This window comes from Nostoc sp. LEGE 06077, assembly GCF_015207705.1.
GTDB lineage: Bacteria > Cyanobacteriota > Cyanobacteriia > Cyanobacteriales > Nostocaceae > Nostoc_B.
On record NZ_JADEWI010000029.1, the window covers coordinates 1 to 57,671 of the forward strand.

The window sequence follows — 57,671 nt, forward strand, 5'->3', positions numbered from 1 at the left end:
TCCAAACTAGTGATTCTATTTCTCATCAACCAGCCATAGCATCTACTGTTACAGAATCAAAAGTTATTCAAACAAAACAAGATAGCAATGATTCTATTGCAAATCCAAAAATAGAGAGTCTATCAACAACATCACCAGCAGAAAACGCCACATCAAATTCTGATGTAGATTCAACAGTTATCCAAACAAAAATCCAAACTAGTGATTCTATTTCTCATCAACCAGCCATAGCATCTACTGTTACAGAATCAAAAGTTATCCAAACAAAACAAGACAGCAATGATTCTATTGCAAATCCAAAAGTAGAGAGTCTATCAACGACATCACCAGCAGAAAACGCCACATCAAATGCTGATGTAGATTCAACAGTTATCCAAACAAAACGAGACAGCAATGATTCTATTGCAAATCCAAAAATAGAGAGTCTATCAACAACATCACCAGGAAAAAACGACACATCAAATACTAATTTAGATTCAAAAGTTATTCAAACAAAACTCCAAACTAGTGATTCTATTTCTCATCAACCAGCCATAGCATCTACTGTTACAGAATCAAAAGTTATCCAAACAAAACAAGACAGCAATGATTCTATTGCAAATCCAAAAATAGAGAGTCTATCAACGACATCTCAACCAAGAGAAAACGCCACATCAAATGCTGATGTAGAATCAACAGTTATTCAAGCACAACAAGATAGCAAGGATTTTACTGCAAATCCAAAAATAGAGAGTCTATCAACGACATCTCAACCAGGAGAAAACGCCACATCAAATGCTGGTGTAGAATCAAAAGTTATCCAAACAAAACAAGACAGCAATGATTCTATTGCAAATCCAAAAATAGAGAGTCTATCAACGACATCTCAACCAAGAGAAAACGCCACATCAAATGCTGATGTAGAATCAACAGTTATTCAAGCACAACAAGATAGCAAGGATTTTACTGCAAATCCAAAAATAGAGAGTCTATCAACGACATCTCAACCAGGAGAAAACGCCACATCAAATGCTGGTGTAGAATCAACAGTTATTCAAGCACAACAAGATAGCAAGGATTTTACTGCAAATCCAAAAATAGAGAGTCTATCAACGACATCACCACCAGCAGAAAACGCCACACCAAATACTCATGTAGAATCAAAAGTTATCCAAACAAAACAAGACAGCAATGATTTTATTGCAAATCCAAGAATAGAGAGTCTATCAACGACATCATCATCAGAAAATACCACATTAAATACTAATTTAGATTCAACAGTAATTCAAACAAAACTCCAAACTAGTGATTCTATTTCTCATCAACCAGCCATAGCATCTACTGTTACAGAATCAAAAGTTATCCAAACAAAACAAGACAGCAATGATTCTATTGCAAATCCAAAACTAGAGAGTCTATCAACGACATCTCAACCAGGAGAAAACGCCATATCAACTACTGGTGTAGATTCAACATTAATTCAAGCAAAGCTCCAAACCAGTGATTCTGTTTCTCATCAACCAGCCACATCAAATACTCATGTAGATTCAACAGTTGTTCAAGCAAAACGAGACAGCAATGATTCTATTGCAAATCCAAAAATAGAGAGTCTATCAACGACATCTCAACTAGGAGAAAACAACACATCAAATGATGATGTAGACTCAAAAGTTATTCAGGTAAAAGGAAATAGTAATAGTACAAAAACTGATGGCGTATCAAATAAATATATAGAGCAAAATTCTCAAAATAAAGAAGAAATTCCCCAATTACCTAAAGCATTAAAAAATATTTCTATTTTTTACCCTCTTTCTGACTCATCGAACTTTATATCACCTAAATTTGCAGATCAAATAGACTCCCTGGATGTACCTCATCCTGTTCCTATTTCTTATGCTCCCGCTCACCGCATCCAAAAAGTACCAGCACAAGATCTACCAGATTCATGGTTGAATATTTCTGAATTGTTTGGTGAAAGTAAAGCTGATGATGTTAGCCAAACGACGGTTGTACAACCGCTTAGAGATAAGAAAAAATGGGACAATAAATTAAAATCTTTAAAATATGTTCAAACTCCAAAAAAAGCTGATTTTATCAAACCTGAAATTTATAGGCAAGTTATCCAAGCACGCTTTGAAAATTCAACTTCAAGCGATTCCATTGAGGAGAATTATCATGATTCATCTGTGAATCGTGATGCTGCTTCAGAAGACGAATTGGAAAACTTGGATACTCTTGCACGAGAAGTCTACAAAATGCTCAAACAGCGTTTGGAGATAGAACGTGAACGCCGGGGAAATAATTATTCCGGGCGTTTACCTTGGTAAGTCTATCTCAGGAATTAACGTCTAAATCATAATGCTGGCAGAGGGTTTTGAGTTTTTCTTTGATGAGCGATCGCACATTCTCCGGTAAAATCACTACACAATCTGGCGCATACTGCATGACTTCGCGGCTAAACCAAAATGTACTAGAAACTCGCCTGACAACTCGCCTGACTCGCGCTTTATCTTGTAGCCATTCACTAATTTCGTCTTCTGGTTTAGCTTGATAGGCAAAAGCCAAGCCAGCAAATAGATGCATTTCCACTTCTATCTCAGCCAAATTAGTACGCCACTCACCAGAAATTGGCATGACAGCAGCTTCAGTAATTCTGTCTAATCGTAAACTCCAATTGTGAACCAGTTCTGGTACATCAAAGTTTCCTTCTGTCTCTTCGCACCAGCAATCAAGATATTGCCGCTTTTCGTGGGGTGTAACTTTGGCATAGCTAACGGTAAAATTAAACACACGCTCTGCTGCATCTTGATAGGAAAGCTGAAAAGGCTGTTCGCGCAAGATATAACGGTCTATTTCTAAGCGCCAAGGTGGGGGCAAATTCTCTAGGAAACGTTCGATTTCGCCTCGCAACGGTAATGATAGTTCGCTGCGTTCGAGAAGTAAGTTTGCAATGATTTGGGCTTGTTCAATTTGCCCGATATCTGTCAACGCATTGATACATCTATGTAATGCTCTGATGCGTGGTTCTTTCCAATCGTTATTGTTACCGATGAGTAACTTACGTTGAGCGATCGCTTTAATTAACTTAGAGATGTTAGGTTCCTCTCCCCACATCATACCGAATTCTAAGGCGATCGCTTCTAGCTCGGCTTTATCATGTTCTGATATCGACAGTGTAATAGATTGACCTTTTCGACTCATATTTTATACGGACACTTTTATACGGATATATCTTGGCAACTTCTATTTTGCATGGCATTATAAGGAATAACAACGAGTTACGGACAGTTTTTAAGTAAATTGAAAAACTCGCACCATTGGTGCGAGAAATAGCCTGGAGATGTTTTATACCCATTTAAAAAACTGCAACCATTGGTTGCAGAAATTTGTGGGTGGTATTTATTAGCACATATATAAAACCTGCCACCATTGGTGGCAGAAATTGCTTGAATTCATAAGTTTGTCATTCTTTCAACATAGCAGTTTAGATAAACTAAGCATTTACAGGGGATTTTCAAGGATATGTCCGAAAATTACAGCATAAATCTCAAACCTGTCTATTCTCAAACCGTTAGCACACCTGACGGGGTGAAATTACCTAAAGATTGGTCGCTTTCTTGGCATCAAGCAGAAACCTATCAAGCATTACAAGATCCAAATATTGATGTTGTCTTCAATAAAGCAATGACAGGCGATGGTAAAAGCTTGGCTGCTTATTTATCAGCAATGACAAATCGCACGTACACTTTAGCAATGTATCCGACAAATGAACTCGCACGAGATCAAGAAAAACAGGTTCAAGGATACAAAGATAAATTTAAACCCAAGTACGAACCTCAAATTAATCGTTTAAATGCGGCTATTTTGGAAAAATATATAGCTACTGGTAAGCTGTCTTCCAAACGAGATGGCATAGAAGATTTTTCTACTAACTATGAAATTCTACTGACGAACCCTGATATTTTCCATTACATCCATAATTTTTACTACTTGAGAGGAAAGATAGATAATCCTGACAGGTTATTCAGACGTATAGATGAAAATTATAAATTGTTTATCTATGATGAATTTCATATTTTTTCATCACCGCAAATAGCTAGTGTTATCAATACAATACTTTTAATTAAACACACTGGCGATAATAATAAAAAATTTCTATTTCTTTCTGCTACACCTAACGAATTGTTAAAGACTTTTCTAGAAAAGGCTCAACTTAGATATAAAGAAATTGCTCCAGATGCTGTTGGAGCTTACAAATTTTCATCAGATGATTCAAATGATGGGTGGCGGCAGATTAGTCAACCTATTAACTTATGCTTTGCTCAAGGAATAGAGCCTAATCTTAGTTCTAGCTATAAATGGATAGAAGAAAATGCTGAAACGGTGATTTTAAAGTTTTTTCAAGACTATCCTAACAGCAAAGGTGCAATTATTTTAAATTCCATCGCCGCAGTTAAAAAGCTAATAGATAAGTTAAAACCTATTTTTGAACCGCGATGGAAGGTTAGAGAAAATACTGGCTTAACTGGAGAAACAGAAAAGTCTCAATCAGTTGCCGAAGCAGATTTACTTTTGGGTACGTCTACAATTGATGTTGGCGTAGACTTTCGGATTAATTTCTTAGTTTTTGAAGCTGCTGATGCGGGGAACTTTATTCAACGATTTGGTAGGCTTGGCAGACATAAAGGTTTTGAAACTTATCAAGCTTACGCTTTAATACCTAACTTTCTTATTGCAAGGCTATTTACAGATAAATCTCATCCTTTACAAGATGGTGAAACTTACGATCGCGTTAATTTTAACAATGCCATTAATGAATTTTGGACATTTAAAAATCAGTTTGAGCGATATCCTCAGCGATGGGGTGGTATACAGTCAGCTTATATCTATTCAAAGCTGCAAGGAAACTATCATATCAAAGAGAAATATCCAGAGGTAGCTAAGAAATTTGGTACTAGTGTTCAAAATGCTTTGGGAATTAGCATTAAACAGATGAATGCACAGTTTTATCGCTGTCAGAGTGAAGGAAAAACAAAAATTATTGATGAGGCTAGGAGTTTTCGGGGAAGTAGCCAGTTAGATTGTGCAATTTATGACTTAACTAATCCAGATGAGCCAGAAGCAGAAAGATTTAAAATGTATAATCTTCCTGGCATTCTCAATAACTTTATTTTCGAGTTATGGGATAAAAATAGCTTTATGGAGAAAGCCGAGAAAGCTGGAGTAATTACTACTCGCTTTGATAAAGCTTTGTGTTATTTAAAGTTCAAAGGCTATCGGGATGTGCGGGAAGATTGGCACTTCTATTATCCAGGTAATCTGAGAGAATTAGCTAAATCTGGTAAGGTGCAAGTTCTACCAGATAAACAACACGAACTACAGGGTTTAGAGATTTCCCAACGACACGGTTACGGTATCAACCAAATTAGTGATGCTGTGAGTAGACGTAAACTAGTGTGCTTCATTTCAGACCGCGATCGCAACTTTTTACGCGCCACTCTCGGATTACCTATGCACTTTCAAGCTTACCCCCTCACTAATGAGCCAGAGGATAAAAGTCCTCGCTACACCATTACTTTTGGACAAGACGCGCTGTTATTGGAAACCTTAACTTGGCATTGGAAGCCAAAAGACGATGAAGGATGGATATGTTGAAGTTGCTATGAACGTTTACAGTTACCAAGATTAAGCTAAAGGAGGATGAACGATGAATTGGCTTAAAAGCTTGAGGAGAAAGAATTTTGCTCGAAATCAGAAAGCAACAGTGTTTCAATCCCTAAGAGGTATTATTTTAGGCATTTATACCTATGCAGTACTGCACTGCGTTTCTTTCTCCTTATATATAGATTACACGATGTTGTTTCCGCCGAGGCTATTCACAGAGCTACAGTGACATATTAATCATAAAGCTACAGTAACTAGTTGATCTTTCGAGAAGAAGATGCCAAGATGATGAGAATACGCCTCTCATTAGGTATTTTTATGGACATTCATCTCAACGACGACGATATCTCTAAGATGCCAGAAAGCTTACGTAGCTCAGTTTTAGACTGGATCAAGACTAAAAATTCGCGGTTTGATGTTGGTATAACCAAGGGAGGAATGGCTGTTAGAGTCAAACCGAAGCGCAAAGAGGTCAAGAAAAGAGGTCGTTACTATATCAATAGTCATAAAGTCTCTGCAAATGCTTGGAAGTGTGAACGATGGAACTTAAGCGGATGGAGTGTTACACGACTTAGGTAAATGATCAATAAGTTTGTTTAGATGTGTTACGCAAAATCTGGAGAAAAACTAATGACTAAAGATAATCTGCTTTCCCGCATTTCCATCGATCCAAATATTTGTTTTGGTAAACCGTGCATTCGCGGACACCGGATTTGGGTTTCTCTAATTTTGGATTATTTAGCTGGTGGTACAACAATTGAAGAAGTTCTTGAAGCTTATCCAAGTATAGAAAGAGAAGATATACTGGCTTGCATCGCCTACGGTGCAGAGATGGCGCGGGATGTTTTTGTGGAACTTCCTTTGACAAAAAAAAAGGAAGCAAGTGCGTGAAATTAAAGCTAGATGAAAATATCGATTTGCGCTTTGTAACTTTATTGCAATTAGCAGGACACGATGTTGCAACAGTACCAGGACAAGGCTTAAGTTCTGCACCCGATCCAGAAGTTATTGATGTTTGTCGTCGTGAGGGTAGATGTTTAGTCACTTGCGATCGCGGTTTTGGAAATCGTCTGAAATATAATCCCTCTACCTATTCAGGAATTGTAATTATTCGTCTACCATCTCGCTACACATTTGCTGATTGGCGTGAAGCTATTGAAATATTAATCACTGGGCTAGAATCCGCCGATGTGATAGGTAAATTATGGATTATTCAACAAGCAAAAATACTCGAATATCAAGCTATTGAAAGCGAGGAAGCAAATTAATGAACGAATTTGATGATGATTTACCGGAAGAAGTACCAGATTTTGATTCAGCAAAAGATGAAGATGATGAATCGCCTGTCAAACGCGAACTTCTCACTATTCGGTTATTTAAAGAAGCTGTAAAAAAGGCAAAAGGAAATGAAGGCGATCGCATCCTAGAAAAATTTGCAGATTATGTTTTACCTAATTTAATTCGGCAGTTAGCAGGCGCAACCGCTAAAGGCGGTAAATTCTTTGAAGTCACGATAGAAATTATAAATGCTAAACGCGCAGCCGCAGGTAAAAATCCTGTTCGTAGAGACAATGCTGGCGACCAATCTATACTTGCTCACTTACTTAATGGTCTATTTCCCAGCTATCGAATTTTGAGGAAATTACAAGCAGAAGAAATAAACACAAATCCAGTTAAGCGTAATTGTGAAGATTTGCAATCTTCTGTATTTATTGTTTCCTACTTGTTGCATGACTATGAAAAATTCCCTGACTATCGAGATTGGTTAGAACAAAATTTTATAATTCGCAATTGGGAAGAAGAACCACCAAAAAAAGAAGATGCTCCGAATTTGGGACGTGAATATATTACCAAAAAGATTTTAGATTTTGGCTTATACCACTTACTAGGCGAACAATGGGAAGAACTTATTGATGACATCATTGAGATTAGCAGCAATGCAGGAGTTAAAAATGATTCGGATTTAGGTTTAAGTACTCGTGGCTTAAAACCTTTAGATGATGAAAGACTAGATAGCAGAATTAGACAGGTTCTAATTGACTTAGTTTCACTATCTGATTTATTTGCTTCAGTCATTAAACATCCGAGAGATGTAGAAAATGGTCGTTTACCTACATTGCTTGCAAGATTAAGCAATCATCAATTAAAGCTTACCTATCATTCGCTTTCAGAAAATCGTGGAATTCTCACTAATATTTTCAATAACGCTTTAATTACAGCACATCCTGAAGATTTTTATACACCCTTACTCTATCTACCTGATGGTGTTGTTTATTTAGCTACCGTTGATGCTCCTCCGATTAAAACTGATGGAATTCCTGAACAAGTTATTACCAAAATAAAGCACCTGTGTGCAGAGAAACTGAAGGAAAGACAGACAGGTTTTAATCGTGATGGCAAGGGTTTTAAATTTGCAGATTATTACTGGTTATTTTTTGATGTAGTTGAATTAATGGAAGTTAGCATTAATGCTGCTTCTCGGCTACTTCCAGACACAAAACCTGCTTCTGCTGGTAAGCGAGGCGAAAGCTTGCTAAATTATCAAGCACAAGGCGAACTATCATCACACTTAAATTTACAAATTGCTAATGAAATTCGCATTGATCGCTTGGCAGAATTCGGTGATGTTTTGTGTCGAGGGATTTGGGGTAGTTGGTGCGAAAAAGTTAATGATTCGCAAAAACAACTGCCAAAAAATCAGAGAAAAAGTATTCCTGATTTAGATTTGACACAAAAGTTAGCTGAATATTTGGAATTATCAGCAGAAATTCCAGCCATCAGAGAAATTCAATCTTTGAAAAAAACAGGTGGTGTACCTCTTGATTGGTATTACCTAGCAGCGCAATACTTTCGTAATCATTCAGGTTTAGACTTTGCTCAAATTCTGAAAATTATGAAAAGGATGGTGAATCACGTTGCTACTTTTATTAGACCAATTTTAGCAGAGTTTCAGGATATGCCCGATGGCTGGGATGACTTAAAAACTTATGTCAACCAAGTTATTTCTTTACCAACAGGCGCAGTTATAGAACCAAAACCAGACTCATTTTTAGTTGAACTTAAACGCTATAATGCCGCCAAAATTACAGGTAGAGGACGAGAAAATGTTTGTGCAATTTCTAGTTCTTCATATACTGTAACTGAACAGATGGAATCAGCTACTTTATTTGCTCCTCAAGTCTACAGTAACCGTCAGATTTTATTTAATGCTCAAGCTGCTAAACGGCAAATTTGCTCAATTTGGTCAATTGAGATTATGTTGAGGCAAATTTTGATGAACCAAACAAATGCCGTAGGAGCAGATTTTGAAGGACGCAAATATCGCTATCTCTACCTTTACCCAACTTACTTTTTTACCCCAGAAACCAATAAATTTTTGCAAAAAGCTTATGAGCAATTTTCTCGAACTCGGTTTGATGCCGAAATGCGTAAGCATTTTATCTCAGAAAATCAAGTTGCAAAGTTTCAAATTGATGATTATCAAAAAGTTGATTCTCTCTTGATTAAAGAAAACCTAAAGCCAGAAGATGATCGCACTTTCAAAATTAGCTTTCCAGAACATGAAACTCTAACATTTTTCTTTTTAGGCTTACCGCCTGGAAGAGACGCTACAGATACAGAATCTTGGGTAACACCAGCTTGGTTAGCATTAGCGTTACCGCTTATTCTCGATGTGAAAGTCGTAGCATCAGAATCACCTGTACCACCTTTTATTAGTGGCGCTGACTTTGAAGAAACAGTTTTAATTGATGGAGAACATCAAGCGATTCGTTCTTTGATTCAAAAAGATAACTATCGTTTAGATAGCATTTTACCTCGTAGTTCAGAAAAGCGTGAATTTTCTCCCCTCAATGTTCTTACTACTGCTTACTCTATTCACTTGGAAGTTAACCGTAAAAAGGATGGCGATCCAGATTGGGGAAAATTAGCAGATTTGGCACGGGATTTAGAAACCAGTCCTCTCTATGTCTTCCATTACCTTAATAAATGGTTGCGGAAGCAAGACAAAATTGATTCTGTATCTATTGCTAGAATTCGTCTGTATCGATACCTTTACTACTGCTTTGATCCTAAAGGAGATAAAATGACTAAACTTGACGAACTAACCAAGCTATACCGCAGTTTTTATAGAGCTAAAAGTAAGGGAAAACCACCAAAAGCTAATGCAATTCTCAAGCCAATTGATGAAGCTGCTGATGTTATCTTGAAATTTAATAAAGATTTGGCAGATGATAGTGAATCTTTAACACAACTCGTAGCAGCTAAAATAGCAAGTCTTATGAAAAAAGTTAGACGAAAAGAAGCAGAAGGAAAACCAACATTAATTTTAATTGATGGTAAGTGGAAGCCTGCCTTAACTTCCGAAGAAGAACGTCAAGCAGTTTATGAGTTCTCTAAGTATTTTGTAAAAAAAATATTTGAGGAAAGCTTTAAAAGCGATCGCGCACGTTTAGCAGGTACTCAACTCAATTTAATTAGAGATACTTGTGAATACCTTTATCGCCTAGCAGATGATGAAGAACGTAAAGCACGTCCACAAGATGAACCTGATGATATTCCTGAATTAGAACTTGAAGCATCAGTTTAATTTATTCTTTTATTCCAACTAACTAAATCGGAGCAATCAAATCATGAAATTCTTGAAAACACTCGATTCTAAATTTTTCCACGATGTAATTCCTGCTAAACCAATGGGGAAATATGTTCATTTCATTACTATTCGCGTTACAGAATCTTATCCTTTATTCCAGACAGATGGTGAACTGAATAAAGCTAGAGTACGTGCTGGAATTGAAAACAAAGAACCTATTAGTCGCTTGGCAATGTTTAAGCGTAAACAGTCTACACCAGAACGTTTAACAGGTAGAGAATTATTACGTAACTACAAAATTGGTGACTCGGAAAAATGCGACTACAACGTAGATTTCAGCAAAACTACTCCTGATTGTATTCTCTACGGTTTTGCTATTGGTGATTCCGGTTCTGAGAAATCTAAAGTAGTTGTAGACACAGCGTACTCTATTACACCTTTTGATGATTCTCACCTTAACTTTACCCTCAATGCGCCTTTTGAAAATGGGACGATGAGCCGTCAAGGAGAAGTAACCAGCCGGATCAATAGTCAAGACCATATCTTACCTCAAGTCTTTTTTCCTAGTATTGTCACCCTGAAAGATCCTACTGAAGCTGGATTTCTCTACGTTTTCAATAATATTCTCAGGACACGCCATTATGGAGCGCAGACTACCCGCACTGGTAGAGTGCGTAATGAGTTAGTTGGAGTCATTTTTGCTGATGGTGAGATTGTTAGTAATCTTCTCTGGACTCAAAAGATATATGACGTAATGAGTAATGCAACTCCAAAGCAAATTAATCCTCCCGATCCGCTCAATGAAGACGAGGTTTTAGAAGCGGCTACACAAGCAATTACTGCTCTAATGTCTCAAGAGTGCATTTCTCATACTGATTTTATTGGTGCATCCTTCACACAACTTTTGAGTGAAGTGAAGTCTATTACCAGTAATGAAACTCGATTGCAAGAAATGTTGAGTCAAGCAAATGCTGAATCATCTATTTATGCTCAAACATGGGTTCTTAAATCAGGTAAGAAAGATCCTAAGAAAGATACCAAGGTTAATAAGAAAGCTGCTGCTGTCACGGAGTAAGCAAGATGGTTTCAATTTATCGCTGTCAAATAGAACTTCATGACAGCCTCTATTACGCAACTCGTGAAATCGGGCGATTGTATGAAACAGAGCCAATAATTCACAATTACGCTCTCTGTTATGCACTGGGTTTAGTTGATAGCCAAATCTACTCTACTACCGTTGCTGAAGAGCATTCATACCGTTATTTTTGCCCCGAACAAGTGCCAAAATATGAGGAGCATTTAACGCCACTCAATCAACAGGAAATTTACGTAACTCCGGCGCGATCGCTCAATCATTCTTCTATACTCAATACCTGGAAGTATGCTAACAACAACTACCACGTTGAAATGGAAAAAACACAGAAAAATATTCCTAGTTTTGGGAGAGCGAAGGAAATAGCAGCAGAAAGTAGATTTGAGTTTTTTGTCATATCTCAAAAAGAACTCAAACTACCAAAGTGGATTCGCTTGGGTAAATGGATGAGCAAAGCTGAAGTAACGGTTGAACAATTACCGAAACCTAAAATCTCTGAAGGTATATTCACTTGTACCCATCCATTAAATCCTTTAGATGTCATGTTCACCAATCAAGTGATTAGCTATGATGTTGTGAATATGCCTCCAGTTAGCTTAATTCAGAATGTCCAAATGCGAGGTCAATACTATCAATTTGATGGCATTCAAAACTTAAAAATTCCAGTTCGGATAGAATATCGTTTTCGGAGTTAATCACTTCCCAAAACCTTTACTACGGGTTTTATTTTTTCGAGGCTCTATCGTCATTAACTCGGCTTTAAAACCTCTAGAATCTTGCAACATTAATTTACGTATTCGCTGACGTTGGTAAGTCTGCACTTCAGCAGCTAAAGGATGGTTAGGATCAATCTTTAGATGAGTAATAGAAGAAACATATTTTTCTTCACTTTCGGGATTATTTGGTTCTTTTAGTCCGCACATAATCCCACCTTCATCTCCTGAATAGCCAACGAAATCAATTTCAAATTCTCTGTCTGGATCGGCGTTTACTCCTTTTTGCTTTAATGTCTTCAAAAACTCCTTGCCTGCTCGTGCTTTAATGGGTAAGTTCTCTTTAAGTTTTTCAGTTAGTGCCTTTGCTGCATTGTAATCATCAATTCTCATTGGTCTTTCTCCCTATGTAGTTTTTTTCACTTAAAAGAATACTACTATCATCACTCGACAGTCTTTAAAATTTTAGATACCACATTCAGCGATCGCTCCTCTATCCCCCGTGAAACACTATCAACAACAATCCAACGCCTTCCCCAGCGATTACCTAAACAACTTGTGGGGAGAAATCCAAGCTTGTCCTTACTTTGCTATCAACAACCTCAACCGCGATTTTGTCGCCACTAAAGGATTTTCTGTAGTATTTCAGCGTTCTGGATTAGCAAAGGTAGAACAGCAGTTTCCCTACTTCAAACCTTACCTCGATTTGGCTCTCCAGCCCAATTGTAATGCTTTTTACCTCAATCCTTTACAGCTAAAAGAAGGCTCCCGCGTCGATCCGCATATCGATCGCTCCTTACGTTCCTACTCCAAAACCATTGAACCGCCTGCGGTTGTCAGTGTTCTCTATGTGCGAGTACCTGCGGATATGGAAGGGGGAGAACTGGTATTGCGATCGCACAAACGTCAACTTGGGCAAATTAAGCCCCAATTCAATACTTTAGTTTATTTTCAAGGTGATTTAACCCATTCGGTTAACGCCGTCAAAACCCCAGGAAATCGTCTGAGTTTAGTTTGTGAACAGTATAGTTTGAGTGATGCTGAACTCCAGGAAATCCCTGAGTTTACTGTAGAGTCAAGAATCACTCAGTCTACAACCAAAAAAAGAAAGTATGCCTCATAGTTTAGTGTTGAATTTGCTACCTCAATCGCCCATTCCACCACAATATCTTACAGGTAGACATCTCCACGCCTTATTTTTAACCCTCGTTAGTTCTGTAGATACCACATTGGGCGATCGCTTGCACGATTCCACCGCAGATAAAGCTTTCACCCTCTCTCCCTTACAAGTTAATTCCCCCCTTTTGAAGGGTGGTAAGGGGGGATCTAAACTTCGCTGGGAACATCAACAACCCATTCCTGCCGGAACGCATTGTTGGTGGCGAATTTCCTTGTTAGATGACACCCTATTTAGCAAACTAACGCAACTATGGCTAAATCTTAATCCTAGTCACCCTTGGCATCTTGGCCCGGCTGACCTGTATATTACCAGCATTCAAGGCACACCCCAATCAACGCAACCTTGGGCAAATGCTTGCACCTATACCCAATTATACGAAGAAGCCAGTGAAACTGAACGCTCTCTTAACTTGAGCTTCGCCACACCCACCGCCTTCCGTCAAGGACATTTTGATACCACCCTCCCAACAAGAGAATGTGTTTTTAATTCCCTACTTTCGCGGTGGAATAAATATAGTGGCATAGAATTTTCTCAAATTACTCTTGAGTCAATATTTCCTTCATTTGTTAACATTCACACAGAAATATTAGCCGACTCCCGCAGCAAATTTATTGGCATTATTGGCGAAGTTAACTATCGAATTTTAAGTGAAATTGACCCACTACAAATTAAGCAAATTAACACCTTAGCTAACTTTGCATTATATGCAGGTGTTGGACGAAAAACAACAATGGGTATGGGGATGGGAAGAAGGTTATAGGTTACAGGTTATGGGTTACAGGGGATAGGAGATATAAGAAGGGAAGAAGAGATAATTTATGGTTAGTGATGATAGGTAAATGGGCATACTAAGTTTATCTCAAAGTTTTATATAAACTAACTTGCTGTAACCTTTCACCTGTCACCTATGAAAATAGAATCATATAGAGATTTAATTGTCTGGCAAAAGTCAATGGATATGGCAGTTCAGATATATGAATTCACTACCAATTTCCCGGCTACAGAAACATATCGAATTACATCACAAATTACTCGTGCAGCAGTATCTGTGCCTACCAATATTGCTGAGGGTCACGGACGCAGTAGTAGCAAAAACGATTATGCTCATTTTCTGGCAATATCTAAAGGCTCATTAATGGAAACAGAAACTTTATTAATGTTATCAACAAGGCTCAATTATCTCACTGCTAAACAAGCTGATCCAACGTTATCTCTGATTACAGAAATCAGCAAAATGCTTACGACTCTTCGCTATCGGATATTAAAGTAGCTAATGAATAATCAAAATCAAACTAATATTCTTTTGTCGGAAACATCTAATCTGTCACCTGTAACCCATAACCTGTCACCTGATGAATACGTTCCGATCGCAGCATTAAACCAATATGCCTACTGTTCGCATCGCTGCTGGCGGATGTTTTGTGCAGGCGAATTTGTTGATAATCAATACACAATTGAAGGCACAACATTACACGATCGCGTCCATACTGTAGGCGAAGGACAGCGAGAAGAAACTGAGCAAATCCGAGCCATTTGGTTGAAGTCAGACAAGTACAAACTGATTGGTAAAGCAGACTTAATTGAATTAGAAAACGGTGAATGCTACCCCATCGAATACAAACGCGGACGCAAAGGTGAATGGGATAATGATGAATTACAAGTCTGCGCTCAAGCCTTGTGTTTAGAAGAAATGACAGGCAAAACTATCAACACTGGCTATATTTATTACGTCCATTCCCACCAACGTCAATTAGTAGAAATTAACGACGAATTACGCCAAAGTGCGATCGCCACAATTGAAGCCGTGCAAATGCTATTGTTTACAGGCGCAATGCCCAAAGCTATCAAAACAAAACGCTGTGATGGATGCAGTTTATCTCCTCAATGTTTGCCTCAAACTGCCGATAAAGTAAAACGATATCAAGAAGCAGCATAAATAATTTGGTGTTGCTGAGAATATTTTTGAAAAGCTCACGCCAAGGCGCAAAGAAGAACGCTGCACATAACTCTTTCTCATACTCCGCGAAACTCTGCGAGAACTCCGCGCCACTCTGCGTTAAAAAACTCTCTTTCACTTCTAATAAGGAAACAAACAATCATGGGTACAGTTTACATCGCCCAGGAAGATGCTTTCATTGGGAAAATTGACGAACGTCTCAGCGTCAAATTCGATAAAAAGATAATTTTAGATGTCCCACTCATCAAAATAGATGGTGTAGTAGTTTTAGGACGCGCCACAGTTTCCCCCGCCGTCATTTCCGAACTTTTAGAACGTAGTATTCCTCTCACATTCCTCACAGAAAATGGGCGTTATTTAGGACGCATAGAACCAGAAGTAACTAAAAATATATTTGTTCGCAAAGCTCAATGGCTAGCTGCTGGAGAATCACCCCAAGCAATTCATGTTGTGCAAGGATTTGTCCGTGGTAAATTGAAAAATTATCGCCAAATTCTTACCCGTCGTCAGCGTGAATCTTCAGATATAGATTTATCTAAAAAGATAACCCAATTGGAACAAGCGATCGCACCGATTGACACAACTCACAACATCAACTCACTGCGAGGTTTAGAAGGTGCGGGGAGTGCAGCTTATTTTGGTTGTTTTGATCAACTAATTCGCAACGTAGAATTTCAATTTTCTCACCGCCTGCGCCGTCCGCCAACAGATCCGGTGAATTCCTTACTCAGTTTTGGTTACTCCTTATTGCGCCATGACGTGCAAGGGGCGATTAATATAGTTGGGTTTGATCCATATTTAGGATATCTGCATTGCGATCGCTATGGTAGACCCTCTCTAGCACTAGACTTAATGGAAGAATTTCGCCCTCTAATAGTAGATGCAGTAGTGTTATCTACCTTAAACAAGCAACTGCTAACACCCGCAGATTTTGTAACCGAACCCTTAAGCGGTGCAGTTTCCCTCACACCAGAAGGACGAAAAACATTCTTGCGCTTATACGCACAGAAAAAACAATCCGAATTTAAACATCCAGTCATGGGGCGCAAATGCACTTATCAAGAAGCTTTTGAACTACAAGCGCGGCTATTAGCGAAATACCTCATGGGTGAAACAGAAAAATATCCGCCATTGGTTTTGAAATAGTTGAGAGGTTACAGGTGATAGGGGGTAATGATGGAATGAAGGATAAATTGAAAAAGAAAGTTGTTGTATCTTACGATGTCCCGGAAGACAAACGCCGCACCAAAATCCATAAAATTTTGAAGTCTTACGGACAGTGGGTGCAGTATAGTGTGTTTGAGTGCCAGCTTACCGAGACTCAATATGCCAAATTGCGATCGCGCTTGCACAAACTAATTAAACCAGATACCGACAGCATCCGCTTTTACTTTCTCTGCGCTTGCTGTTTTGATAAAATTGAACGCATCGGTGGCGAACAACCCCGTGACGAAAGCATTTTCTTTGCTGAATGAGCGGATGGGTAGGTGTAAAAAATCAGGGTTAATGAAAAATGGCTGTATTCCTTTCAGCACAAGCTTTCGCCAGAAAATTAAATTAAAATCATTCGCGCATCTTGTACAGCATGGGTTTCAGCTATTCTCCTTAAGTCAACTGACATTTTCTACTGTTATAATCAACCCATCCGCGAAACCGAACCTCGAAAACCAAATACAGATTAGCTTTCCGGCTCCCGCAATTGCAATTTCAAATAATCCCTATCAGGGATTGAAACGTATCTCAATCCTGATGTTGGCTTTTTCCTGGGAAATTGCAATTTCAAATAATCCCTATCAGGGATTGAAACAAAAAAATCATTGAGTGGCAAGGATTTAAAATTGATTGCAATTTCAAATAATCCCTATCAGGGATTGAAACAAACCAAAAAGCCCGATTCCCACAGCTTCAATTGAATTGCAATTTCAAATAATCCCTATCAGGGATTGAAACTAATGCCCAGAAGTTTAAAAAAGTTTTTGACCAAATAGGAATTGCAATTTCAAATAATCCCTATCAGGGATTGAAACTGGCTAGTTATGCTATCTAAGCTTCGTGTGCCTTATTGCAATTTCAAATAATCCCTATCAGGGATTGAAACTCTCACGACTCACGCCTTATTCAGCAATTGGAGCCAGCGATCATTGCAATTTCAAATAATCCCTATCAGGGATTGAAACTTCCTATGCATTTAGCTCTTGAGCCTTCACCCATAATTGCAATTTCAAATAATCCCTATCAGGGATTGAAACAGTTTAACGTCAGAGAATTCTTTAAAGGAAGCTGATTGCAATTTCAAATAATCCCTATCAGGGATTGAAACGATAGATTCAGAAACTTCTGGACTGGTCAGCACTGCCATTGCAATTTCAAATAATCCCTATCAGGGATTGAAACATAATCCCTCCACGATTACAGCTGATAGCTCTTGAATTGCAATTTCAAATAATCCCTATCAGGGATTGAAACTCCCGCTACACCTAAAATAGATTTATCTTTTAAATTGCAATTTCAAATAATCCCTATCAGGGATTGAAACACCAGAGATTGAAGAAAGTTATTTCTGTCCCGACTTATTGCAATTTCAAATAATCCATATTACAGATTAGACCTCTTGCAAAAGTCTTTCTTTTCATCTTTTTCTTTGCGTCTTTGCGCCTTTGCGTGAGACAAAAATATTTATGCAATAGGTCTATTGAAAAGGTTGCCAGCAATGAATAATCAGCAAACCGCGCAATCACTACAGTAAAAAATTCGTTTTCGCTGTCAATACCTTAAGATATTCTAGCGATCGCTCCACTAACTGGCACAAGTTGAGCCAAAATATACTTTACCCAAAACAAGATTAAGTATATACCTACACGGCTGACACTTATGTCATCGTCCCCAGAGCGCCCGTTAAAAATTAACCTGACTCTACCATCTTCCCATCCGCAGCTATTGGAAGGATTGGATTTGTGGCTGCGCTTAGGGTTAATATCTGATGCCCAAGTTAAGCAGCTATGTCGAGAATATCTCACCTGTGTAGTGGTGTTACAGCCGCAAGGCGCACCAGAACCACAGGTAGCAGTTGCAACTCCGAGACAAGCAGAAAAACCATTAATTGCCTATTCGCCACCACCGCCAGCCAAGCCTACTCAACCCAACTTCGTCACTCAGATGTTGCAATCTCTGGGGGAAGAGTTGAGTGTGCGCTGGCTGCTATTTTTAGGTGTATTTTTAGTAGTGCTGTCGTCTGGGGTATTAGCTGCCAGCCAGTGGGAAAGATTTCCCGCAGCGGGACAGTATGGAGTTTTATTTGCCTATACTTTAACTTTTTGGGGTTTAAGCTTTTGGACTGGTAAACAAGAGAATCTGAGATTAACAACTCAGACATTGTTGATTGTCACCTTATTTCTTGTGCCTGTGAATTTTTGGGCAATGGACAGTTTCGGGTTGTGGCACAATCCTCTCAACTGGTTGACAGTAGCGATCGCTGCCCCTACCCTAACTTTCATTACAGTTTTACTCTGCAAAAATCGTACGGTTTTTCCTAACTCCCGCATCAGCAAATTACCCCTCATCAATATTCTGGCGCTGAGTTATTTACATTGGGGTTGGAAAATCAACGTTTTGCCATTAATTGCTATATATACAGCAATGATTGGCACAACTCTCCTGACTGTCTATCACATTCGTCGCCAACAACGAATTAACGCCGAAAATCAACACAGTTTATTTGTTACCGTCATTGTTTATTCGCTGATATTACTGTTATCACGAGCAATTTTTGTCGCAGGCGTAAATGTCACCCAACTGGGTTTAGCTATTGGTGTCTGTGGTTGGTTGATTACTTGGTTAGTACAGCAGCAGCAGGCAGAAGGCAAGGGGCAGGAGGCAGAGGTATCTAATACTCAGCACCCAACACTCAACACTTTTTGGGAACTCTTAGGTGGTATTTTACTCTTCCTCGGTTGGGCTGTCGCAGTCGCAGATTATCCGGGACAAGCTTTGGCTGTGAGTGGTTTGGCTTTGTGGTATGTAAATCAGCGTTTGCAGAGATACAGCCTCAACTTTGATTTAGCGGTACTTTTTGCTATTGGTTTACAGTCGATTTGGCTGGGTTGGCGATTAATCCCAGTGGGAATGCAACAATGGACGATCGCAATTGCAACTAATCTCACGCAAGCGCAAAAAGAACCTTGGGCGTTGCTGAGTGTGGCATTATTCCCTTATTTAATCTTTATGGTGTGGTTTTGCGATCGCTTGCGTCACGCCGAGAAACGAGATTTGGCGAATTTTGGCGAAGCACTCGCACTATTATTCGGCACTAGTTTAACTACTATCGCCACAATTAATCCTACTTTGCGATCGCTAAATCTAGTTTTTTCTACCATCACCCTGGTTATTGTCACCAAACGCCGTTCGCCATCTTCCACGCCTTTAATCTACCTGACTCACGCCCTAGGATTACTAGCAATTTTTTCTGTAATTGATTTGCTATTACCAAATCTCCCCTATTACTATTGGGCAGGTATTTTTTTAACTCTGATGGTGGCAGAATGGGGATTTAGTCTGGGCAGTGGTGTCTGGCAACGTACTGCATGGTATTTTGGCTTAGGATTATCGATATTCAGCTTTTTTCTCTTGTGCGTAAATCTCCTCTCATCTTGGAATGGTGTAACTTTTAGCCAAGCACATTGGGGAGTAATGTGGCTAGTTACACCCTTATCTTTAACAATTTTAGCTAGTCGCACCACAGCACAACGCCGCACTATTAGAAGTTTCTTGAGTCTTCTAGCTGTAGTTATGGTGCAGTTTTTAACTATCCCCCTACCCGAAACAAGATTAATCGGTTTAGCTATGGGTGTAGGTGTGATGTATGTCAATACCCGCTATCTGAGAAATCAACCAACAGCCGGATTCACCATTGGTTTAGGACTGAGTTTTGTGGCGGCGTTGCTGTGGGAAGGTATACCGGGATTACCCCACCTAGCTATTGCTGGTTGGTTAGTAGTTGGTGCGATCGCCACTTTTAGTTTATGGTTAATGCGGCAACCACTCCAGCAACGCAACCATGAATTAGCAGAGATATATGCAGATGCTAGTGATAAATGGGCGATCGCTTTATGTTTCACAATATTATTATCACTGACGATACACTCATTCTTTGTTTATGATGCCGCTGTCACCCCAGGATTATGGTATTTAGTAGCCAGTGCCATTACTTTAGTCGCCATTACCTATCGTAGTTGGCGAGAACCCACAGATTGGGCATTTTACGGCATTGGTTGGTGTGTAGAATTATTAGTTGCTGAAGTATTAGCCTTTGGAGAACACTCGACAATTAGAGTGGCGATCGCTAATATCGCTTTAGGTTTATTTACTCAACTGTTAGGGGAATGGTGGCGACGACGATATCATCCTGAAAGACTTCCCAGTAGTTTACATATTTTACCCTTAGTTTATGGCGCATTTAGTGTTGTACTCCGGTTCAACGCTTTTACCCAGTGGACGGGTTTATTTACCTTGGGTGTAGCGTTAATCATTATTGGTGTCGGGAGACGACACCCAGATTTCAAACCTCTGCTGTATTTCGGCATTATTGGTGTATCAATTTCTGCCTATGAACTCTTGTTCTATCAAATGTTCCAAGCCACAGGTGGCGGATTTGGCGATGCTTTAATTGCTATGTCCACCTTGGGTGCAAGCATCATGTTAGTCTACAGCCGATTATCCCCTTGGTTGAGCCAATACTTACGCCTCAGCCGCGCAGAAATCCAAGGCATCGCTCATCTGCACTGGGCGTGGAGTACTGTACTATTAATGACTGCCATTACCCTACCAATTCAAAGTAACCGTCTTGTGGGATTGGGTACAGGGGCATTATTAATTATCTATGCAATTTTCCAAGGACGAGGTACGAGTAATTCGCCCCGTGTTCTGGGCAGAATCACCGTAGAAGAAATGTGGGTTTACCTGGGCTTATTAGAAGCAGCCGGAATGCGAGTTTATTGGAGAGAAACCGCCGTAGGACAGTGGTTAACCGGGCCGTTAGTACCTTGGAATGGGGCGATCGCTTGTTTAACAGCCTACTTCTTATACAGCTTACCCTGGGAAAATTGGGGTTGGTCAAAAAGACCTTGGCAACTTGCTGCATACATTCTGCCACTAATCATTTTATGGGAAACCAGATTGCCAGTTTACCCAATGACACTGGTCATAGTCGCTGGATTTTACCTCATCTTAGCTAAGGTGAGTAACAATATCCGGGTGACATATATTAGTATGGCCTTAATTGATTGGGCATTATTTAAATGGTTGCATCAATTAAATCTCACTGATGCCTTGTGGTATTTCACCGCCAGTGGATTATCACTGTTGTACATTGCCCAAGTTGATCCACAGCTAAAACTACCTGAATATAAAGAATCTCGGCACATTTTACGGTTTGTAGGCATAAGTTTAATTTGTGGCTGGGCAGTTTTCTTCCATCAAAATAGAGTTTTGATTCCCGGAATTTTTAGCCTCATCACTATTTTTGCCGGATTAGCTTTGCGAATTCGGGCTTTTCTCTATGTTGGGACAGCTACTTTTCTAATTACCAGTATTTATCAATTAGTAATTCTTAGCTTAAGTTATCCGTTTTTGAAATGGGTGATTGGTTTGCTACTGGGTATTTTACTCATTTATATCGCCGCCAACTTTGAAACTCATCGCACCCAAATTAATAGCTTACTTCGCAACACCAGCAACGAATTTCAAGAATGGGAATAATCCCAATTCGCAATTATGAAAGCCTAGTAGCGTGCGTTAAGCAACACCCGTAACCACAGAAATATCTTGTGATGCGTTACGCTGACGCTAACATATCCTACGAGCTACTCTTTACTCCCCTCTCCGCGTCGGCTACGGTGTACACACAAATGTTCGTTGAGTGCATCTGTCCCGCCTCGGAATGAATTCCGAGTCTCATAGCGCAAGTCATCTTCAGATGACTCAACTAAAAATATCTTCCAGTCCACGTTTTGTGGACTTTGGCTATGAGCCTGGAACTTTAGTTCTAGGCGGGATACGGTTTCAGACTGCAAATTTTCGACTTGTGTGTACACGGTAGCTCCGCGTCGGAGAGGGGTTGGGGGAGAGGTCAAACAAACCGTATCGGGAAAATACAAATCTTTTGTGTAGCATAAGACTATGCGCCAATAGCATCAGCCTACACCATGCCAATTATTACAATTCGGGAAGAATCGCCAACAGATGGTGGATTTAATGCCATTCTCAGCTTTGATGGTCGAGGCGAATATATAGTAAAAATTACTGACCCCTTTACACCCAAGGTAGAAAAACAACTAGAGTGGTATTTTGAAGACTGGTTGATGTTTCCCATAGTGGATACTGTCAAAGCAGAAGCAGCCGCCGCTAGTATTAAAACTTATGGCGAAGAATTATTTAACCAAGTTTTTCGGGTTGATTTTAATGCTTATGGTGTATATCAACGCCTGCGGAGTAATTTAAGTCAATTACACATTGAAATTGTTGGAAAAACACCAGAATTTCAAGCACTGCATTGGGAAGCGTTGCGTGATCCAGATTTACCCCGTCCATTAGCGGTAGATTGTGTGATGGTGCGGAAGAGTAACAAACCAGCACCTATCTATGCAGATGTGCAAACTTCCCCCACAATCAATTTATTAGTAGTGGTGGCGCGTCCAGATGAAGAAATGGACGTAGGTTATCGGACAATTTCTCGCCCCTTGCTGGAGTTGATTGAAAATAGCCACTTGCGGGTGAATGTCGAATTGCTGCGTCCCGGAACTTACCAAGCTTTATCTCAGCATTTGGAAGCGAAAGGTGGGGGATATTACCATGTCATCCATTTAGATTGTCATGGGGCGCTGATGACTTATGAGGAAATACAACAACCCAGCAAACCCGGACGTTATTTATATCAAGGGCGGTACGGGCGGAATGATTGGCAGAAATTTGATGGATTGAGGGCGTTTTTAGCCTTTGAGGGCGAGACTCAGGGAAAAGTTGATTTAGTCGAGGCGCAGGAGTTAGCTGATTTGCTGACAGGGAAGGGGATTCCAGTTTGTATTCTCAATGCTTGTCAGTCAGGAAAGCAGGTGAAGAACCCCACCCCCGACGAAGACTTGCGGGAAACCAGCTTGGGAAGTCGGTTAATGACGGCAGGAATGCAGATGGTGGTGGCGATGGGCTATTCTGTCACCGTGTCGGCGGCTAAGTTGATGATGGAACAACTTTATAAGCATTTATTTGATAATAAACCTATCTCTGAAGCGATTCGTTTAAGTAGGCGGGAATTGTTCAATAATAAATCACGCAAAGCTTATTTTAATAAGTCCATTGATTTAGAAGATTGGTTGCTACCTGTGGTGTATTGCAATCAGACAGTGAATTTTAATTTACGCCCGTTTACACCAGAGGAAGAAGAAAAATATTGGGAAACTTTTGGTAGTCAATATCGCTTCCCATTGCCAGAATATGGTTTTGTCGGGCGGGATTTAGAGATTCTCAAAGTTGAGAAAGCTGTACTCAGGCAGAATATTTTATTGTTGCAGGGAATGGGGGGAACTGGTAAAACTACCCTATTAAATTATCTGCGGGAATGGTGGCAACGCACCAATTTTGTGAAGAATGTCTTTTATTTTGGCTATGACGAAAAAGCTTGGACAATCACACAAATTTTGTTTGAAATTGGTAAGCAAGTATATGGCAGATTTGAACAAGCTAATTTTCAAGCAATGAGTCAGGCGGCGCAGGTACAAAAATTAGTTGCAAAACTGCGCGCTGAAGCTTACGCTTTGATTTTAGATAACTTAGAATCAGTGACAGGGCAGCAATTAGCAATTCAAAATACTTTACCTGAGACGGAACGCAATCAAATCCGCGATTTTTTAGGGCGGTTGCAAGGTGGAAATACCAAAGTTATTTTAGGTTCCCGTAGTCGGGAAGATTGGTTACAAGCTACCACATTTAAACACAATATTTATGAATTGCGCGGCTTAGATAAAGAAGCCAGGACGGAATTAGCAGAGAAAATTTTAGAAAGAAATTTACCTCAAAACAAGATTACTGATATTCGCCAAGATGGGGATTTTCAGAAATTGATGAATTTGTTAGCAGGATATCCCTTAGCGATGCAAGTTGTGTTAGCAAATTTGCAAAAGCAATCACCACAGGAGATTTTGCAGGGTTTACAAGCTGGGGATGTGGATTTAGATACGGGGAGTGAAGATAAGACCAAAAGTATTTTGCAATGTATAGAATATTCTCACAGTAATTTATCACCAGAGGCGCAAAAATTGCTTTTGTGTTTGGCTGAGTTTAGTAAGTTTATTTGCACTCCTGGTATTCCCCCTTATATTGAGCAATTACAAAGTTTTGAGGCATTAAAAGATTATCCTTTTGATAAATTTAGTGATGCAATTCAAGAGGCGGTTAACTGGGGTTTGCTTTCACCAATGGATGAAAGTTTAGGTTTGAATATTCAACCTGTTTTCCCCTATTTTTTGAAGACTAAGTTAGATACTCTCGATGAAGCAACTCGTATAGCTTTGCGTGAGGGATTTAAAAACCATTATCAAGATTTAGCGCGTTCTTATTACAAGTGGATAGATTCTAAAGATTCTCAAGAACGGCAATTCGGTATATTTTTCTGTAGACTGGAATATGAGAATCTCTACAATGCGTTGCAGATTTGTTTAGAGAAGCAAGAAAACATTAGCATATATTTTTGTTTAGATAAGTATTTTAAGTTAATTAGTGATAACCAAAGTAACCTAAAGTTGGCAGAAACAGTTTGTCAATGTTTAGAGAATTATCCCTCGGCATTTATCAAAGGTGAATTAGGTTATCAAATAGCATTGGCAATTGCAAGACTCGGTAATTGTCAACGTGATGCCAAGCAATACCAGCAAGCTAGAAAGTCTTATGGAAAGACTTTGAAACTTTATAATGCCTTAGAACGTGTAGAAGAAAGACAAAAACAACTTTGGCAGGCTGTTTCTTACCATCAGTTAGGAATGGTTGCCCAAGACTTGCGTGAATTTGAACAGGCAAGGCTTAATTATCAACAGGCTTTGGATATTTTTATTGAGTATGGCGAGCGTTATGGTTGTGCCAGCACTTACGGACAGTTGGGAAGAGTTGCTCAAGACCTGCGTGAATTTGAACAAGCAAGGCACAATTATCAACAGGCTTTGGATATTTTTATTGAATATAGTGATCGCTATTCCTGTGCCAGCAACTACCACCAGTTAGGAACCATTGCCCAAGAGTTACGTGAATTTGAACAAGCAAGGCGCAATTATCAACAAGCATTAGATATTAAAATCGAATATGGCGATCGCTATGGTTGTGCCAGCACCTACCACCAGTTAGGAAGCGTTGCCGAAGAGTTGCGTGAATATGAACAAGCAAGGCGCAATTATCAAAAGGCTTTGAATATTTTTATCGAATATGGTGATCGCTATTCCTATGCCAGCACCTACGGACAGTTGGGAATGATTGCCCAAAAGTCACGCGAATATGAGCAAGCAAAGCGCAATTATCAAAAGGCTTTAGATATTTTTATCGAATATGGCGATTGCTATTCCTGTGCCAGCATCTATCACCAGTTGGGAAGAGTTGCCCAAGATTTGCGCGAGTATGAACAAGCAAGGCACAATTATCAACAAGCTTTGGATATTAGAACTAAATATGGCGACGGCTATGGTTGTGCTGGCACCTACGGACAGTTGGGAAGAGTTGCCCAACAATTGCGTGATTATGAACAAGCAAGACACAATTATCAACTAGCGTTGAATGTTTTTCTCGAATATGGTGATCGATATGAGTGTGGACGGACATACCACATTTTGGGAAATCTTACCGAAGAATTGAGCGACTATGAACAAGCAAGACACAATTATCAATTAGCTTTGGATATTTTTATTGAATTTAAAGATCGCTATTCTTGTGCCAGCACCTATTTTCATCTTGGTAGAGTTGCAGAAGAATTAAGGGAACTGGAGTCAGCGAAAGCAAATTATCTGCAAGATTTACAGATTATGGCTGAGTTTAATGATGAGCATGGTTTAGAAATTTCTCTTGGTAATCTTGCCCGTTTCTACCAAGTTACCAAAGATGAGAGTTTATTAGCCGCCGTATCCGAGATTTTGGGGATGTCGGTTGAGGAAGTGAGGCAGGGTTTTGATCAAATTCGTAATTCGTAATACTTCGACTTTGCTCAATCCCGCCTCGGAATAAATTCCGAGTCTCATAGCGCAAGTCCTCTCAAGAGGACTCAACAAGAAATTTATTCCAGTCCACGCTTTGTGGACTTTGGCTATGAGCCTGGAACTTTAGCTCTAGGCGGGAATGGCTTCAACATAAAAATTATCGCAATAGGCAGATCAGTGCATTAATTTCCTGGCGGGAGAGTGCCAGAATTACCAGCAGGTGGTTCGGTGTAGTCGCAAAATATATTGAGTCCAATTTTCAGAATATACAAAACAACAACAGTAGCGATCGCTTTTCAGACGGTTCCTACTTTTACCCCTAAAATGCGATCGCATTTCCCATTCCGCACAATTAATATAACCCCTTCACCCACTGCCATTCTTGCGCTAATCCCTCCCTCAAAGGAACTTGCGGCTGATATCCCAAAATTTTCTGGGCTTGGGATATATCCGCCGCCGTGTGGCGTGCATCTCCCATTGCTTTTTCTATGTAGTTTTTCTTAATAGGTTTACCAACAATTTCCGCCATTGTGTCCAAAACTTCGGTTAAAACTACTCTGCTACCGCCACCAATGTTAAAAATTCTACCTACTGCTTCCGCTTCACTCGCCGCAGCTAAATTGGCCGCTACAACATCACTCACAAATGTAAAGTCTCGTGTTTGCTGTCCATCCCCATAAATCGGAATTGCTTCATCTTGCAAAACAGCTTTGAAAAATTTATGAAATGCCATATCTGGGCGTTGTCTCGGCCCATACACTGTGAAATAGCGTAATGCCACAATCGGCACATCAAAGTTTTTCTGATAAAGTCCACACAACCTTTCAGCTGCTAACTTAGTAATGCCATAGGGCGAAACCGGATGAGGACAAAGACTTTCGTGAGTTGGTAAAGTTTCCGCATCACCATAAACACTAGATGTGGAAGCAAACACCAATCTTTTGAGTTTTTTTGCATCCTTAGCTGCTTCTAATAAAACTTGTGTAGAATTGATATTACGTTCAGTATAAGCTCGAAAACCATTACCCCAACTAGCCCTAACTCCTGCTTGTGCAGCCTGATGGTAAATAATTTCCACATCTTGAATTAAGGTTTGCCAATCCAAAAACTGAATATTTCCTTCAATTAATTTAAAGTTAGGCCAGCAGTTTAAGTGAGCAACATTCTTGCGTTTTAATATTGGATCGTAGTAATCATTAAATTCATCAATACCGATTACTTCTTCTCCTTGTTGTAGCAGCACTTCTGTAATGTGAGAACCAATAAAACCTGCTGCCCCCGTCACAATAATTTTCGCCATGTTCTCTATTTACCTGTTTTTTGATATTTCCCTGACTGCAATATTCACAGGTTAATACTTATCTTGGGGAAACGTCATCATTTAGCAGTAATGTTTAAATTAATCATGGAAGTATAGCATAATTACTTACGTATACTGATAGAGATTTCCTGGTATTAATTTAATTTCAAACATTGTAAATTAGGTAAACTATTAGTCAATATTTGTTTTAAAAATAGAGGCTAGAAAAGAAAGTTTTTTAGTGATTAGCTGACTAAAAAGTGCTGAGTAACCAATACTAGTAAAGTACGGCACAAGTAAAGCACCCATGATAAATTGCTAAAAAGCTCACGAGACTGATTTCTTCATTTCAGACTTCAGCCTAGCCCCTAAATGCAGTTCATCATGACTCCCTCATCAAATACTTGCATCAGTACCGAAATTAGGGAAAAATTGATCCGCGAGTATTTCTAGTACAGCTGGTAATGGCGCAAGAGTGAGGAAGATGAAGTCTTTTGACTTTTGACTTCTTAAGGTATTCTCATGTCACAAGGGATGCAAGAGGAAATCAGTGAAAGTTTTAGTTGTCGGTAATGGAGGGCGTGAACACGCTCTAGCATGGAAGTTATTGCAATCAGAGCAAGTTGAACAAGTGGTCTGTGTACCGGGGAATGGTGGTACAGCCAAGATGGCAAGTTGTCAGAATTTGCCCTTAGCAGTTGATGATTTTGCAGGTATCAGCCAATACGCCCTAGCAAATGACATTTCTTTGGTAGTAGTCGGGCCAGAAGTTCCACTGGCAAGGGGAATTACAGACTACTTACAAGCTCAAGGACTAATGGTATTTGGCCCTGTCAAAGCCGGGGCGCAAATTGAGGCCAGTAAGGCTTGGGCTAAAGCACTGATGCAGGAAGCTGGTATTCCCACAGCTAAGGCTGCGGTATTTACGGAGGCTGCGGCAGCTAAATCTTATATCAAAGCTCAAGGTGTGCCGATAGTTGTCAAAGCCGATGGCTTGGCAGCGGGAAAGGGCGTAACAGTTGCTACTACTAGAGAACAAGCGGAAAGTGCCATTGATGCGATTTTTCAAGGGCAGTTTGGCAGTGCGGGGGAGTTTGTTGTAATTGAAGAGTGTTTAATTGGGCAAGAGGTGTCAGTTTTAGCCTTAACCGATGGGTTAACAATTCGCCCACTACTACCAGCCCAAGACCATAAACGAATCGGTGAGGGTGATACGGGCGACAATACGGGGGGAATGGGGGCATATTGCCCAGCACCCATTGCCACACCAGAATTAATGGCACGGGTGCAAACAGAGGTGTTAGAAAAAGCGATCGCCACTCTCCGCAACAAAGGCATAGACTACCGTGGTGTGCTTTACGCTGGGTTGATGATTACACCGGAAGGCAATTTTCAGGTATTAGAATTTAACTGTCGCTTTGGTGATCCCGAAACTCAGGTGATTTTGCCATTGTTAGCCACACCCTTGATAGATTTAATCCTGGCTTGTGTACAGCAGCGGTTGGCGGAACTACCCCCCATCGATTGGCACAGTGGCGCAGCTGCTACTGTAGTGGCGGCCTCTGGTGGTTATCCAGGGGATTATCAAAAGGGCAAGGTGATTACTGGCATTGACGCAGCAGCCGCCGCGGGAGTTACCGTATTTCATGCTGGGACAAACTTGAACGACCAACAGCAAGTTGTCACCGATGGGGGAAGGGTGTTAAATGTGACTGGTACAGGGGAAAATTTTCCGCAAGCGATCGCCCAAGCCTACACAGGTCTGCATTTCATTCAGTTTGAAGGAATATATTATAGGAGAGACATTGGCTATAAAGTGCTGAGTACCAAGTGCTGAGTCAATGATATTAACTCTAGCCCCTACCATGTTGAACAAATTAACTGTTAATTTTTTAGTTGTTGGGGTTTATCACAAAAACTACTAACAACTGTATTAAAAATGTTAGCTCTGTTAAAAACAATCCGAGAAGCGATCTCCAATTGGTGGTCAGATTTCACCCTCCAAACTAAGCTTTTGGCTGTTGCCACGTTAGTGGTTTCTTTGGTGATGAGTGGTCTGACCTTTTGGGCTGTAAATACAATTCAGCAAGATGCGCGTTTGAATGACACCCGATTCGGCCGCGACTTGGGGCTGCTACTTGCTGCGAACGTAACCCCTCTCATTGCGGAAAATAATCTCACTGAGGTTGCCCAATTCTCCCAAAGATTCTACAGCAGTACTTCCAGTGTGAGGTATATGCTCTACGCTGACGAAAGCGGCAAAATCTTTTTTGGCATTCCCTTTTGGGAACGAGAGGTGGAAAACTCTTTGTTGACAATTGAGCGGCGCATACAATTGCCAGAAGATTATCCTGGTGATGACGATAAGCCAATGGTGCGGCAACATAACACCCCAGATGGCATTGTCACCGATGTATTTGTTCCCCTCATCGTCAACAAAAAATACCTGGGTGTATTGGCTATTGGCATTAACCCCAACCAAACAGCCGTCATTTCCACTAATTTCACCCGTGATGTCACCATTGCCGTGTTTATCACAATTTGGGTCATGGTAATTTTAGCTGGGGTAATTAACGCTTTAACCATCACCAAGCCAATTAAAGAACTGCTAGTTGGCGTGAAACAAATCGCCACCGGGAATTTCAAGCAGCGCATCGATTTACCCCTAGGTGGCGAACTAGGAGAGTTAATTCTCAGTTTCAATGATATGGCAGAGCGTCTAGAACGCTATGAAGAACAAAATATTGAAGAACTAACGGCAGAAAAAGCCAAACTAGAAACGTTAGTTTCCACCATTGCTGATGGCGCTGTGTTGATTGACAACAATATGCAGGTGATTTTAGTCAACCCCACAGCACGCCGAATTTTTTGCTGGGAAGGCCATGATGTCGTAGGTAGTAATGTATTACATCAATTACCCCCAGCCATTCAAATGGAAATCACTCGTCCCCTTTATGAAATGGCGGCGGGGGAATGCGATAGCGCCGAGTTCCGCATTCATCTCAATCAACCAACCAAGCGGACAATTCGGATTTTATTGACTACAGTACTCAATCTCCAACGAGAAAGTATTAAAGGGATTGCCATTACTGTACAAGATATTACGCGGGAAGTAGAACTCAACGAAGCTAAAGGCCAATTTATCAGCAACGTTTCCCATGAACTCCGCACACCGTTATTCAATATCAAATCTTTTATTGAAACGCTGCACGACTACGGCGAAGACTTGAGTTTAGAACAGCGTCAGGATTTTCTCAAAACAGTCAACCATGAAACCGATCGCCTAACCCGTTTAGTTAACGATGTTTTAGACTTGTCTAAGTTAGAATCCGGTCGGAGTTACAACTTTGATGGTGTAGATCTCGCCCAAGCCATTGAACAAACACTGCGAACTTATCAACTCAACGCTAAAGATAAAGGAATTGAACTAATTCAAGAAGTTGCGCCTAATTTACCACTAGTTTTGGGTAATTATGATTTGTTACTCCAAGTCTTAGCTAACTTAGTCGGCAATGCCTTGAAATTTACTAAAGCAGGCGGTAAAGTAGCTATCCGCACCTACCAATTAGATCCCAAACCTCAATCTCAAAATCAGTCTCCACGAGTGCGAATAGAAGTATCAGATACTGGTATTGGTATTGCTTCCGAAGACCAACACGCGATTTTTGACCGCTTCTTTCGTGTGGAAAACCGAGTTCATACTTTAGAAGGTACTGGGTTGGGTTTATCAATTGTCAGAAATATTGTCGAAAGACATGGGAGTAGAGTTCACTTGGTAAGTGAAGTTGGCATAGGTACAACTTTCTGGTTTGATTTAGCTTTATGTGAATAAGTTAGGACTTACGCACAAGGATTGTCTGAGAAGATTGGGTATAGGGGTATAAGGGTTTTGGATACATACACCCCTATACCCCTGCACTTTTATACCATTGATTTTTCGTTTTTATGTCCTATTTTAAGCTTGCCAACGCCACTACGAGAATTTTTATTTTTACTTTATAAATAACCTTTGACTTATATGCTTTCCTATGACGGGGCAATAGTTACTAGGAAAAAGCGGATATCTTGTCGGTCTGGCTACTTAAAAGGCTATTACGCAGCAAGTCGGCTGGAATTTTGTGGAACACGATAAAATTCCCAATTCTCACATTTTCATGTGTTCTGATTTACTCAGTTCATGATGGCTACTTAGTCTTTACTAAAAAAATAAAAAACTTAAGTGTGATCGTCGTATTTTTGACTAATTCCTTAAATTTACCTGGACAAATTTGTTTTAAAATTACTATGGCACTTAAGCTATTATACGAAAATCCACTGAAATTACATATTTTTTGTGTTGGTGGTTAACTGCTGCTTATTAACAGTTAAACATCCACAAACCTCATGAATAATTTTGTAATTTAAAAGCTTAATAGCTTAGGAAAAATACTTTCTAAAACAGCCAAGTTTTAGCTTAACAACCTAACTTCAACTACAACATAGGCAGATAAATGAAAAGCTTATTTCTAGGACTGGGAGCTATCTTAGTTTTTGCTCCTAATGCTTATGCAGCAGGCTTTGTATATAACGAAGCTGTTAACGACGAATTGTCTGGTGACAGCTTAAACCCAACAGCATTGAATCTGTTAGATGGATCTAACCAGATTACTGGCTCAACCACTGGCAATCCAAATCTTGACAGAGATTTCTTTACCTTTACTATTCCTGTTGGTTATGAACTTAGTCGAATTAACTTAGCTAACTATGTTGGGCTAGATGGCACAGGAGCAAATCAAGGATTTTTAGCTGTGCAAACAGGTTCTAGTATTGCACCTACAACCATAACTACTAACACACCGCTATTACTGGGTGCAGCTTTAATTGGTGCAGCATTTGGAACACAAGTTGGAGATAATGTCTTAGATGATTTGGGTGTAGCAGCTTCAATTCAAGGCGCTAACTTTGTAGGGTTCTCTGGTGGTAAACTTGGCTCAGGTACTTACACTTTCTGGATTCAGGAAACTGTTCAGGGTATACAGAACTATAATCTTGATTTTGTAGTTACCAAAGTTCCAGAGCCATCAACTATTTTAGGTATCGGTGCAGTTATGGGTTTGGGTAGTTTAATCAAAAGAAAGAAGCGTAGGCATAGCGCTACTGTAGATCAATAAAGTATTTCACCAATGTGGACATTAATTATCTGACAAATCCCCTGATTTAAATTATGGGGATTTTCTTGTTATCTGTTCCTTTTGAACGGCGATCGCAGAGTCGATTATGCTGATTTAGATGCTGGGGACTGTTGATTGTAAAATATAACTAGCTAACTCACAAAATCCTGCGGCTTCAGCTGCACTCGTTACGTAAGTGGGTTGATATTGTAGCTGATTTGCATATTTTAATACGTTAGCTACGCCCACAGAAACAGGAAAATTATGACGAGCAAATAAGCTTTCATCGTTTGGGCTATCACCAACGGTTACAACTTCTTCGGGTGAGTACTCCGGCCAATATGCTTGTAATACTTGTAATAAACCAATTGCCTTATCTTGAGATTGGGGTTTAATATGACACTGCACTGTACTGTAAGTAAATCCCCAGCCCATTGATTGGCAGAGATTACTTAAAGTTTGTAATTCCTCTACAGTTAAAGCCGCGACATCAAATGTCCAATCTGTGAGCCGAAAACGATTGTCAGCAGATTCTTGAATTTGGGGAAATTTCTGTTTTAATTCGGCAAAAGCGGCTGCTAGTTGTTGGCGATGCAAGGTTAAGTCAGGAATAGAAGTTAAAGATATAGGCTGTTCACTACCATTAGGATAGAATATACCACCATTTTCGGCGATCGCACCGACAACTGGCATCAAGCTGCTAATTCCACTTACCCAACCCGCAGAACGTCCAGTAATAATTAACACATTAATGCCAGATACCGTTAAATCTTCTAAAGCTTGCAACAACGCAGTGGAAAATTTACCTCTCTTAGTCAGTGTGCCATCCATATCTGTTGCAATCAGACGAATATGACTCCAGCAAGTAGATGCAGCTTGAGATAGGGGAATGAGATGTAAATCACACATTTTAGTTGCGTTATATACGCAGTTTATAAAAAGCTGTTAAAAATACTAATAACACAGCAAGATGACATTCAGGATTTGGGCATTCTAAACAATGACAACTAAAGTTATTGACACCATGCTAAATCCGATACTTTTGGCTCAATCTCCACCAGCAAAAACCAAAAAAGTCACTCAAAAACAACCCGCAAGTGAACCTCCACAAGCTCCACCGTTTTTGTTAATTACCTCTGGAGGGCTGGCTGTAGTCGTCATTGGTTTGATTGTATTTGGCAAAATCCAGATGGATAAGTTAGAGAAAAAAATTAAATTTGAAAAATTCCGCGCCAGAGAACTAGAGAAAAAGTTCAAACTCGCGCTGGAAACTATCCGCAAAATGGAAACTAATCCTGATTTGGTGAACTCGCGGGACTTTAACCTAGATTATCTGCGGATGCGGATGTCTGAGGAAGTGTTTCATTTTGCAATTTTGAATCAAATTAAAATCAGAGTCAAAGATAAAATTTCTCAAGCGTTGCGTCCCAACCAAAGCAACCAAGGAACAGTCGGGATTGCTAATAGTGCGGGACGACAAGTGGACGAAACTTTTGATGTGGAATATGAGAGTGGTACGCCGCCAAACATTGCCAAACGGGTGTTGTTTCGGATTCAAATTAAGCTGATGAAGTTACCAACACAAGCAACTTCTGCCACGATTAGCCAAATTATTGACTGTATCGAAACTTATCTTAGCCCGATGGATGATGAGGATACGTGGCAACCGACACTTCAAGGTCGAATCGCCCATATGCATTGGGATCAAAAAGCTAAACCTACACCGTTACTAGTATTGGAACAATCTAATGATGGCGTAAATGTCACATTTCGGACTAGCCGCCAAGCAAATGTGCCAAGTCCTCAAGCTAAATAGTGATGGCGTTGAAGTGCAATTTTTGAGCAAAATAGTTTTTAAACCCAGAAGTATGCTGAGTCTTTTGGCAAAATTTTGCTGTGGACTTATGAGAGCTTATGCTGAGTTGATGGTCAATTAATTACTATTATTTATGACTTTTCGCTCCATGCTCCAGCATCGTAACTAATGACGGCGCTTTGCGAGTCACGAGCCAAAAGACCATCTTCCATTTCGACAATGCGATCTGCTATGTCTAAAATCCGGTTGTCGTGTGTCACCAACAAAATAGAAGTACCTTGATCTTTCGCAAGACGCTGCATAATTTCCACAACATCACGTCCTGATTGTTTATCCAAGGCTGCGGTTGGTTCGTCTGCTAATACTAATGGGGGATTATTAACTAGGGCGCGAGCGATCGCAACTCTTTGCTTTTGTCCACCAGAAAGATTATCTGGGTAGTAATTAACTCGGTTCTTTAAGCCAACAGCAGTTAGCATAGTTTCGGCTGTGGCGATCGCATCATTTTGACCAACTCTTTCATTCAATTCCACTGCCATCTGCACATTTTGCCTCGCAGTTAAGAATCCTAGCAAGTTGTGCGCCTGAAAAATATAACCAATGTTCCGCCGAATTTGCACTAATTGATTTTGACTAGAGCCGGATAGTTCTACACCTAAAAATTTTAAACTACCTTCTTGGACAGACCTTAAACCGCCAATTAAGCTCAGTAATGTTGTTTTACCTGACCCAGAAGGCCCAGTCATAATCACAATTTCGCCTGGATAAATCTCCAGATTAATATCAAATAAAATTTGTCTTTTTAGTGAACCTTTACCATAGTAATGATTCAGGTCTTTAATAGCAATTACAGGTTCTTGTCTCATGATAAATCGTGTGTTAGCAGTTAATAATTTATGCCCGTAACTCTAGAGCCTGGCTGCAAATTATGATGACAGTTTAAGCATTAAATATATACCATCTATATAATAAAAACTGATTAATCGATACTGTATTGATCAAAATTATTTAAAAGATATCAGCTGGGTCAGCGGAGCGTAATTTACGTACAGCGATCGCGCCAGAAATAAAGCACATAATCATTGTTAATATCAATACATTAGTCGCCCGACCAAAAGTCATAAATATAGGCAAAAGTGTAGCTTCTTTAGCTTTTTGATACATTAAAACTGTAAAAAATACCCCAGGAAGATACCCTAAAACCGCTAACAAAAGTGCTTCTTGTAAAATCACGATCAATAAATATTTTTGTGTATAACCTATCGCTTTTAACGTAGCGTATTCTGATAAATGATCAGAAACTTCCGTATAAAGAATTTGATAAACAATCACGGTTCCGACAATAAAACCCATAATTGTACCTAAGCTGAAAATAAAACCAATAGCTGTACTACTTGCCCAATAGTGACGTTCAAAATCAATAAAGTCTTGTTTGGTCAATACATTCACATCTTGAGGCAAATATTGGCGTAACTCTTTAGCTACAGCCTCTACATTTGCGCCTGCTTTTAACTTAATTACTCCAATATCAATTAATCCTTGTTGCCGGGTGTTAAAAATACGTAAAAAGTTAACGTCACTAGTAATTAAATTACCATCTGCACCAAAAGATGTTCCTAAAGTAAATAGCCCAACTACTTTAATTTTGCGTCTTCTTAGCTCTGCTGTAACATTTTTACCTTTTTCAAAATCATCGGCGATTGGCCCATATTCCTGTCGAGAAGAACGGTCAAATAAAACTACATCTGGCAGCTTCAATTTATCTATATTTTCTTGAACTCCTACCAAATTAAATAAATTAACTTCGGGGTTAATTCCAAATACAAGTAAAGTTCTTGACCGACCTGTCACTGGATTTTTCCACGCAGTATAATCTAAATATATAGGATGTACTGATTGTACTGTTGGTAAATCTAAAGCTTTATACAACCGCCGTTGAGAAAAGCTTTTCATCGACAAAATAGCATTTGATTGGCGGTTAATTAAAATAATTTCACCATTTAAACTACTGTGTAACTGCACGTTACTGTAATAAAGCGCATCTCGGAATCCGAGTTGGGTAAACATCAGAATATCAGCAAACGCAATTCCAGCTAAAGCTACGGCTAATCGCGTTTTATCTCGCGTCATTTGTAGCCAAGCTAGAGGTATTTTTTGAATCATAGTTATTTGTCAATAGTCACGGTTAAATCGACCGAGAATTTCTCGGTACTCTTTGTGTCTTTGCGTCTAGGAGTGAGATGCAAGAAAGAAGTTTATTTGGGGAGAATAAACTTAATTAGAGCCTGATTGGTTGTTAATATCGACAAGTACTTTGGCGTAGGTTAAGCCAGAAACTTTGTTGCTATCTTCTGGTGAGAGGGCAATTTTAACTTCTACCACTCTGGCATCTATATCAGCAGCCGGATCGGTATTGAGTACATCTTTTTTGCCAACTTTTCTGCCAATTTCTGCCACGGTTCCTTTTAATTCACCTTCAAAAGCACCGTTATCACTGCTGACAGAAACACTTTGACCAATCCGCACTCTACCAATACTGTCTTCAGGAACTTCCGCAATCACCATCATTTGTTCAGTTTGTCCAATCTCAGCAATCCCATTGACGCTGATAGCTTCGCCTGACTTGGTGTAAATTTTGAGAATTTCACCAGAAGTAGGTGCTTGGACGTAGCTTAATCGCAGTTCTGCATCGGCTTGTCTAACAGTAGCGATCGCATTACTAATTTGTGCTTGCGCCATCTGCACATTTGTCGGATCAACTTCTATCAGTCTCTTGAGTCTGGCTCGTTCTTCGTCGAGTTGTCTTCCTAATGTGGCTATAGTTTGATCACGGGTGACTCTAGCTTCAATCAACTGCTGTTGTAACGTTGTTAAAGTCTTGACTTGATTCGCTCTAGCTTCCGCAACTTGTTGACGCAAAGTGGCTACTGCTTGTCGGAGAGTAGCTTGACTTTCAACTACCTGCTGTTTAGCGGTAACAGCACTTAATCGTCGTCTATCCCTTTCTTGCTGAGATATCGCACCTTGTCCATAGAGAAAATCGTAACGTCCAGCATCAACTTGAGCATTACGCTGTTCGGCTTGTATCCGTGTCAAGGTGGCTTTTAATGTATCACCTTGACCGCGCAATTCGGCTTCTAGGCGCTCGACTGTCGCCTGTTGAGCCAGTTTTTCGGCACTCAACTGCGCTGCAATTCTGGTAATTGTGGCTTGTTGAGCATCCCTTTCGCCGCGTAACTGGGCTTCTAGTCGAGCAATTATCGCTTGTTGCGCTTGAATATCTCTGGGTGAACCAGCCCGAACTTGCGCTAAATTAGCACGAGCTTCTAGTAATTTGGCTTTTGCTTCTTCTACGCTGGCTAACTGAGTTTCGTGATTATCTAAAATTGCAATCACTTGTCCTTTTCTCACCCGTTCTCCTTCTCGGACAAACAGCTGCTTGACTCGTGATGCAGATTGCAATCCCGCAGTAGGCGCAGAAAGCTTGATCACTTCACCTCGCGGTTCTAAACGCCCCACAGCACTAATGCTGTTAGCAACTGGTTTGACAGGTATAGATGAGCTAATTTTTTTCAACTGCTCAACTTTAGCTGTAGTTAGTAACCCCGCAGCGATTACTATTGGTAAGGCTACAGCAATGCCCCACCAAATCTTAGGTTGTTCTGGATCAAGTATTTGTTGCCTTGATCTTGGCTTCTCAGTCACCCTTGACATGGTTATTGCCCGTTTATTTAAAAATGTGTTGATGGATATAAAAAAGTATTAGACCTAGTAGAGACGTGATAAATTGTCCCTACTAAATACCCTTTGAAACTTGATTCAAATGAATACTTAGCGCCGCAGTTTTTTCATCATGATGCTGCTGGTAGCTAGTTATTCAATAGATGCCAGAATCAAGATAATTACTAATTCGTAATTAAAAAACTAGAGAGAATCCACCGCTTTGAAAAGCAACCCCGGTTCAGTTGGAGACTCAATCTTTATCAGAAACTTAATTATGAACTAGCAATTACGAATTTTCAATTAATTTTCTCAAATAGAGCATCCCTAACATTACAGTTTCCTTAAACTTGTAATCAACGAATTATTAGGCTTGTTAACTCCTAACTCATTTAGATATTTGCGCCAAAGACGCTACGGCAATGGTTAGACTCCATCAAACTATCGTTAACTGAATTCTACATTTATCAGTTAGTGGAAAACGTAACAGAACCTACAGATGGTGGAGGGGAAGAGGTGGAGGAGCGGGGGAGCAAGGAGCAGGGGATAATTAACCATTGACTCAATTTGGCAAGTCAAATAAGACTGTGGTCATATAATTATCTGCCCATTCTTGCCCAAAGGCTTTTTCGAGGACGCGGCGGGTTTTATCGTTTTGCTGCTGTTTGGTGCAGTAGTTTTGTTGTCCGGCGAGAATTTGCTGGCTTTGTTCGGAGGAAACAGGACTAGCGGCGATCGCTTGGGTACAATGCACTACTAAAAAGTCTTGCACACGCGCCAAGAACATTGCTTCTTCTTCTGGGGAACTAGGACGCACAAAGATACAAAACTCAGAGAAGATATGACCCCATTCTGGTAGTTCTCTGGGTTGGGAAAAGTCTAAAGCTGGAAGTGCTGCAAGTTGATTTGTATAGGATGCTGGCAAAGTGCGGTCTAAGTGAACAGGAGATAGATCAGCGATCGCTGCACTAATTTGACCTCTCCCACCAACTAAATCGCACCCGAACATGGGTAGGTCATATTCTGGGCGCGGAAACATCACGCAGTGCAGAATATCCAGCATATTTCCCACCTTTGCCAGTTCCAAGTGCATTTTGCGAAACTGTGGTGATTGATAGCAGCGGTTTTCAATTGTCAGTTTCTCACCCTCCAATCGACCTTCCACATATCCCAACTCCGCAGGCAAATGGTAAGGCGATAGTTGCAAATGCTTATGCCAAACAGCCTCAATGCTATCAGCTAACTGCCGAATGAGGGGATGTTGTTGTTCACGTAGTGAGGGAGTAGAAGTAAATGACATATTCTTGTGAGAAATGCTATCTAAAGCCAGTCTACAGCCAGACGCGTCACTTCAGTTTAACCGCGCAACATTAAGCAAACTGTTACGCCTAGTTACGTAAAGTTATAAGACGTTGACTTTTCAAAGTAATTAGTTATTTTGTAGTCTTAGTTACAGAATTAATTTTGCTTTAACCCATAAGGGAGGCTTGCAGCTATGACTATCAATACTCAAAGACCAAATTGTGCTGTACCAGCAGTCAGACAGAATCTCGACTGGTTAAGCAAAGCCTATAGCAAAAATTCAGCCAAACAATGCCAACCTGACCTATGGGTGCGTCTTTTAGAACTACCTAGTCCCTACAGTTGTGATGAAGCCTTGTTATTATGCCAAGTTTCTACTGATGAGTGGTTAGCATGGGTTCCCAATCATGGCGAAGTGAAATTGTGTGTTAGTCAATGGTCAAGGAGTTAGATTTATTGCCAATAATCAGTGACTTCATATCCAAGTTCTGCCAACATCTGCCTGAGCAAAGGTAAACTGAGACCGATGACATTGCTGTGACAACCGGCAATTTTCTCAATAAATAAACTACCAAAACCTTCCAAAGCGAAAGCACCAGCGCATTTAAGGGGTTCGCCTGTGGCGACATAAGCTTGGATAGCGCGATCGCTCATTTTGGCAAAGTAAACCTTTGTCACCTGACACTTGACTAAAGTCCGATTTTGCGAGGTGTCAATCAACACATGACCAGTATATAAGTCACCAATATTACCTTGCATTAATCGCCAACGAGCGATCGCTTCTGCTGTATCTGCTGGTTTACCATAAATCTCCCCATCAATTGCCAAAACTGAATCACAACCCATAATCAAAGCTGATGGAAACTGGGGTGCGATCGTTTCCGCCTTTCTTTGAGCCAGAACTTGTACTAACTCAGCAGGCTCACTAAGTTTAATTTGTGACTCATCAAAATCACTTGGTTTGACTATTGGTTTAATACCAACAGTTTGCAGCAAGCGGCGACGTGCTGGAGAAGCAGAAGCCAGTATAAATTGAGGAATATTCATTGTCATTTGTCATTTGTCAATGGTCAAAAGTCAATTGTCACACACTGGCTTTTCCCTTCTGCTTTTGGCTCTAGTCCCTACTTTCATTCATCTTTGTGAATTTTGTCGTCGGGACTACCTTCTGATTAGTACACGGAGAAAGAATCTACAACATTTTCCATAGTCCGTTTAACCCTCGCCCAACGTTTTTCGGGAATTGAGGCGTTGAAAGTAAACAACTTGCCACGACTAACAGCAACACTAGCGATGTTATGCCGTTGTTGATTATTCGGTAGTTTTACCAAATACTCTAATATATAGTAAATTTTACCTTCATCATCTTCTTTTTCTCGTGCATCCACTAATTCGGCTGTCCGACCAGAATCTGAAGGTGCAAGAGCAGCTTTGCCCAACTTATACCCAACTTCTGTGGGAGAACCCAGTTCTTTTAAAGTTTTACCTTCGGACACAGGACTAATTACCACAGAGACATTTTCGGATATTTCGATCAAATCATGGAAGACTACATCAGGGCCACTAGCAACTTTCACTGGTAGCCAGCCGTTAGGGTAAGAAAATTGATAGCCATCAGCAGTATCTACATAGCTTTTAAATCCAGCCGCCGCAGCTATACCAGGATTACTCAAGCTGAAGCTCAAAATTAATAAGCAAATAATTGCAATTCGTTTCCACATTGTTAAAGATTCCTTTGGGCTGGAAGCAACAAAAGTTAAGCATTATTGATCGTTTTCATTGTCCCACCAACTGGGTCGCAGCGGATGAGGCATCACAAGAGGAGATTCAGTTATATATGCTGACAACTATCGAATTGCGCTGGTTTTACCCTGGTCAAATCCCAACAGAGATTGAACAATGGTTTCCCCAAAACTGTTCACGAGAAAAACGAGAAGACTGGTATCTTTACGCGCCAGCATGCGATTATTTAGGAATTAAACTGCGTCAAGAACGCTTAGAAGTCAAATGGCGCAAAGCAGAATTGGGTGTACTGTGTTTTGGGGAATTAATCGAAGGTAAGGCAGAAAAATGGAGTAAGTGGATGTGTAGCGATTCCACAGGAGAAAGTTTTCAGCCGTCAATGGTGTTTGGTAATTCTGTTTGGGTGAATGTTCAAAAAGTGCGCCGTTTGCAATCATATAAAATCTTCCCAAATTCTTCAGTACAGGCAGTTTCCAGCAATGAAAGTATTGATAACGGTTGTAGTGTGGAAATTACGCAACTGCTAATTCAAGAGCAAACTTGGTGGAGCCTAGCATTGGAAGCTGTCGGAGAATATATTCATCTGCAAGAAAATCTTTATCTAATGGCAAGTTGTGTATTTAATAACTATCGAGGGACAAAACTCATAGCTGCAAATTCTTATGCCTATCCCCATTGGCTAGATTTGATTTTAGGGAACTATAGCTAAAGTGCTGGGTATAAACTTAGGATTGACAAGGCTTTGATATAGCAGGGGACAGGTGACAGGTGACAGAGTTAAAAGTCTTTTATTGTCTAAGTTTTATCGCCTAGCGATGTCCTAACTACCTTGGCTACAGCTATAAATCAACGCTGTCCTAATCTAAATGACTACGGCGGTAAAATTAGCCTTTAATTTTTCACAAATGACTAAGGACTGTTGACTAAACAATCTGCAAAACAACAAGTGTCATATCATCAGTGTTTTGCCTATCAGCACCGATGAATTGCTGAACTTGGTCAAATAGGTACTCGACAATTTCTTCTGGGCCGTTGCAATAACGACAAGCAGCACTAAAAGCGGCTACAAAATTTTCTTCATCGAAGCGATCGCCACTAGCTGCCGCCGCATCAGTTAAGCCATCGGTATAATAAATTACTGTATCTCCAGGTTCTAACTGTACCTGGGCATCTTCATATTGACTGTTAGCATCTAAACCAATCAGCATCCCTAGAGTATCCAAACGGCTAACTGTTTTTGTCGCTGCGTGCCACCATAAAGGAGGATTGTGTGCCGCATTGCTGTAAGACAACATCCGAGAAATCGGATTGTACTCAGAATAAAACAGCGTTACAAAGCGGTGGGAATTTTCCAAATCCGCATACATAACTCGATTCAAATTTTGCAAAATCCCCGATGGGGAATTGCCATGTAATACTTCGCCCCTCAACATTCCTCGCATCATTGTCATAATCAAACCAGCGGGGACACCCTTTCCCATCACATCTCCAATCACAAAACCCCAACGGCTAGTTTCGGGAGACACTCTACTAATTAACTGCAACTGATTATGATTGGTAGGAATAAAGTCGTAATAATCGCCACCCACTCGATTAGCAGGTTTACAACGTGCTGCTAAGGATACACCAGGAATATTTGGGCATTGACGTGGTAAGAGTCGCCGTTGAATTTCTGCGCCAATTTCTAATTCTTGGTCTAGGCGTTCTTTTTTCCGCAGTTCTACTGCTAGTTCATCATTTTCAATTGCTACAGCTGTTTGGTCTGCGACCAAGCGCACTAGCTTTTGTCTCGTTTCTGTCCAGCTATAGTCCGGGTCACGGCTTAAGACATATAGCCAGCCTCGTTCTGTATGCTTAACTAAAATTGCCGTGCCAAATATTTGGACATCTGGCCCCAAATAGCGGTGCATCTGATCATCCAAGATGCCCGTGGAACTGGCTAGAGGGGTGCTATTGGGCAATAATGTAATTTGACTACTGGCTGTTTCTAGGGCTTTGCGGATATTTTTGCGCTGGCGACTGTCCTGCCAGTGTAGTTGCTCTAATCTAACTTGACCGTTAGGTTTATAGAGAAATAAGGCACTACCATCGGCATCTGTCACCCTAGTTGCCATCAACGGAATTAGTTCTAAGAACTGATTTAAATTATTGAAGCTTCTGAGGGCAAACCCTAAAGAACTCAACAAATCCTGAATTTTGTTTTGTTCTCGGTGTAACCTGGCGACAAGTTCTTTTAGTGCCACGACGGGTGTGACATCGGTTGCGGCACTGTTATTACCATCAGTAGGTTGAAAAGGCACTTGAGACACAGGCACAGATACTATCCAGTTAAGATTAGTAGATTGTAAATTACTTAATAACTTTACTTTGGCAGAATATTGCTAAATAATATTGAGACAAGATCACTCAATTTAGCAAGAGTAGAAAGACGTAGGGTATAGCTAGAAAAAAGTATGGCATTCGCTGATTTTATTTCTAACTAAATACAGATACAGAAATTCCATGTATTTTTACGGAAAAGCTGATTAGTACAAATCAGTAACTACCTCCATGACAGAGGAAGCTTTTCATGATCAGAGAACTTAATTAGCAAATCATACATCATGAAACATAAAATTTCTTAATTAATTAATTAATTAATTTTTCCGAATTTGCCGATTTTTTCTTAGCTCAGAGAAATACCCAGATAGGGAAATAAACGATAACTTAAATTTTCTAGTTAAAATTTGCATTTTTCTTGGTCGTTTGAGTAAATTTCTAGCTTCTAATTTATCTCCAGAGAACATTTATATATTCTTCAACAAGGTATAGCTAAGTGCTGTTAGCATTAGCGTGCTTTGAGTGATATAAATTCATATATTTCCCTCACTGAGACACCTGGGTTTGGGTAATGAGAATAACACGCCTTTGCTTACTCACCAACTAATTAGCTTGAGTTTTTGGTTTTTTCCAGTATTTATAGCAGTTATCAATTAGGTTTACAAGGTTATTGCCCAGAGTGTAATCCTGAGACGCAAGTAGGTAGGCGTAAATAACTCTCGTGAGGATAATGTATTTTTCTCAGACGATAGATTGGGAAGCGATCGCCTGCTTGATCAAAAACCTACACTGCACGCTAACGTCAGTGTAGGCTATGATTTTAGCCACTCAATAGAGCCTCAACAAACTCGTAGCTAGAAAATGGGCGTAAGTCTTCAATTCCTTCGCCTGCACCAATAAAGCGAATCGGTAAACCTAACTGCTGCACCACGGCCAGCGCCACACCGCCCTTAGCTGTACCATCTAGTTTGGTTAATACAACACCACTAAGTTGGGCTGCTTGAGAAAATACTTCCGCTTGACGCAAGCCATTTTGACCGAGAGTGGCATCTAAAACCAACAAAGATTCGATTTTGGCATTCGGAGCTTTTTTGTCGATAATCCGCCGAACCTTACTCAGTTCATCCATTAAGTTCTTTTTATTTTGCAATCGCCCAGCGGTATCGACTAATAATAATTCTGTCTCCCGTGCTTGGGCTGCGGCGATCGCATCAAATACCACGGCAGCGGGGTCTGTATTTTTACCAGGATTGGCAATGACTTCTACGCCACTTCTGGTTCCCCAAACTTTCACCTGTTCGACAGCCGCCGCCCGGAAAGTATCTGCGGCACCAATCAAACATCTATAGCCTGATTTTTGGGCTAAGTGAGCAATTTTGCCGATAGTTGTGGTTTTACCCGCCCCATTCACACCAGTAATTAACCAAATATTTAGGTGATCTTTTTCTGGGGCAAAGCTGGGTTTGTCAGATTTACGGATTGGCTCATCCAACATATCCCGCAGAAGTTGTTTTAAGTAAGCGATCGCTTCTTCTGGTGGTGTAACTTCTTCCCGCAGTTTTTTCTGTAAAGCACTGATAATATAATCTGTGGCTTCTACACCCACATCAGCTTGTAAAAGTACAGATTCAATTTCTGTTACCGCCGCTTGGTTAAGTGGCCCTTGTCCAACAATTGCTTTGAGTTGATTGAGAATGTTACGCCGGGTTTTGTCTAACCCTTGCCGTAACTTTTTCAGCCAAGTTATTTCTTCGATCGAAATGTCTTCTGCTCGTCTACCTTGAGCCGCCAATAATTCTGCTGACCAGACAAAGCCTTCATCAAATACCAGATCTGGTATTTCAGCAACATTTTCTCCGCTAATAGTCGCAGGTTGCGCCAATTCCGGTTCTGGGACTTCTATCGCACTGGCGAGAAATCGCTCTTGCTTGGCTTGCCGTTCTGCTGCTGCTCGTTCTAAAAAAGACAATGCAGCTGTTTCTGTAGATGTCGGTTCTGTAGTTTCTACCTCTGTTGCAGGTACTTCCTCAACAGTTGTCTCTGTTTCGATAATGGCCACAGGTTCTGGGCTAGGGGTTGCAACCTCTTCCGTCACTGCGGCTATTGTTTCTGGTGTTGCTGATGGTGTTGGGGCAGGTTCTTCAGTTTCCGATTGTTGTTTTTGCTGAATATTTTTATAAGCAGCTTTAGCAAACGCCAACAAATCTGCTGCCGATTCTGGTGCAGTTGTTGGGTTGGTATCAGATGTTTCGGTTGCCTCTGGTTGGGTTACAGGTGCTGGAGTATTTTCCGCCTGTTGGTTTTCCGAAGGGGTATCAGAAGAATCATTATATTGACGACGAAACCAATTAAAAGCCATTGCCGCTAACGGTATGAGTTGTTATGTAAGTTAGGAGTTATGAGTTAGTAAGTTATGAGTTTAATTGAATTTGTTACTCTTCCCTGTGGTGAAAACCTCCGGGATATCCTCACCTCTCAATGTCGGGTTACTAGGAGGGAGGTAATTGATCCCCCGCCAGTAACTGACTTCTCCTCACCTTCAACTCACAACTTAGCATTCATAATGCTTACAAAGTTAGGATAAAACACTGGGCAATTTTTTTTGTTCTGTAAATCGGCGCAGAACTCCATTGATAAATCGATGACCTTCATCTCCACTGTAGCGTTTGGCTAACACCACTGCTTCGTTGATTGCCACACTGTCAGGAAGGTTTAAAAATCCCATTTCTGCTACAGCTATGCGGAGAATATCGCGGTCAATTTGTGCTAGGCGATTGACTTGCCAATCTACTAAAGCGGCAGAGATTTGTTCATCAATAAAGATCCGATGTTCATTGACTGTTTTGACAATTTGAATAGCATACCTGCCCACTTCTCTGTCTTGATTGGCGAGTTGAATCAATTCTGGGAACTCAACTGCTGCACCTAATTGATTAATGGCAGTTTGGGTGTAAGTAATCGCTTCTTGCAGCATAGTTCTCGCGGTATTCATGTCTGACGCACGAGTTTGACTAGTTAAGAGGCGATCGTTACTGCGTTGCAATTCAGCGGCTGCATTATCTAAAGTATCTTGAACTTCTGTTCTCAGGGTACGCACGGTGGCTAAAACCAATTTGGGCAGATGTTCCTCGGTTAATTTTTTGGGGTTGACTGGTAACTGGCTAAGACTTAACAGCGCCAGTTCACGAGCAATTTGTTGAGGTTTGCGGTCTTGCATGGAAGTGAGTGCTTAAGCACTAAATTAGGGGTTAAAAGTTAATTGATTTTGACAAAGCCAGACATTCATAATATCTATTTACTTGTGCCTTTGCCGGATAAATTTTATATTTCCTCGACGGAAATTACTGAATGTTTAGGTTCTCTCGTTGCGACTTCCACATTTTGTTCTTTACCTAGAACTAAGGGCGGTAAGGGAGTATTCGGTGCCACAATTCCACCAGAAACAACGACCTTAAAAGCGTCTTCAATGGACATTGAGAGGTTGATGACATCTTCCTCTGGTACTACGGCATACCATCCTGTCGTTGGGTTGGGTGTAGTGGGGATAAAAACACTCAACATCGGGCGAGACATCTTGGCTTGAATTTCATTACCCATAGCACCTGTGACAAAAGCGATCGCCCAAATTCCCTGTCTGGGATACTCTATTAAAACTACACGGCGAAACTTGCCATTAGAATCTTTGAGTAGAGTTTCTAAAAGTTGCTTCAGGGTTTTATATACCTGACCAGCTAAGGGGATCGCCTGTAATACTCGCTCACCAACATCGAGCAACCAACGCCCGGCAATATTCCGAGCCATTAACCCAATTAACAAAATACTTAACAGTGGTACTGCTAGACCTACTGCTAAATTCAGTATATTTACTAAGATTGGGTGTAGTCCATCAAAGGGATTGAGTTGTTTGGGAATTTGGGTAAGAAAGTCGATTACCCAATTGGCGATCGTAATCGTTAGCCAGATGGTCGTTGCTAGGGGTATAACCACTAACAATCCAGCTATCAGGTCATTTTTGAAGTCCTGCTTTAAGCGATCAATTACCAAACTTCGTTTCTCCTTTTTTAGGCTAGTGAAACTCTGATGATAAGAATTCATACCCAGCAGATGCTCAGTTTGGGCTAGATGCACTGATGACGTTTTTGACCATAAGCTACTTTATGAAATGGTCAATAAAAGCCTGTTGCCTTGATCTGCCAGAAAAGTAATTTATTTTTCGCTAGTTAGGTATAGATATCAAGAGACATAGCTAACTATGGAAAATTGTGCCATCTGGGAGGATGTTACTTTTCTTTGTACAGCTTGTAAATGATTGTTGCAAATATTTTAATTATTACTGATCCTACCGCGCTCTCTCAAAATCTGTCCATACTTCTAAAAGTTAGATATTACAACTAAAATTCTCCTGGGAAATAGTCTAGAAATAGCCAGGAATTCAATAATATTTTTCTGAAAAACCTTTGTTATAAATTTTAATAAAATTACTGACGAAAAATGATAAAACTTACGCAGGAAACCGAAAAATCGAGGCTTAGTTAAGGATGCCGGAGTATAAGTTGTGTCTTGCCCCAAAAACATTGATTTAGGGTGTAGGTGTTTAATGGTATGAGGATTGCTGGAACAATTATTCTCTTGTGGTTTTTAGAGTTCTGACTCATCACTTGCTTCAAAACCGGCACTTATGAGTTAGAGGGGTGTAGATATTCAAAACCCTTACACCCAATCTTAACAACTAACCTTCGTTAGTAAGTCCTGATTCTTTATCCTTCTCCAGCAATTTGTGTAGCCACAACTTTACTGCCTTCACTTTGATATGTTGTCTTGTCTAAGCTAGGTGTAGGCAGATACTTCATTTCCCATACTTTTAGCAAAATCAAGTATTCATAAAAAGCCTGCAATGTACACCAAGCCATTCCCGCGCGACCGTCTAAGCAGCCACCTAAAAGAAAATACATATATAAAAAGCGCAAAAAAGGTCTAGCAGGTAAACGCAAAGACAAATCTTTTAAAGCACGCCGTCTTTCTACTTCAGTTTTGCCAAAAAATAAATCTCGCCAGTCAACTTTGCCATTTTCTAGTTGATGTAGTGTCTCTTGCGCTTCATCTGTAGAATAACGATTGTGTTTTTCAATCCAACGGCTCAAGCCTTTGCCACAAGTGTAATGTGGGTAAGTTTCTTTTAAAAAGCTCGTAGCACCTTCGCAAACTTCCCGTTCCGTGTGACCATAATCTGTAAACCAGACCTTACCGTGGCGGAAAAGACGCATCTGATAACGAGGATATTGGGTGCTATAGCGAATCCAACGATTCATGAACATCACCCGTTCAGCAACGTAGTAACCAATGTAGTTGGGATTCTGCATTGCTTGGGTGCATTCAGCGAATAGTTCTGGTGTCATACGCTCGTCAGCTTCCAGAATATAAACCCACTCGTATTTCGGAGGTATAGACTCTAGCATCCAGGTGCGTTGACGACCGTGGCTTTCAAAGGCGTGTTGAACAACGCGGATGGGATAGCGACTGGCGATTTCCACAGTGCGATCGCTACTGCACGAGTCCACAACTATAATGTCATCTGATAGCATTGCCGACTCGATACAAGGTGCAATATCTAGTTCTTCGTTATATGTCAGTATGTAAATTGAGAACATTTGCAGATTTGATAGCGATTTTACTAACTGTTAATTATTAAAAAGTATGAAGTATGAAGTATGAAATTTTACGCTTCAGCCTTCAGACTTCATCCTTGCTTTACCGGGCAGCTACTTTACGTCCACCAGTTTGTAAAGCACCGCCACCTCTTAATCCTGTCCAGCCAATAATAATGTACCCAATAGACAACAAAAGACTGCTCATCCCAATTCTTAAGCCAGACTTCCAAGCGTTGTCTCTAGCTTGTTTTTCCGCATCTTCTTTACGCTGGCGAATTTGGCTTAATCGTTGACTTGCCAGTGCTTGAGGATCGGTTTGTTGGGCAATAAATTTGTCCAGTTCCTGAGGATTAGCTTTAAACTTCTGGAGTAAGTCTTTCTGTGATTGTGGCAATTGAGGATTTGCCAGGGCTTGTTTATACTTTTGATCATCTTTGAGCAATTCAGAAAACTGCCCCCTTGCTTGGGTACGGAGTTGTTCTAGTTGAGCTTTCCCCTGATCTGTATTGAGTTGCGCTTGAAATTGATTTAGTTGGTTTTTTAGTTGAGATTCTGCCTGATCTGCCTCTTGGCTAATTTGAGTGACAGTTTGTGCTTTGGCTTGATTAACATTGTTCAGGTGTAATGGAAAAATCAACAAGAAAATTAGCCCCAAAATACTAGATAGGATGAAAGCTGGGAATCGTAAGTCGATACCTTTAGAGCCACCATCACTAGCACCATCAATCCAATAGCCAGTCAGCAGAGAACCTAAACCAACCATAGGCACAATGCCTCGGTCAACTAGGGCTGTGGCTAAGTTAATTTGCCAACCGCGATCGGTGGGTTGAAAGGGTAGCAATAAAATGAGAAAGTCCAGCAAAAAGGACAAAATTAAAACTGCCCCAATCACTTTGAGGCCGAGGGCTGCGTTCCCGGAAGTAAAACGATTAGTCATATTCTCCAAACTTATAGTGAATCAGCGTGATTGTCCTATTTAAAGTTACTGGAATATTGTTCCTGTAACTCTGCCTGTTCAATAAAACTATCTCTTATATAGAAAAGGCAAATGTAATACTAGTTATTACCTGTAGGTTTGAAACTACACCACGGTAGCACTAGTTAACTTGAGTGTCTTCAGAAAATACTTGGTGTTTGAAGATACGAAATTAGCTGATATCAGGACTTATGCACAAAGATTATCTGTTGAGACTGAGTGTATGGGGGTAAGAATAAAGAGGCGTAAGGGTTTGGAACACCTACGGCTTTCTCTAAAACCTTAATTTTTCGTTTTCTTGGGTAAGTACTATGATATAAAAAAACAACTTTTATTTTCAGTCTCCTGTGAATTTATCTCAGTTAAACTCACTGCTGAACAACTGCCTCCCAGAGTGACAGATCCTCTGGTCGGTCAACGTCAGCCAAAGCAGGTAAGTAGGTATGTGAGACACCAATTTTTTCGGCAATAGCCACAGTTTGTTTTAATACCTGAGAAGTTCCCCAATCGATGTTAGCGAATAATTCTGGGATGAGGCGACGCACACCAATTAAGTAATAGCCACCATCAATAGCCGGCCCAAGTACCAAATCAACAGTTTGTAATTGTTGAAAAGCTGTTGCCAAAATTTGGGAAGTCATTCCAGGGCAATCGGTGCCAATGATAATCCCATATTCCGCACTCTTTTGGAAAGCATCAAAAAGCGATCGCGCCATCCGTGAACCTAAATCACCTTCACCTTGTGATTTATAAAGTAGTTCCAACCCTAACCAATCTTGCATTAATTGCAAATTTCCCCCAGTAAACCGGACTTCTACAGATATACCAATAGCTTTTTGTAATTCTTGGACTTGCAACAGAGTATATTCAGTCATTTGCTGTTGCAGATTAGCAGCGCCAACACTACCTAATGCTGGTATTAGCCGAGTTTTCGTCTTTCCTGGTTCTGGATAACGCGTAAAAATAATTAAGTGCTGTTGTTGGACTTCTGATAATTTCAGCACAGTATAACCTTAATTTTTATCAACTAAAATATCTTAATAGCAATATTTACCGCTGTCGTTAGCTGTAGAATGTTCCGTGCCTTTACGCATTGCCCCTAAAAGTGTAGAAGCATACACACACCGCCTAACTTTTCCACCATATTTACTAGAGAGCGTTATCTGCCCCAATACTTTAACATGGCCTCTATGGTCAAACTGAACATGACTTATTCCGTTAGACTGTTGCAAAGTTGTCTCATTTTCATACAGTTGCACATTCCTATCTAAATTATTCCAGTTAGCTTCCGAGGAATTTACATTAGAAGGATGAACTGCCCATTTGACAATTCCGTTTTGTTGACTAAAACTAGCTTGCCAAGTTAATTTATCTTTAGCTGCTTGATTTTGAGCTTGCCGCATAGCGCGATAAACTTCATCTTGGGCAGCATTAAGACGCTGAATATCGATAAAAGCCAGCCACTGTGGTATTGCCACAGCAACTAATAAGCCAATAATGATAACAGTTACTAATATTTCAGGTAGTGTAAATCCACTAATAGATTCACACTTATAATTTTTACTATGAGAAATAAATAAAAAATGCACTATATTCTTATTCAAAATTTCATGCACCCAACAATTTATCTAGCAAAGCAGATGATTTATAATCTAGTTTTTTAAACTTAGTTTATTTGTTAAAATAGCCTTTTTTCCAAAGATAAAAAGGACTAATCAAACTGCTTAAAAATAGCTGCATTTCACAAGCTGTCACCAAATCAGTTTGGATTTTTGTTTGGTATTTAAGTAAATGCAAGATTATTTTTCGCATATCATTTAACATATAAGCTAATAATGTCACTGGTCTTGCCCAGGGTTTAACATTAATCATTCTTGTAACACAACGACTAAAACCAATCCCACGGAAGAAGGGAATTAAATAATTTCTTGTTAATCGAGAGGCGCTAATTTTATGGTAAATTTCCATTTCTGGATTATACCAAACTTCCCAGCCAAACTTTTGAATATAAGATAACATTTCTAAATCTTCACCTGTCACCATATTCTCAGCAGTTCTCCCAGTCAAAATAAAATTATTAGGGATACTTTCTAACCAAGCTTTACGCCGGATAACAAGTCCTGCTGATGGTGGCAGTAATTTTTTAGCTGGTTCATATAGTAAAGGTAAATTACCTCGTTCTGTAATTGCTAAGAAAGCAGCAATGCGCTGAAAGTTTTCTGGTGGTTCTATTTCCCATAAAGGATGTATTTGACTAGCATAAGCACCCGCCTTCGGATAATTCTTGCCAAAAGTATAAGCTGTAGCTACCCAATTTAAATCTGGATAGTTGTCATCATCTAAAAAACCAATTAAGTGACCTTTTGCTTCTTGAACAGCAAGTTTTCTAGCAAATGCAGCGCCCTGTTTTGGTTCAAAATAATATCTCAAAGGATAAGGCTTTTGCCAAGTTTCTTGATGGTTTTGGACAATTTTTGCTGTATTGTCATTGCTATTATTATCTATAACAATAATTTCCCATTGAAAGTTTTCCGTATTAACCTGGTTGGATAGTTTCTCCAGCAACTCCGGCAAACGGTTGGCTCCATTATAAGTGGGTATCGCCACAGTAAATTCAATAGACATTTTCTTTTGTATAGGGTTTGATTTAATTACAAGCACTATCTTTAGCGCTTCGCATTCCACCAAGAAGTGTTTCTATAATCACGCATCGTTTTAGTCCATTAGCCTGTGTTATGTTGCTAGAGCTAGATGCAACTACTATTTTTATGGGTACTGTCGCATCTACAGGTAAAGTACCATTATTATCAAATGTAATTTTTTTAACTGTTGTAGTGATTAGGCTCACACTACTAGTACCCTGATTTGGATTATTCAGATTACTTCCTATCGATATTTGCCCTGTTTTTAAGCCTAAATCACTGAAGGTTTTATCTTTGGAAAAGTCAGGAGTTTCAGAATCAGGATGAAAGGCTAGTTCTGGTAGGTTATTACTGTTTCTTAAACTGACACTATATTTGAGTTTTTTGTTTTTAGCTTCTTGTTGTGCTTTTTGTAATACTGTTAAAACAGCTTCATTAGCTTTACCTACTCTTTGTCTGTTAATAAAAGCATTCCAAGAGGGGATGGCGATCGTAGCTAAAATACCAACCATAAGAGCTACTGCTATAACTTCTACTAAAGAAAATCCAGCATTTTCTTGAGAACTATATTGATACTCGTAATGCTTAGTTATTAAGCATTGTTTGGAAGAGTCAATCACTCTACTTTTTGCAGACTGTTGTCCAGATTTGCAGACTATTAATTTTTTCATAATTATGCTCCAGTTTACTCAATACCAAGGAAGCCACGACCTTTAATCTGAATATTTGCAGTTGGGAAATAAGCAGATTGCTGAGAATTATATTGAGCGCCAGTTTTAATTCGAGCTAGAGCATTACCTCTCATATATACTCTTGCTATGTACTTACTTGCATTTACGCAAGCATAGAAACTTCCTGTTCTAAAGGTTGTAGGAACGTTGGTTTTTGTATAGTCTGGAACTTGTTGCTCACCTGCTGATGTGTTACAAGCTGCTAGAGTGGGTGTTCCACTTGTACTTTGGTCAATATAATCTACTAATGTAGTGAACTTATTTGTGTTTAAATCGTAACTTACAGAATGTTTTCTCCAGTTACCTAACTTTTTCTTTAAATCTCCTTCTAAAGAGAGATCAAATGGCATAAAACCAGTGCTGGGTAACAACCGATATTTCACTGTTTTGGTAGTACTATTTATAGTTTCTGAACGACTGAAAGAACCAGTAATATCCCGAATACCATCTCTAATTTCCCACCTCTCAATACGGGTGGTAGTAGAATTCCAGGTGGCACTATTATCTTTAACTATGTAATAAGCTACCAAAGAATACAGCATATAATCTTGGTCGTTACAACCACCCCCACCAGTACTTGGCAGGTTGTATAAGCAACCTGCTCTACCAGTACTAGTGCTGGAAATTTGGACAGTTTGGTCTTTATTTAAAAAGTAGCGCTTCCAAAAAACTAGTACAGGAACTTTATTGGGGTTTGTGTCTGTACCATTTGGTAACTGTCCCAAAATTCCAGTGATTGAGTTTGAAGTTTGCCCATATATGCCATCAGCATCATAGATATATACTGCTTGTTCCATATCTTGGGCAATATATGCTAACGCTGCCTGTATTTCTTGTTCTGAGGTAGATTTTGCCTGTTCTTGGCGGTCTGTATTCATCACATCAATCATGAAACCCATCAAAGGTGTGATGACAAGAAATGCCAGAATCAAGGCTACCAATAACTCGACTAGTGTAAAACCTTTTGGCGACTGCAAATATTGAGATTTTTGCAGCTGAATTTTGAGAAGAAATCTGAGGAAATTTTTCATTTTGCAGTTTTCTCCTAAATTATTAAGCTGTTATTCATAGCTAATTTACTGACAACCTCCAAAACGAGAGCAGTAATCTTGAAATTTCGTTTGTTTAGATGAAACTTCTGTGACAATTTCAATTAATGGTGTTTGACGATCGCCTAAACCAGCCGTAAAAGTTCTGGCTTTGGAATTATTGGCTTTCATGGTTTTTAAGCTGCTACTACCATTAAATGCATCTGCCCTATAAACCCGCACGCCTAAAAGGTATCCTTTGGTAGCATCATCAGTGGCAGCACTAAGAGTAGTAGCCGTTGTACTCCGAAAAGCTTGGATGATGAAGTCTTGAACACTAGTCCTTGTACAACCACCTCCATCCCGATCTATGCAGTACAAACTAGTAGTGACTGTGGTTGGGTTAGAACTATTCTGACAGTAGCCGTTCGTAGGACTGGAGCATGTAGGCAAAGTTGAACTAGGCGCTGCTACTCCAGAGAAAGTACCTCGTTGTGAGCTAAAAGTTTTGTTAGTCGCATTCACCTCATTCAATTGAACTACTTGGTTAGGAATATTAATTGATCCAGCCTTAACCCCATCCATGTAAGCTCTAGCTGCTTGGCTGGCTAATTCAACACGTCTTGCTTGAATACGAGTGGCAAATGATAAAACTAGCGCAGGTGCGATCGCAGTCATTAAAATAGCAACGATCAGCAATGCTATTAAAGACTCGATGATTGTGAAACCACTTTCACTAGATTGAGCAGATTTTAGTTTGATTGCTATGTTTGCCACTGTTATTTGTTGACTGAATTGCTTATGTCTAATCATGATGAATTACCAACCTTCAAGCAGCATTTTTAAGGATAAGGAGTACTTGGACAAGAAGGACGATAACTAGCTGGAACTGCATAACTTGAGCCTTGAGCAGCACACAACAAAGTTTTCACCCAGTCATCATCCCTACCAACTTCACGGAAATATTCTGCTGGTGGCCCTGCTTGTGGCACAGTAAATCTCTGAGCAAACAAGTCTGGTAATTGAGATAACAAGGCTACATCAAAACCCCAATCTCTAGTTGGTGGTGTGTAGTAAGCCGTGGTTCCTTGTGGAGTTCCTTTGTTAGTCCAATATGTCGTGTAGGGGAAATCAAAGAAACTGCGGTTATTAGTCGCACTACCGGTCGCTGCTGCGTCAGCTGCCGTGATACCGGCAAAAGGTGCAGTAGCATAACTGCTGCGTTTGAATTGAATAAAGCTACCCCTAATCTTGGCTGCATACTGAGTATTACCATCACCACCCCAAAACTCTAGAAAGCGAACAAAGTTCTGTAAACCAGCAGATTCTTCTTCTGGGCGGCTAGGGCTATTACCTGAGACAAAACTAGAATTGAAAATATTGTCACTGGTTACTTTTTGTACCCATTCTTGTTGAATACCAGGTGTTTTGACTCCTTGGTTGAGATTATTACTGGGGGTTCCTTGAGGGCTGTAAAGTTGTAGCACTGGTACAAGAGGAGGTTGTTGAGTACCAAATGGTCGTGACCTCAAGAATAGTGGTTGATCAACTGCGTAATATTCATTGCTTGTAGGATCAATTGGACTAGCAGTTCTATTGGTAGTTTTAAACCATAATGCTGATTTATTAGTAACCGAGCGGGGTCTAATAGTGTTGAAAGTACTGTAGGGGTACTTTTGTACTTTGCCAGTACTATCAATGCCTATTGGTACTGGGAGTTTTGTACTTGCGACCGTGGCATCAGTAATTACAGCACCAGTATCATCCAGTAGTTGATTACTGCTGTTTCTGACAAAAGCGACTCTACGAGCGTAGCTTTGGTATTGTGAAATAGCAGGTTGGGCAGTTGTACCAGCCTGATGTGTGTTTGTAATGTCGAGAGCAACATTGAAAGTTAAATCTGCTACTTTTAATGCTCCAGTAGTACCAGGTTTAATATACCAGTCTCCATCTCCGCAGGTTGTTGCGGGTACTTTGACACAAACTTCCATGAGATACTCGTTAAAGTCAGTTCGGCGCTGAATTGGTGTGGCACCATTGGCAAGGTAAGAAGTTTTGAAAGTATTACTTGGATATCCAGTAGTAGAATCTGCCCAGTTAGCACTAGTCACAAAATTGTTAACTAACTGTGTATCTGGGATACTGCTGGCATTATCTCTGATGTCGTAATCACCATGATTACGGAAACCGTCGAGAAAATCGCCCGATAACAGAGTAAGAGAATCAGCCAAAATAGTTGATGGTCGCCACACATCACCATCACCAGCACTATTAGGACATCCACCTCTTCCTGGGCGGCAAGCAAAATGGGTATTGAATGTGGCTCGGTTGTAGAATTGGCTAGAGTTGGTTTCACTATAGTCAGAAAACTCTTCAACCGCAGTCCCATCAGACTTTTGATGCAGATTGAAATTACCTTTAATGTAAACTGGTGTGTTACTGACTAAAATTAAGCCCTTTTCTGAAGGATCGTAAGTTGTACTATTACTTCCACCTCGTGCTAAATTGCTGCCATTAAAGAGTCGAATCCCGTTAGGACGACGGGTGGGATCAAGTTTGAAGTCGGTTTGACTAAATAACAGTGCTTTATCTGTTGAAGCAGTTGGTTCAATGGTTTTGTAACTTAAATCCGGCAGAGCATCATCACGAGTAGCGTAAATAATGCCACTCTTAGGTAATAAATACTCAGTTGTAGCAATGGTTGTATTTGCCAGCCGACCTAAGTTAATTTCGGTAACACGAACCTCTAATGGCTGACGTTGTTCTAAGTCCAAGTTGTATTCGCCTTGGGTACCCGTTTGATAGTCAGTGCGATTTTGTAAAGCCTTCACTTCTCTAGCATCTAAAAAGGCTGCTTCTCTAATTGCGCCATGAGGAAGAGCTGGAGATGTAGCTGG

45 protein-coding genes and 1 CRISPR repeat array (1 of these 46 running past the window's edge) are annotated in these 57,671 nt (G+C 40.1%); of the genes, 21 read left to right on the forward strand and 24 right to left on the reverse strand.

All coding sequences use genetic code 11. The features are described 5' to 3' along the window. The coding region (locus IQ244_RS18255) for a hypothetical protein (RefSeq protein ID WP_193896603.1) at positions 1 to 2,306 on the forward strand (2,306 nt) is incomplete at its 5' end. 7 nt (positions 2,307 to 2,313) lie between these two features. Here the strand turns inward: IQ244_RS18255 and IQ244_RS18260 are convergent. After that, complete coding sequence (locus tag IQ244_RS18260; protein WP_193896605.1) at positions 2,314 to 3,180, reverse strand: WYL domain-containing protein; 867 nt, start codon at positions 3,178 to 3,180, stop codon at positions 2,314 to 2,316. A gap of 321 nt (positions 3,181 to 3,501) precedes the next feature. On the opposite strand from IQ244_RS18260, the gene cas3 reads away from it, so the two are divergent. From cas3 to cas5d, 6 genes are all read left to right on the forward strand, one after another. Continuing rightward, on the forward strand, positions 3,502 to 5,634 hold the full coding sequence (gene cas3 / locus IQ244_RS18265) for a type I-D CRISPR-associated helicase Cas3' (protein ID WP_193896607.1): 2,133 nt from the start codon (positions 3,502 to 3,504) through the stop codon (positions 5,632 to 5,634). A 639-nt stretch (positions 5,635 to 6,273) separates the two neighbouring features. Beyond that, the gene (locus IQ244_RS18270) at positions 6,274 to 6,534 is read left to right on the forward strand and encodes a DUF433 domain-containing protein (protein ID WP_193896610.1); all 261 of its coding nucleotides are present in this window, start codon (positions 6,274 to 6,276) and stop codon (positions 6,532 to 6,534) included. After that, positions 6,531 to 6,911: a DUF5615 family PIN-like protein gene (locus IQ244_RS18275; RefSeq protein ID WP_193896612.1), complete on the forward strand. Its 381-nt coding sequence runs from the start codon at positions 6,531 to 6,533 to the stop codon at positions 6,909 to 6,911. The genes IQ244_RS18270 and IQ244_RS18275 overlap by 4 nt, the downstream gene beginning before the upstream one ends. Continuing rightward, complete coding sequence (gene cas10d / locus IQ244_RS18280; protein ID WP_193896614.1) at positions 6,911 to 10,231, forward strand: type I-D CRISPR-associated protein Cas10d/Csc3; 3,321 nt, start codon at positions 6,911 to 6,913, stop codon at positions 10,229 to 10,231. The genes IQ244_RS18275 and cas10d overlap by 1 nt, the downstream gene beginning before the upstream one ends. Positions 10,232 to 10,274: 43 nt before the next feature. Next, on the forward strand, positions 10,275 to 11,309 hold the full coding sequence (gene cas7d / locus IQ244_RS18285; RefSeq protein ID WP_193896616.1) for a type I-D CRISPR-associated protein Cas7/Csc2: 1,035 nt from the start codon (positions 10,275 to 10,277) through the stop codon (positions 11,307 to 11,309). A 5-nt stretch (positions 11,310 to 11,314) separates the two neighbouring features. Beyond that, on the forward strand, positions 11,315 to 12,022 hold the full coding sequence (gene cas5d, locus IQ244_RS18290; RefSeq protein ID WP_193896618.1) for a type I-D CRISPR-associated protein Cas5/Csc1: 708 nt from the start codon (positions 11,315 to 11,317) through the stop codon (positions 12,020 to 12,022). On the opposite strand, the gene IQ244_RS18295 is transcribed toward cas5d, so the two are convergent. Further along, positions 12,023 to 12,433, reverse strand: coding sequence for a hypothetical protein (locus tag IQ244_RS18295; RefSeq protein ID WP_193896620.1), 411 nt, complete (start codon positions 12,431 to 12,433; stop codon positions 12,023 to 12,025). 109 nt (positions 12,434 to 12,542) lie between these two features. On the opposite strand from IQ244_RS18295, the gene IQ244_RS18300 reads away from it, so the two are divergent. The 7 genes from IQ244_RS18300 to IQ244_RS18330 all read left to right on the forward strand — a co-directional run bounded on the left by IQ244_RS18300 (position 12,543) and on the right by IQ244_RS18330 (position 21,930). Continuing rightward, a complete protein-coding gene (locus IQ244_RS18300; protein ID WP_193896622.1) occupies positions 12,543 to 13,163 on the forward strand; it encodes a 2OG-Fe(II) oxygenase in 621 nt (206 codons plus the stop codon). Then, complete coding sequence (gene cas6, locus IQ244_RS18305; protein WP_193896624.1) at positions 13,153 to 13,980, forward strand: CRISPR-associated endoribonuclease Cas6; 828 nt, start codon at positions 13,153 to 13,155, stop codon at positions 13,978 to 13,980. The genes IQ244_RS18300 and cas6 overlap by 11 nt, the downstream gene beginning before the upstream one ends. A gap of 147 nt (positions 13,981 to 14,127) precedes the next feature. Next, complete coding sequence (locus IQ244_RS18310; protein ID WP_193896626.1) at positions 14,128 to 14,490, forward strand: four helix bundle protein; 363 nt, start codon at positions 14,128 to 14,130, stop codon at positions 14,488 to 14,490. Between the two features lie 3 nt (positions 14,491 to 14,493). Then, positions 14,494 to 15,156, forward strand: coding sequence for a CRISPR-associated protein Cas4 (cas4, locus tag IQ244_RS18315; protein WP_228058999.1), 663 nt, complete (start codon positions 14,494 to 14,496; stop codon positions 15,154 to 15,156). Positions 15,157 to 15,318: 162 nt separating this feature from the next. Continuing rightward, positions 15,319 to 16,323, forward strand: a complete 1,005-nt coding sequence (gene cas1d / locus IQ244_RS18320; RefSeq protein ID WP_193896628.1) for a type I-D CRISPR-associated endonuclease Cas1d — start codon at positions 15,319 to 15,321, stop codon at positions 16,321 to 16,323. A 35-nt stretch (positions 16,324 to 16,358) separates the two neighbouring features. Further along, complete coding sequence (cas2, locus tag IQ244_RS18325) at positions 16,359 to 16,652, forward strand: CRISPR-associated endonuclease Cas2 (RefSeq protein WP_193896630.1); 294 nt, start codon at positions 16,359 to 16,361, stop codon at positions 16,650 to 16,652. Positions 16,653 to 16,875: 223 nt separating this feature from the next. Then, a CRISPR array of direct repeats spans positions 16,876 to 17,786; the repeat unit is 37 nt; unit sequence ATTGCAATTTCAAATAATCCCTATCAGGGATTGAAAC. A 262-nt stretch (positions 17,787 to 18,048) separates the two neighbouring features. Then, positions 18,049 to 21,930 (forward strand): DUF2157 domain-containing protein, encoded by a 3,882-nt coding sequence (locus tag IQ244_RS18330; protein WP_193896632.1) that lies wholly within the window; start codon positions 18,049 to 18,051, stop codon positions 21,928 to 21,930. Between the two features lie 104 nt (positions 21,931 to 22,034). Here IQ244_RS18330 and IQ244_RS18335 read toward each other — a convergent pair whose 3' ends face one another. Continuing rightward, a complete protein-coding gene (locus tag IQ244_RS18335) occupies positions 22,035 to 22,265 on the reverse strand; it encodes a hypothetical protein (RefSeq protein WP_193896634.1) in 231 nt (76 codons plus the stop codon). A gap of 111 nt (positions 22,266 to 22,376) precedes the next feature. Here IQ244_RS18335 and IQ244_RS18340 point away from each other — a divergent pair, with 111 nt between their 5' ends. Next, positions 22,377 to 26,393: a tetratricopeptide repeat protein gene (locus IQ244_RS18340; protein ID WP_193896636.1), complete on the forward strand. Its 4,017-nt coding sequence runs from the start codon at positions 22,377 to 22,379 to the stop codon at positions 26,391 to 26,393. Between the two features lie 358 nt (positions 26,394 to 26,751). Here IQ244_RS18340 and IQ244_RS18345 read toward each other — a convergent pair whose 3' ends face one another. Continuing rightward, a complete protein-coding gene (locus IQ244_RS18345; RefSeq protein ID WP_193896638.1) occupies positions 26,752 to 27,699 on the reverse strand; it encodes an NAD-dependent epimerase/dehydratase family protein in 948 nt (315 codons plus the stop codon). A gap of 550 nt (positions 27,700 to 28,249) precedes the next feature. Here IQ244_RS18345 and purD point away from each other — a divergent pair. The 3 genes from purD (at position 28,250) to IQ244_RS18360 (ending at position 32,849) form a co-directional block, all read left to right on the forward strand. Then, entirely contained in the window at positions 28,250 to 29,536 is a 1,287-nt protein-coding gene (gene purD, locus IQ244_RS18350) for a phosphoribosylamine--glycine ligase (protein WP_193896640.1), read from the forward strand. 102 nt (positions 29,537 to 29,638) lie between these two features. Continuing rightward, positions 29,639 to 31,531 carry a two-component system sensor histidine kinase NblS gene (gene nblS / locus IQ244_RS18355; protein ID WP_193896642.1) on the forward strand — a complete coding sequence of 631 codons (1,893 nt, stop codon included), beginning with the start codon at positions 29,639 to 29,641 and terminating at the stop codon, positions 31,529 to 31,531. A gap of 658 nt (positions 31,532 to 32,189) precedes the next feature. Continuing rightward, entirely contained in the window at positions 32,190 to 32,849 is a 660-nt protein-coding gene (locus IQ244_RS18360) for a PEP-CTERM sorting domain-containing protein (RefSeq protein WP_193896644.1), read from the forward strand. Positions 32,850 to 32,963: 114 nt separating this feature from the next. Here IQ244_RS18360 and IQ244_RS18365 read toward each other — a convergent pair whose 3' ends face one another. After that, positions 32,964 to 33,758, reverse strand: coding sequence for an HAD-IIB family hydrolase (locus IQ244_RS18365; RefSeq protein WP_193896646.1), 795 nt, complete (start codon positions 33,756 to 33,758; stop codon positions 32,964 to 32,966). Positions 33,759 to 33,873: 115 nt separating this feature from the next. Between IQ244_RS18365 and IQ244_RS18370 the strand changes: the two genes are divergently transcribed. Beyond that, a complete protein-coding gene (locus tag IQ244_RS18370) occupies positions 33,874 to 34,665 on the forward strand; it encodes a hypothetical protein (protein ID WP_193896721.1) in 792 nt (263 codons plus the stop codon). Positions 34,666 to 34,796: 131 nt separating this feature from the next. On the opposite strand, the gene IQ244_RS18375 is transcribed toward IQ244_RS18370, so the two are convergent. The 4 genes from IQ244_RS18375 to IQ244_RS18390 form a co-directional block, all read right to left on the reverse strand. Continuing rightward, positions 34,797 to 35,531, reverse strand: coding sequence for a DevA family ABC transporter ATP-binding protein (locus tag IQ244_RS18375; RefSeq protein WP_193896649.1), 735 nt, complete (start codon positions 35,529 to 35,531; stop codon positions 34,797 to 34,799). Positions 35,532 to 35,673: 142 nt separating this feature from the next. After that, positions 35,674 to 36,828 carry an ABC transporter permease DevC gene (gene devC / locus IQ244_RS18380; RefSeq protein ID WP_193896651.1) on the reverse strand — a complete coding sequence of 385 codons (1,155 nt, stop codon included), beginning with the start codon at positions 36,826 to 36,828 and terminating at the stop codon, positions 35,674 to 35,676. Between the two features lie 111 nt (positions 36,829 to 36,939). Next, the gene (locus IQ244_RS18385; RefSeq protein ID WP_193896653.1) at positions 36,940 to 38,379 is read right to left on the reverse strand and encodes a biotin/lipoyl-binding protein; all 1,440 of its coding nucleotides are present in this window, start codon (positions 38,377 to 38,379) and stop codon (positions 36,940 to 36,942) included. 568 nt (positions 38,380 to 38,947) lie between these two features. Continuing rightward, entirely contained in the window at positions 38,948 to 39,685 is a 738-nt protein-coding gene (locus IQ244_RS18390) for a phycocyanobilin:ferredoxin oxidoreductase (RefSeq protein ID WP_193896655.1), read from the reverse strand. A gap of 195 nt (positions 39,686 to 39,880) precedes the next feature. On the opposite strand from IQ244_RS18390, the gene IQ244_RS18395 reads away from it, so the two are divergent. Further along, complete coding sequence (locus tag IQ244_RS18395; RefSeq protein WP_193896657.1) at positions 39,881 to 40,138, forward strand: hypothetical protein; 258 nt, start codon at positions 39,881 to 39,883, stop codon at positions 40,136 to 40,138. 2 nt (positions 40,139 to 40,140) lie between these two features. Here the strand turns inward: IQ244_RS18395 and IQ244_RS18400 are convergent, their stop codons facing one another. Next, on the reverse strand, positions 40,141 to 40,734 hold the full coding sequence (locus tag IQ244_RS18400) for a Maf family protein (RefSeq protein WP_193896659.1): 594 nt from the start codon (positions 40,732 to 40,734) through the stop codon (positions 40,141 to 40,143). Between the two features lie 125 nt (positions 40,735 to 40,859). Beyond that, positions 40,860 to 41,408: a photosystem II reaction center PsbP gene (psbP, locus tag IQ244_RS18405; protein ID WP_193896661.1), complete on the reverse strand. Its 549-nt coding sequence runs from the start codon at positions 41,406 to 41,408 to the stop codon at positions 40,860 to 40,862. Positions 41,409 to 41,524: 116 nt separating this feature from the next. Between psbP and IQ244_RS18410 the strand changes: the two genes are divergently transcribed. Beyond that, positions 41,525 to 42,139 (forward strand): hypothetical protein, encoded by a 615-nt coding sequence (locus IQ244_RS18410; RefSeq protein ID WP_193896663.1) that lies wholly within the window; start codon positions 41,525 to 41,527, stop codon positions 42,137 to 42,139. 214 nt (positions 42,140 to 42,353) lie between these two features. Here the strand turns inward: IQ244_RS18410 and IQ244_RS18415 are convergent, their stop codons facing one another. The 13 genes from IQ244_RS18415 to hpsA all read right to left on the reverse strand — a co-directional run. Beyond that, complete coding sequence (locus IQ244_RS18415) at positions 42,354 to 43,745, reverse strand: PP2C family protein-serine/threonine phosphatase (RefSeq protein WP_193896666.1); 1,392 nt, start codon at positions 43,743 to 43,745, stop codon at positions 42,354 to 42,356. An 824-nt stretch (positions 43,746 to 44,569) separates the two neighbouring features. Next, the gene (gene ftsY, locus IQ244_RS18420; protein WP_193896668.1) at positions 44,570 to 46,108 is read right to left on the reverse strand and encodes a signal recognition particle-docking protein FtsY; all 1,539 of its coding nucleotides are present in this window, start codon (positions 46,106 to 46,108) and stop codon (positions 44,570 to 44,572) included. 216 nt (positions 46,109 to 46,324) lie between these two features. Then, positions 46,325 to 46,966: a transcription antitermination factor NusB gene (nusB, locus tag IQ244_RS18425; protein ID WP_193896670.1), complete on the reverse strand. Its 642-nt coding sequence runs from the start codon at positions 46,964 to 46,966 to the stop codon at positions 46,325 to 46,327. A gap of 104 nt (positions 46,967 to 47,070) precedes the next feature. Beyond that, entirely contained in the window at positions 47,071 to 47,844 is a 774-nt protein-coding gene (locus IQ244_RS18430) for a DUF502 domain-containing protein (protein ID WP_193896673.1), read from the reverse strand. A 662-nt stretch (positions 47,845 to 48,506) separates the two neighbouring features. Next, on the reverse strand, positions 48,507 to 49,397 hold the full coding sequence (locus IQ244_RS18435; protein ID WP_193896675.1) for a glycosyltransferase family 2 protein: 891 nt from the start codon (positions 49,395 to 49,397) through the stop codon (positions 48,507 to 48,509). Between the two features lie 100 nt (positions 49,398 to 49,497). Then, positions 49,498 to 50,334 (reverse strand): HpsJ family protein, encoded by an 837-nt coding sequence (locus IQ244_RS18440; RefSeq protein WP_193896677.1) that lies wholly within the window; start codon positions 50,332 to 50,334, stop codon positions 49,498 to 49,500. A gap of 407 nt (positions 50,335 to 50,741) precedes the next feature. After that, positions 50,742 to 51,377 carry a TIGR04282 family arsenosugar biosynthesis glycosyltransferase gene (locus IQ244_RS18445; protein WP_193896679.1) on the reverse strand — a complete coding sequence of 212 codons (636 nt, stop codon included), beginning with the start codon at positions 51,375 to 51,377 and terminating at the stop codon, positions 50,742 to 50,744. A gap of 33 nt (positions 51,378 to 51,410) precedes the next feature. Next, the gene (locus IQ244_RS18450) at positions 51,411 to 51,977 is read right to left on the reverse strand and encodes a pilus assembly FimT family protein (protein WP_228059000.1); all 567 of its coding nucleotides are present in this window, start codon (positions 51,975 to 51,977) and stop codon (positions 51,411 to 51,413) included. Between the two features lie 67 nt (positions 51,978 to 52,044). Continuing rightward, positions 52,045 to 52,998, reverse strand: a complete 954-nt coding sequence (gene hpsE / locus IQ244_RS18455) for a hormogonium polysaccharide biosynthesis glycosyltransferase HpsE (RefSeq protein WP_193896680.1) — start codon at positions 52,996 to 52,998, stop codon at positions 52,045 to 52,047. Positions 52,999 to 53,020: 22 nt separating this feature from the next. Then, a complete protein-coding gene (locus tag IQ244_RS18460) occupies positions 53,021 to 53,686 on the reverse strand; it encodes a pilus assembly FimT family protein (RefSeq protein ID WP_193896683.1) in 666 nt (221 codons plus the stop codon). Between the two features lie 14 nt (positions 53,687 to 53,700). Further along, positions 53,701 to 54,777, reverse strand: coding sequence for a hormogonium polysaccharide secretion pseudopilin HpsC (hpsC, locus tag IQ244_RS18465; protein ID WP_193896685.1), 1,077 nt, complete (start codon positions 54,775 to 54,777; stop codon positions 53,701 to 53,703). A gap of 45 nt (positions 54,778 to 54,822) precedes the next feature. Then, a complete protein-coding gene (gene hpsB / locus IQ244_RS18470) occupies positions 54,823 to 55,551 on the reverse strand; it encodes a hormogonium polysaccharide secretion pseudopilin HpsB (protein ID WP_416209783.1) in 729 nt (242 codons plus the stop codon). A 65-nt stretch (positions 55,552 to 55,616) separates the two neighbouring features. Beyond that, positions 55,617 to 57,671 carry the 3' portion of a hormogonium polysaccharide biosynthesis protein HpsA gene (gene hpsA / locus IQ244_RS18475; RefSeq protein WP_193896689.1) on the reverse strand. It continues 2,661 nt past the right edge of the window, so the window shows 2,055 of its 4,716 coding nt (coding positions 2,662–4,716); its start codon lies off the right edge, out of view; it ends in the stop codon at positions 55,617 to 55,619.

Coding starts and splice junctions, on each gene's coding strand:
- IQ244_RS18260 (WP_193896605.1), bottom strand. CDS start 3,180: ATGAGTCGAAAAGGTCAATCTATTACACTGTCGATATCAGAACATGAT.
- cas3 (WP_193896607.1), top strand. CDS start 3,502: ATGTCCGAAAATTACAGCATAAATCTCAAACCTGTCTATTCTCAAACC.
- IQ244_RS18270 (WP_193896610.1), top strand. CDS start 6,274: ATGACTAAAGATAATCTGCTTTCCCGCATTTCCATCGATCCAAATATT.
- cas10d (WP_193896614.1), top strand. CDS start 6,911: ATGAACGAATTTGATGATGATTTACCGGAAGAAGTACCAGATTTTGAT.
- cas7d (WP_193896616.1), top strand. CDS start 10,275: ATGAAATTCTTGAAAACACTCGATTCTAAATTTTTCCACGATGTAATT.
- cas5d (WP_193896618.1), top strand. CDS start 11,315: ATGGTTTCAATTTATCGCTGTCAAATAGAACTTCATGACAGCCTCTAT.
- IQ244_RS18295 (WP_193896620.1), bottom strand. CDS start 12,433: ATGAGAATTGATGATTACAATGCAGCAAAGGCACTAACTGAAAAACTT.
- cas6 (WP_193896624.1), top strand. CDS start 13,153: ATGCCTCATAGTTTAGTGTTGAATTTGCTACCTCAATCGCCCATTCCA.
- IQ244_RS18310 (WP_193896626.1), top strand. CDS start 14,128: ATGAAAATAGAATCATATAGAGATTTAATTGTCTGGCAAAAGTCAATG.
- cas4 (WP_228058999.1), top strand. CDS start 14,494: ATGAATAATCAAAATCAAACTAATATTCTTTTGTCGGAAACATCTAAT.
- cas1d (WP_193896628.1), top strand. CDS start 15,319: ATGGGTACAGTTTACATCGCCCAGGAAGATGCTTTCATTGGGAAAATT.
- cas2 (WP_193896630.1), top strand. CDS start 16,359: ATGAAGGATAAATTGAAAAAGAAAGTTGTTGTATCTTACGATGTCCCG.
- IQ244_RS18330 (WP_193896632.1), top strand. CDS start 18,049: ATGTCATCGTCCCCAGAGCGCCCGTTAAAAATTAACCTGACTCTACCA.
- IQ244_RS18340 (WP_193896636.1), top strand. CDS start 22,377: ATGCCAATTATTACAATTCGGGAAGAATCGCCAACAGATGGTGGATTT.
- IQ244_RS18345 (WP_193896638.1), bottom strand. CDS start 27,699: ATGGCGAAAATTATTGTGACGGGGGCAGCAGGTTTTATTGGTTCTCAC.
- nblS (WP_193896642.1), top strand. CDS start 29,639: ATGTTAGCTCTGTTAAAAACAATCCGAGAAGCGATCTCCAATTGGTGG.
- IQ244_RS18360 (WP_193896644.1), top strand. CDS start 32,190: ATGAAAAGCTTATTTCTAGGACTGGGAGCTATCTTAGTTTTTGCTCCT.
- IQ244_RS18365 (WP_193896646.1), bottom strand. CDS start 33,758: ATGTGTGATTTACATCTCATTCCCCTATCTCAAGCTGCATCTACTTGC.
- IQ244_RS18370 (WP_193896721.1), top strand. CDS start 33,874: ATGCTAAATCCGATACTTTTGGCTCAATCTCCACCAGCAAAAACCAAA.
- IQ244_RS18375 (WP_193896649.1), bottom strand. CDS start 35,531: ATGAGACAAGAACCTGTAATTGCTATTAAAGACCTGAATCATTACTAT.
- devC (WP_193896651.1), bottom strand. CDS start 36,828: ATGATTCAAAAAATACCTCTAGCTTGGCTACAAATGACGCGAGATAAA.
- IQ244_RS18385 (WP_193896653.1), bottom strand. CDS start 38,379: ATGTCAAGGGTGACTGAGAAGCCAAGATCAAGGCAACAAATACTTGAT.
- IQ244_RS18390 (WP_193896655.1), bottom strand. CDS start 39,685: ATGTCATTTACTTCTACTCCCTCACTACGTGAACAACAACATCCCCTC.
- IQ244_RS18395 (WP_193896657.1), top strand. CDS start 39,881: ATGACTATCAATACTCAAAGACCAAATTGTGCTGTACCAGCAGTCAGA.
- IQ244_RS18400 (WP_193896659.1), bottom strand. CDS start 40,734: ATGAATATTCCTCAATTTATACTGGCTTCTGCTTCTCCAGCACGTCGC.
- psbP (WP_193896661.1), bottom strand. CDS start 41,408: ATGTGGAAACGAATTGCAATTATTTGCTTATTAATTTTGAGCTTCAGC.
- IQ244_RS18410 (WP_193896663.1), top strand. CDS start 41,525: ATGCTGACAACTATCGAATTGCGCTGGTTTTACCCTGGTCAAATCCCA.
- ftsY (WP_193896668.1), bottom strand. CDS start 46,108: ATGGCTTTTAATTGGTTTCGTCGTCAATATAATGATTCTTCTGATACC.
- nusB (WP_193896670.1), bottom strand. CDS start 46,966: ATGCAAGACCGCAAACCTCAACAAATTGCTCGTGAACTGGCGCTGTTA.
- IQ244_RS18430 (WP_193896673.1), bottom strand. CDS start 47,844: ATGAATTCTTATCATCAGAGTTTCACTAGCCTAAAAAAGGAGAAACGA.
- IQ244_RS18435 (WP_193896675.1), bottom strand. CDS start 49,397: ATGTTCTCAATTTACATACTGACATATAACGAAGAACTAGATATTGCA.
- IQ244_RS18440 (WP_193896677.1), bottom strand. CDS start 50,334: ATGACTAATCGTTTTACTTCCGGGAACGCAGCCCTCGGCCTCAAAGTG.
- hpsE (WP_193896680.1), bottom strand. CDS start 52,998: ATGTCTATTGAATTTACTGTGGCGATACCCACTTATAATGGAGCCAAC.
- IQ244_RS18460 (WP_193896683.1), bottom strand. CDS start 53,686: ATGAAAAAATTAATAGTCTGCAAATCTGGACAACAGTCTGCAAAAAGT.
- hpsC (WP_193896685.1), bottom strand. CDS start 54,777: ATGAAAAATTTCCTCAGATTTCTTCTCAAAATTCAGCTGCAAAAATCT.